Origin of the sequence: Sporosarcina beigongshangi (genome assembly GCF_033485195.1) — a bacterium.
Classification (GTDB): Bacteria; Bacillota; Bacilli; order Bacillales_A; family Planococcaceae; genus Sporosarcina; species Sporosarcina beigongshangi.
In genome coordinates this window covers 1-57671 of the sequence record NZ_JAWLIR010000011.1, presented here as the reverse complement: position 1 = coordinate 57671, position 57671 = coordinate 1, and the positions used below count along the sequence as shown (strand labels likewise).

Annotated in this window: 54 protein-coding genes and 2 riboswitches (1 of these 56 running past the window's edge); of the genes, 38 read left to right on the top strand and 16 right to left on the bottom strand. The window is 40.7% G+C overall.

Annotation, left to right across the window (positions count from 1 at the left end):
* Together R2B77_RS08240 and R2B77_RS08235 are read right to left on the bottom strand one after the other, a co-directional pair.
* On the bottom strand, nt 1-202 hold the beginning of the coding sequence (locus R2B77_RS08240; protein ID WP_203246355.1) for an alpha/beta hydrolase. Its footprint begins 764 nt before the window's first position; only the first 202 of its 966 coding nucleotides appear in the window; it begins with the start codon at nt 200-202; the stop codon falls past the left edge of the window.
* A gap of 208 nt (nt 203-410) precedes the next feature.
* Complete coding sequence (locus R2B77_RS08235; RefSeq protein ID WP_203246356.1) at nt 411-3443, bottom strand: efflux RND transporter permease subunit; 3033 nt, start codon at nt 3441-3443, stop codon at nt 411-413.
* A gap of 439 nt (nt 3444-3882) precedes the next feature.
* On the opposite strand from R2B77_RS08235, the gene R2B77_RS08230 reads away from it, so the two are divergent.
* The 5 genes from R2B77_RS08230 (at nt 3883) to R2B77_RS08210 (ending at nt 10151) form a co-directional block, all read left to right on the top strand.
* Entirely contained in the window at nt 3883-5403 is a 1521-nt protein-coding gene (locus R2B77_RS08230) for a DEAD/DEAH box helicase (protein WP_203246357.1), read from the top strand.
* Nucleotides 5404-5415: 12 nt separating this feature from the next.
* Nucleotides 5416-6198, top strand: a complete 783-nt coding sequence (locus R2B77_RS08225) for a YqhG family protein (protein ID WP_203246358.1) — start codon at nt 5416-5418, stop codon at nt 6196-6198.
* A 154-nt stretch (nt 6199-6352) separates the two neighbouring features.
* Nucleotides 6353-7819, top strand: coding sequence for a protein adenylyltransferase SelO family protein (locus R2B77_RS08220; protein WP_203246360.1), 1467 nt, complete (start codon nt 6353-6355; stop codon nt 7817-7819).
* 15 nt (nt 7820-7834) lie between these two features.
* Nucleotides 7835-8353, top strand: a complete 519-nt coding sequence (locus R2B77_RS08215; protein ID WP_203246361.1) for a hypothetical protein — start codon at nt 7835-7837, stop codon at nt 8351-8353.
* A gap of 406 nt (nt 8354-8759) precedes the next feature.
* Nucleotides 8760-10151, top strand: coding sequence for a VanZ family protein (locus R2B77_RS08210; RefSeq protein ID WP_203246362.1), 1392 nt, complete (start codon nt 8760-8762; stop codon nt 10149-10151).
* 160 nt (nt 10152-10311) lie between these two features.
* Here R2B77_RS08210 and R2B77_RS08205 read toward each other — a convergent pair whose 3' ends face one another.
* Nucleotides 10312-11301 (bottom strand): VanW family protein, encoded by a 990-nt coding sequence (locus tag R2B77_RS08205; RefSeq protein WP_203246363.1) that lies wholly within the window; start codon nt 11299-11301, stop codon nt 10312-10314.
* A gap of 509 nt (nt 11302-11810) precedes the next feature.
* On the opposite strand from R2B77_RS08205, the gene R2B77_RS08200 reads away from it, so the two are divergent.
* The 5 genes from R2B77_RS08200 (at nt 11811) to R2B77_RS08180 (ending at nt 17110) form a co-directional block, all read left to right on the top strand.
* On the top strand, nt 11811-12449 hold the full coding sequence (locus R2B77_RS08200) for a 2OG-Fe(II) oxygenase (RefSeq protein ID WP_203246364.1): 639 nt from the start codon (nt 11811-11813) through the stop codon (nt 12447-12449).
* Between the two features lie 218 nt (nt 12450-12667).
* Complete coding sequence (locus R2B77_RS08195; RefSeq protein ID WP_203246365.1) at nt 12668-15274, top strand: cation-translocating P-type ATPase; 2607 nt, start codon at nt 12668-12670, stop codon at nt 15272-15274.
* Nucleotides 15275-15448: 174 nt separating this feature from the next.
* Nucleotides 15449-15886: an Rrf2 family transcriptional regulator gene (locus tag R2B77_RS08190; protein WP_203246367.1), complete on the top strand. Its 438-nt coding sequence runs from the start codon at nt 15449-15451 to the stop codon at nt 15884-15886.
* Between the two features lie 114 nt (nt 15887-16000).
* A complete protein-coding gene (locus tag R2B77_RS08185; RefSeq protein ID WP_203246368.1) occupies nt 16001-16696 on the top strand; it encodes a class I SAM-dependent methyltransferase in 696 nt (231 codons plus the stop codon).
* Nucleotides 16697-16816: 120 nt separating this feature from the next.
* Nucleotides 16817-17110: an RNA polymerase alpha subunit C-terminal domain-containing protein gene (locus R2B77_RS08180; protein WP_203246369.1), complete on the top strand. Its 294-nt coding sequence runs from the start codon at nt 16817-16819 to the stop codon at nt 17108-17110.
* 166 nt (nt 17111-17276) lie between these two features.
* On the opposite strand, the gene R2B77_RS08175 is transcribed toward R2B77_RS08180, so the two are convergent.
* Complete coding sequence (locus R2B77_RS08175; RefSeq protein ID WP_203246370.1) at nt 17277-18146, bottom strand: LysR family transcriptional regulator; 870 nt, start codon at nt 18144-18146, stop codon at nt 17277-17279.
* A 128-nt stretch (nt 18147-18274) separates the two neighbouring features.
* On the opposite strand from R2B77_RS08175, the gene R2B77_RS08170 reads away from it, so the two are divergent.
* The 4 genes from R2B77_RS08170 to R2B77_RS17970 all read left to right on the top strand — a co-directional run bounded on the left by R2B77_RS08170 (nt 18275) and on the right by R2B77_RS17970 (nt 20252).
* Nucleotides 18275-19168: a DMT family transporter gene (locus R2B77_RS08170; RefSeq protein WP_203246372.1), complete on the top strand. Its 894-nt coding sequence runs from the start codon at nt 18275-18277 to the stop codon at nt 19166-19168.
* Nucleotides 19165-19875, top strand: coding sequence for an NAD(P)H-dependent oxidoreductase (locus R2B77_RS08165; protein WP_203246374.1), 711 nt, complete (start codon nt 19165-19167; stop codon nt 19873-19875). Before R2B77_RS08170 ends, R2B77_RS08165 begins: the two co-directional genes overlap by 4 nt.
* Nucleotides 19876-19967: 92 nt before the next feature.
* On the top strand, nt 19968-20096 hold the full coding sequence (locus R2B77_RS17975; RefSeq protein WP_203246590.1) for an SRPBCC family protein: 129 nt from the start codon (nt 19968-19970) through the stop codon (nt 20094-20096).
* 6 nt (nt 20097-20102) lie between these two features.
* A complete protein-coding gene (locus R2B77_RS17970) occupies nt 20103-20252 on the top strand; it encodes a hypothetical protein (protein ID WP_203246376.1) in 150 nt (49 codons plus the stop codon).
* Between the two features lie 153 nt (nt 20253-20405).
* Here the strand turns inward: R2B77_RS17970 and R2B77_RS08155 are convergent, their stop codons facing one another.
* Nucleotides 20406-20627 (bottom strand): hypothetical protein, encoded by a 222-nt coding sequence (locus tag R2B77_RS08155; RefSeq protein ID WP_203246377.1) that lies wholly within the window; start codon nt 20625-20627, stop codon nt 20406-20408.
* Between the two features lie 305 nt (nt 20628-20932).
* On the opposite strand from R2B77_RS08155, the gene R2B77_RS08150 reads away from it, so the two are divergent.
* Nucleotides 20933-22117, top strand: a complete 1185-nt coding sequence (locus tag R2B77_RS08150; RefSeq protein ID WP_203246379.1) for an NAD(P)/FAD-dependent oxidoreductase — start codon at nt 20933-20935, stop codon at nt 22115-22117.
* Between the two features lie 42 nt (nt 22118-22159).
* The gene (gene sigJ / locus R2B77_RS08145; RefSeq protein ID WP_203246380.1) at nt 22160-23026 is read left to right on the top strand and encodes an RNA polymerase sigma factor SigJ; all 867 of its coding nucleotides are present in this window, start codon (nt 22160-22162) and stop codon (nt 23024-23026) included.
* 168 nt (nt 23027-23194) lie between these two features.
* On the opposite strand, the gene R2B77_RS08140 is transcribed toward sigJ, so the two are convergent.
* The 8 genes from R2B77_RS08140 to R2B77_RS08105 all read right to left on the bottom strand — a co-directional run bounded on the left by R2B77_RS08140 (nt 23195) and on the right by R2B77_RS08105 (nt 30301).
* A complete protein-coding gene (locus R2B77_RS08140; protein ID WP_203246382.1) occupies nt 23195-23995 on the bottom strand; it encodes a TatD family hydrolase in 801 nt (266 codons plus the stop codon).
* On the bottom strand, nt 23976-24710 hold the full coding sequence (locus R2B77_RS08135; protein WP_203246383.1) for an ABC transporter ATP-binding protein: 735 nt from the start codon (nt 24708-24710) through the stop codon (nt 23976-23978). The genes R2B77_RS08140 and R2B77_RS08135 overlap by 20 nt, the downstream gene beginning before the upstream one ends.
* Nucleotides 24703-25476, bottom strand: coding sequence for an ABC transporter permease (locus R2B77_RS08130; RefSeq protein ID WP_203246384.1), 774 nt, complete (start codon nt 25474-25476; stop codon nt 24703-24705). The genes R2B77_RS08135 and R2B77_RS08130 overlap by 8 nt, the downstream gene beginning before the upstream one ends.
* Nucleotides 25473-25763 carry a thiamine-binding protein gene (locus R2B77_RS08125; protein ID WP_203246385.1) on the bottom strand — a complete coding sequence of 97 codons (291 nt, stop codon included), beginning with the start codon at nt 25761-25763 and terminating at the stop codon, nt 25473-25475. The genes R2B77_RS08130 and R2B77_RS08125 overlap by 4 nt, the downstream gene beginning before the upstream one ends.
* Before the next feature lie 12 nt (nt 25764-25775).
* Nucleotides 25776-26786 carry an ABC transporter substrate-binding protein gene (locus R2B77_RS08120; protein WP_404830745.1) on the bottom strand — a complete coding sequence of 337 codons (1011 nt, stop codon included), beginning with the start codon at nt 26784-26786 and terminating at the stop codon, nt 25776-25778.
* 101 nt (nt 26787-26887) lie between these two features.
* Nucleotides 26888-26996: riboswitch (TPP riboswitch) on the bottom strand.
* Between the two features lie 304 nt (nt 26997-27300).
* On the bottom strand, nt 27301-28749 hold the full coding sequence (gene nagE, locus R2B77_RS08115) for an N-acetylglucosamine-specific PTS transporter subunit IIBC (RefSeq protein WP_203246387.1): 1449 nt from the start codon (nt 28747-28749) through the stop codon (nt 27301-27303).
* A gap of 66 nt (nt 28750-28815) precedes the next feature.
* Nucleotides 28816-29634: a PRD domain-containing protein gene (locus R2B77_RS08110; RefSeq protein ID WP_203246388.1), complete on the bottom strand. Its 819-nt coding sequence runs from the start codon at nt 29632-29634 to the stop codon at nt 28816-28818.
* A 184-nt stretch (nt 29635-29818) separates the two neighbouring features.
* A complete protein-coding gene (locus tag R2B77_RS08105) occupies nt 29819-30301 on the bottom strand; it encodes a PTS sugar transporter subunit IIA (RefSeq protein ID WP_203246389.1) in 483 nt (160 codons plus the stop codon).
* Nucleotides 30302-30679: 378 nt separating this feature from the next.
* Between R2B77_RS08105 and R2B77_RS08100 the strand changes: the two genes are divergently transcribed.
* Nucleotides 30680-31474 carry a VLRF1 family aeRF1-type release factor gene (locus tag R2B77_RS08100; RefSeq protein WP_203246390.1) on the top strand — a complete coding sequence of 265 codons (795 nt, stop codon included), beginning with the start codon at nt 30680-30682 and terminating at the stop codon, nt 31472-31474.
* Between the two features lie 191 nt (nt 31475-31665).
* Nucleotides 31666-33486 (top strand): LysM peptidoglycan-binding domain-containing protein, encoded by a 1821-nt coding sequence (locus tag R2B77_RS08095; protein WP_203246391.1) that lies wholly within the window; start codon nt 31666-31668, stop codon nt 33484-33486.
* Between the two features lie 597 nt (nt 33487-34083).
* Here the strand turns inward: R2B77_RS08095 and ilvB are convergent.
* Complete coding sequence (gene ilvB, locus R2B77_RS08090) at nt 34084-35742, bottom strand: biosynthetic-type acetolactate synthase large subunit (protein ID WP_212391190.1); 1659 nt, start codon at nt 35740-35742, stop codon at nt 34084-34086.
* Nucleotides 35743-35912: 170 nt separating this feature from the next.
* Between ilvB and R2B77_RS08085 the strand changes: the two genes are divergently transcribed.
* The 13 genes from R2B77_RS08085 (at nt 35913) to R2B77_RS08025 (ending at nt 49111) form a co-directional block, all read left to right on the top strand.
* Nucleotides 35913-36413 (top strand): YhcN/YlaJ family sporulation lipoprotein, encoded by a 501-nt coding sequence (locus R2B77_RS08085; RefSeq protein ID WP_203246393.1) that lies wholly within the window; start codon nt 35913-35915, stop codon nt 36411-36413.
* 238 nt (nt 36414-36651) lie between these two features.
* Nucleotides 36652-36816: a Spo0E family sporulation regulatory protein-aspartic acid phosphatase gene (locus R2B77_RS08080; protein WP_203246394.1), complete on the top strand. Its 165-nt coding sequence runs from the start codon at nt 36652-36654 to the stop codon at nt 36814-36816.
* A gap of 253 nt (nt 36817-37069) precedes the next feature.
* A complete protein-coding gene (locus R2B77_RS08075) occupies nt 37070-38077 on the top strand; it encodes an ABC transporter substrate binding protein (protein WP_203246395.1) in 1008 nt (335 codons plus the stop codon).
* Between the two features lie 17 nt (nt 38078-38094).
* Nucleotides 38095-39090 carry an ABC transporter permease gene (locus R2B77_RS08070; protein WP_203246396.1) on the top strand — a complete coding sequence of 332 codons (996 nt, stop codon included), beginning with the start codon at nt 38095-38097 and terminating at the stop codon, nt 39088-39090.
* Nucleotides 39091-39121: 31 nt separating this feature from the next.
* Nucleotides 39122-39919: an ABC transporter ATP-binding protein gene (locus tag R2B77_RS08065; RefSeq protein ID WP_203246397.1), complete on the top strand. Its 798-nt coding sequence runs from the start codon at nt 39122-39124 to the stop codon at nt 39917-39919.
* A gap of 177 nt (nt 39920-40096) precedes the next feature.
* Nucleotides 40097-41218, top strand: coding sequence for an NAD(P)/FAD-dependent oxidoreductase (locus tag R2B77_RS08060; protein WP_203246398.1), 1122 nt, complete (start codon nt 40097-40099; stop codon nt 41216-41218).
* 190 nt (nt 41219-41408) lie between these two features.
* Nucleotides 41409-41546: a hypothetical protein gene (locus tag R2B77_RS08055; protein ID WP_203246399.1), complete on the top strand. Its 138-nt coding sequence runs from the start codon at nt 41409-41411 to the stop codon at nt 41544-41546.
* A gap of 326 nt (nt 41547-41872) precedes the next feature.
* Nucleotides 41873-42967, top strand: a complete 1095-nt coding sequence (locus R2B77_RS08050; protein WP_203246400.1) for a PfkB family carbohydrate kinase — start codon at nt 41873-41875, stop codon at nt 42965-42967.
* Nucleotides 42967-43878, top strand: coding sequence for a pseudouridine-5'-phosphate glycosidase (locus R2B77_RS08045; protein WP_203246401.1), 912 nt, complete (start codon nt 42967-42969; stop codon nt 43876-43878). Before R2B77_RS08050 ends, R2B77_RS08045 begins: the two co-directional genes overlap by 1 nt.
* A 294-nt stretch (nt 43879-44172) precedes the next feature.
* Nucleotides 44173-46509 carry an RNA polymerase recycling motor HelD gene (gene helD, locus R2B77_RS08040; RefSeq protein ID WP_203246402.1) on the top strand — a complete coding sequence of 779 codons (2337 nt, stop codon included), beginning with the start codon at nt 44173-44175 and terminating at the stop codon, nt 46507-46509.
* A 225-nt stretch (nt 46510-46734) separates the two neighbouring features.
* On the top strand, nt 46735-47694 hold the full coding sequence (locus tag R2B77_RS08035; RefSeq protein ID WP_203246403.1) for a LacI family DNA-binding transcriptional regulator: 960 nt from the start codon (nt 46735-46737) through the stop codon (nt 47692-47694).
* A 164-nt stretch (nt 47695-47858) separates the two neighbouring features.
* A complete protein-coding gene (locus tag R2B77_RS08030; RefSeq protein ID WP_203246404.1) occupies nt 47859-48614 on the top strand; it encodes an exodeoxyribonuclease III in 756 nt (251 codons plus the stop codon).
* An 11-nt stretch (nt 48615-48625) separates the two neighbouring features.
* Nucleotides 48626-49111, top strand: a complete 486-nt coding sequence (locus R2B77_RS08025) for an SRPBCC family protein (protein ID WP_203246405.1) — start codon at nt 48626-48628, stop codon at nt 49109-49111.
* 71 nt (nt 49112-49182) lie between these two features.
* On the opposite strand, the gene R2B77_RS08020 is transcribed toward R2B77_RS08025, so the two are convergent.
* A complete protein-coding gene (locus R2B77_RS08020; RefSeq protein ID WP_203246406.1) occupies nt 49183-50391 on the bottom strand; it encodes a CynX/NimT family MFS transporter in 1209 nt (402 codons plus the stop codon).
* Nucleotides 50392-50513: 122 nt separating this feature from the next.
* A riboswitch (purine riboswitch) is annotated at nt 50514-50615 on the top strand.
* 138 nt (nt 50616-50753) lie between these two features.
* On the opposite strand from R2B77_RS08020, the gene R2B77_RS08015 reads away from it, so the two are divergent.
* The 4 genes from R2B77_RS08015 (at nt 50754) to R2B77_RS08000 (ending at nt 54905) form a co-directional block, all read left to right on the top strand.
* The gene (locus R2B77_RS08015; RefSeq protein WP_203246407.1) at nt 50754-51341 is read left to right on the top strand and encodes a xanthine phosphoribosyltransferase; all 588 of its coding nucleotides are present in this window, start codon (nt 50754-50756) and stop codon (nt 51339-51341) included.
* A gap of 8 nt (nt 51342-51349) precedes the next feature.
* Nucleotides 51350-52618: a nucleobase:cation symporter-2 family protein gene (locus R2B77_RS08010; RefSeq protein ID WP_203246591.1), complete on the top strand. Its 1269-nt coding sequence runs from the start codon at nt 51350-51352 to the stop codon at nt 52616-52618.
* 205 nt (nt 52619-52823) lie between these two features.
* Nucleotides 52824-54005: a multidrug efflux MFS transporter NorA gene (gene norA, locus R2B77_RS08005; RefSeq protein WP_203246408.1), complete on the top strand. Its 1182-nt coding sequence runs from the start codon at nt 52824-52826 to the stop codon at nt 54003-54005.
* Between the two features lie 84 nt (nt 54006-54089).
* On the top strand, nt 54090-54905 hold the full coding sequence (locus R2B77_RS08000; RefSeq protein ID WP_203246409.1) for a Cof-type HAD-IIB family hydrolase: 816 nt from the start codon (nt 54090-54092) through the stop codon (nt 54903-54905).
* Nucleotides 54906-54968: 63 nt separating this feature from the next.
* Here R2B77_RS08000 and R2B77_RS07995 read toward each other — a convergent pair whose 3' ends face one another.
* Entirely contained in the window at nt 54969-55871 is a 903-nt protein-coding gene (locus R2B77_RS07995) for an aldo/keto reductase (RefSeq protein WP_203246410.1), read from the bottom strand.
* 72 nt (nt 55872-55943) lie between these two features.
* On the opposite strand from R2B77_RS07995, the gene R2B77_RS07990 reads away from it, so the two are divergent.
* The 3 genes from R2B77_RS07990 to fur all read left to right on the top strand — a co-directional run.
* A complete protein-coding gene (locus tag R2B77_RS07990; protein ID WP_203246411.1) occupies nt 55944-56489 on the top strand; it encodes an NUDIX hydrolase in 546 nt (181 codons plus the stop codon).
* 117 nt (nt 56490-56606) lie between these two features.
* Complete coding sequence (locus R2B77_RS07985) at nt 56607-57122, top strand: hypothetical protein (protein WP_203246412.1); 516 nt, start codon at nt 56607-56609, stop codon at nt 57120-57122.
* Nucleotides 57123-57216: 94 nt separating this feature from the next.
* The coding region (gene fur / locus R2B77_RS07980) for a ferric iron uptake transcriptional regulator (protein ID WP_203246413.1) at nt 57217-57671 on the top strand (455 nt) is incomplete at its 3' end.

The window sequence follows — 57671 nt, the reverse complement described above, 5'->3', positions numbered from 1 at the left end:
CCCAATCTATCCATTCGCCGTTCAGAAAAAGTTCCATCGTTTGATCTGACACTTCTAAATCTGCGTTGTTCTGTAAGAAATCTTTCGGTCCTCGCTTGATGGCTAACTCATAGAAAAAGAAGCTACCGATGATTTGGATCACTAAGAAGACAGTAGCAAAAAGAACAAGTAGTCTCTTCCAATTGATTCGAATTTTACTCATACTCCCTTACTTCCGATCTTTTAGCATACATGATGCTTATAGCTATTATAATAGAAAAACAGAGGCATATGAAAGAAATCATTACGATTACATGAAATTACCAAACACTTTATCACTATGTGGAGGATACCAGTGTAAACTTAGCCCTAAGAATGAACAAAAAAGAAACAGACCAAATTAGCGTTTAAAGCTAAGGTCTGCTTTTTTATTACATGAAAACATCTTGTTTAGAAGTCTGATTAATTCTCTGTTTCTTAGATTTTCTAAAATAAAGCAATTCATATATACAAGGGATAACAATTAGAGTGAGCAGGGTTGCCATGGCTAATCCACCGATAACAACAATCGCGAGACTTTGTGATACTAAGCTTCCTGTTTCTGCTTGTTTCACTAATAATGGAAGCATCGCACAGATCGTTGCGATTGCAGTCATGAAGATTGGCCTCATTCTTGTTGCGGCTGCTTCAACAAGTGCATCACGAATAATCATTTTTTGTTCATTTTGTTTTACTCGATCTAAGAGGACAATTGCATTTGTTACGACGATACCAATTAGCATTAATGCTCCTAGAAGTGCCGTGATATCAACTGGTATTCCACTGATAAGAATTCCTAAAATGGCTCCTATCGCAGCTAGTGGTAGAGAGCAAAGAATAGCGATTGGCGCTTTGATGGACTTAAATGTGATAACCATTATTAAAAATACAATCCCAATGGAAACAAGCATAATGAGAAATAAATCTGTAAAATCATCTGCTTGTTGGCTACTTGATCCACCAACTAGAGCCTCGACATTTTCCGGAAGTTCTATGCCTTTCTTGTCATTGTTATCGCCGAAAATTTCTAGATTTACTGCACTCGAAATTTCCGACAGCTTGGTTGGATCAACTGACGCTGTTACTCGAAGGTAGGCATCCCCATCTTTATGGAACTGGTTAGTTGAACGCTCTTCACTTTGTAACTTAGCAATGGATGATACAGGGACAAGCCCCATATCAGTCATAACTGGAATGTTTTCTAGGTCTTTAGGAGTTTCTGTATCCAGAAGAGGTTCTAAGAATACAGTTTTTTGCTTATCGTATAAGCTGATTGTTCCAATTGGTGTTTTATTTAACATGACCCCTAACTGCTGCGCAATTTGTTCTGTGTTTCCTTTTGTTGGATCGACAACGAGGGAGTATACGGTTTTCTTTTCATCTTGATTGGTCGTAACTTCCTCTACGCCTTGCAGCTTCTGTACTTTTTCTTTTATAGTTGTTGCCACTTCTTCTAAATCTGCTAAATTTTCACCGACTACATCAATGGTAATATTCGTACTTGCCCCTCCCATCATAAAGGAAGCAGTAGTTACCTCTAAGAGGGCATCAGGATATTGATCTTTTTTCTTTTCCATTTCTTTTACGATGTGTTCTGTATCCTTTTTATCCTCTAATAAAATACTGAAGGTTGCTTCTGTAGGTGATCCAACCCATCCATATTGTGCCGCTTCAGCTGGAGAACCTACTTGTGAAAACACATGTTTTACTTCATCCATTTTTTGAATAGATGACTCCAGTTCCATTGTCTTTTCCTTCACTTTTTCAAGTGGTGTATCATTGGGGTAACTTAGCGTGGTCAAGACATAGTCTGCAGAGGAGCTATCAACTGCACCTTTTGGGATGACAAAGTAAGTACCAATGGATCCGATAAACAGGATGATGGAAATGGAGAAGACCATCCATTTATGGTTTAAGGACCATATAACTATTTTTGGAAAACGTACAGCTGGCTTATGTTCAGGCAACTTTGCATGCTGCAATAATCCCGCACTCATTACCGGAACAACTGTCAAAGCGACGAGTAAAGATGCGAGCAAAGAATAGGTAACCGTTAATGCGAATGGTAAAAGGAATTCTTGAAGCCCACCATTTAATAAGCTCATCGGTAAGAAAACAGCTACTGTTGTTAATGTGGAAGCAGTAATAGCAACTCCTACTTGCTTCGTTGCATCAATAATCATTTGGACGGAGAATTTCTCTGTTTGCATTTTCCGGAAAATATTTTCAATGACGACAATACTGTCGTCCACTAGTCGCCCAACTGCAACAGCGACACCACCAAGTGTTAAAATATTCAATGTCACACCAGACCACGACAGTAGAAATAGTGTGAAGCAAAGGGATAAAGGAATCGAAACAATGGTAATAAATGTAGAACGGATATTTCGTAGGAAGAGCATAATGACAATCGTTGCAAATAGTGCACCAAGGAGTACTTCCTTTATCATCGTATGAACAGAATTTTGTACTAAATCAGTAGAGGATATATAAATAACAGATTCTTGCTGATTATACTTTTCATTGATTTCTTTTGTGACTTTTTCAATTTCTTTGCTAATCGTCACTGCATTGGATTGACTGTCTTTAGTGATACTAATATCTAAACTATCCTTACCATTGAAACGGCTAATGAAATTCGCATCTTTTGTTTCTTCAATCGTTGCAATATCTGCTAGCGTTACATCAGGTGTAATCGTTAAACCTTTCAATTTTTCGATGCTTGTTAAATCACCAATTACTTTAATATTGCTTGTTTTTCCATCAATAATCTTTTCACCAACAGCTACAGCAGTGTTTTGACCATGAAGAATCCCTATAACCGCTTGAAGAGGAATTTGATTTTCAGCTAATTTTTCATCATCAATCTTGACGGAAATAATGGAATCAGTAATCCCGTATACATCTACTTTGGAAACTCCTTTGATTTCTTGATAGAGAGATGGAAGTTTTTCACGTGCAAAATCCATATTTTCGGTAGTCAAACCTTCAGTAAAACTGACGGCAATGTTAGCAATTGGAATCATAGAAGTATTTAGCTGTGAGATTGTTGGCTTGGAGAGATAGAGAGGCAAAGTTATATTGCTTAACGCTTCTTGTACGTCTTGTTTGGCTTGTTTCATATCAGTTCCTGCCTCGAAGAACAGATCCACTTTTGAAAATCCATCTCCAGTTGTAGAATAGACGGATGTTTTTCCATTTAAGCCTGTAATTGCTCTTTCAATCGGAATGGTTACTTCGGATTCCATTGTTTTGGAGTCAGTTCCCTGACCCATGGAAATAATAGTGACTTGCGGATTATCGGCAGATGGTAAAAACTCCATAGGTAGTCTAAAATAACTGACAACGCCTATTACTAATATTAAAATAGTTAATACAGCGACAGCGGCCTTGTTACCAAAAGCCCATTTGGTAAATGTAGACATAGAAATTCTCCTCCTAAAAAACTAAAATGATTTACAAAATTCCGACTTGGAAATATATGCTCCCTTCTACCTTTTTAGTTGCATCTTTATTGTATGAAATGGAAATACATACCACATTGATCCTTAGAATTATCTTTATCTAAGACCTGAGGCTTAGCGATAGCAGTCCTCATTGAATTCGGAATAGTTTCAGAACCAGGAACAAAAATTTTTGCATACAAAAACCCCGAATCTCTGGTCTTTTTCAAAGAGTCCGAAATTCGGGGGATAGTTTTCAACTTATATAGGGCTTTTTTAAATTGTCCTTTAAAAAGGGTACATTTTAAATGATTAAAGATCGCTTTTTTTCTTGTTTAATTTCAAATTCAATTCAATAAACATAAGAATTTCATTTTAGGACAACCTTAGAAGACAACAAAAGTTGTATGAGGTGATAGGGATGCTAATTGAAAGGTCGTCTGATTGGAAGGAAGGCTTTATTGAACGTTTAGAAAATCGTGCGGCATGGGATAATTGGACGTTATATAAAATGAGTTATGAGGTCGCCAAGTCGACTCTGATAACCGATTTTCAAGGGCTTCAATCGCCAAATTACTTACCTAATTTAACGCCCCTTCAGCATCAATTAGAGGTGGCGGAAACAGTTATTGAAAGGATGAATGGCAAGGCGATTTTGGCAGACGAAGTGGGACTAGGGAAGACAATTGAAGCGGGTTTGATTTTGAAAGAATATTTAATCAGAGGGCTTGTGAAAAAAGCACTCATTTTAGCCCCAGCCTCTCTTGTCAATCAATGGATTGATGAGCTGAATCAAAAATTTCACATTCCAGCTATTCCCTATAAGAAAAATTACGATTTAAACCAATGTAATATCGTCGTCATGAGTATCGATATGGCCAAAAGGAGTCCTCATAAAGAAAATATCTATGCGCAGGAATATGATTTAATCATCATTGACGAAGCCCATAAATTAAAGAACCATAAGACAAAAAGTTATGAGTTTGTACAAAACTTAAAGAAAAAGTTTTGTTTGTTGTTAACGGCAACACCGATTCAAAATGATGTGTTTGAACTATTTCATCTCATATCATTATTAAAGCCAGGTCATCTTGGCAATTATGAAACGTTTCAAGCGGCATTTTCTGCGCGAAAGCATGCTGTGGAGCATGATGAATTTTTAAAAGAATTGGTGCATCAAGTGATGGTTCGAAATCGGAGAGAGGATACGGGCATTGATTGGACCAACCGCCATGTGCAAATCATTCCCATTGATTTTACCGCGGAAGAACAAGAAGTGTACGATATGATTTCGCAATTAGATCATTTTTCAGATGCCTTTTCCAAGATGACGTTACAGAGGGAGATGTGCAGTAGTAAAGAAGCCGTCTTTGTAACATTAACCAAAATGCTTCAAGAATGTAGTCAATTCGAAGCTATTTCTTATATGGAAGAGATTATTCGGAAATTGAGTACACTTAATATTCATTCAAAAGCAGAAAAGGCTTATGAAATTATTACACAGGCCAATGATAAAGTAATCCTTTTTACCGAATATCGAGCGACCCAAAACTATTTGCAGGAGTATTTATATTCAAAAGGCATCTCAAGCGTGTTGTTCAACGGAAAATTCAGCAAGAGTAAACGCGAATGGATGAAGCAGCTGTTTAAAGAGCAAGCGCAGGTACTTATAGCGACGGAATCCGGTAGCGAAGGGATTAACCTGCAATTTTGCCATCATGTCATTAACTATGATTTACCATGGAATCCGATGAAGTTAGAGCAGCGCATTGGTCGGGTCCACCGCTTAGGGCAAGAGCAAGACGTTCATATTTATAATTTAGCCATTCAACATACAATCGAGGATCACATACTGGATTTACTGCATGTGAAGATAGGCGTCTTTGAACAAGTAGTGGGTGAGTTAGATGATATTTTATCCACTTATAAAGAGTCCATTTGAAGGAGGTTCCGTATGTATCCACAACAAATTCACCAGTATATACAACAATTTTTTAACGAAAATAATTGCCAGATTTTAAATAAGAATGATCATTACATCGATGTTCAATTAACGATAGATATGGATAAAAGAATAATGAACCGTCCTTTTTATTGGCACTACTTGGCAAGTACAGGTGAGGAACCGCGTCCAGCACGACTAACGTTGATTACAGATAAAACTCAGCTTGCGGATAGCATCAAAGGAGAAGTTGTCCACTTTGGTTCACCTCGATTGAGTCAGCTATTTCGAGTAACGAAGGAGATGGGCTCATTTGTGCAGATGTATGAACGAGTCCCCGATACAACTGGCCAACAAACGATTTTAACACCTTGGTTAGGTGTGAATTATAAAGTTACGTATTCCAGTGATCAAACGAAAGAGATTTTGTATTCATTAGGCATTAATTTACTAACAGGACATGTCGTAGTGGGCTTTCAGGAGTCGCTAAGTGAGCTAGATTTGGATGTAACGATTTCAGGTTATACCTTTCATGTCCCTTATATTATTAAGCCGACTCGTGCCCTCGAACGATTGGATGCCGTGATCGATACTTTTATTCAGCAAGCCGATCATTCATGGGCGGATGAAGCAAAGAAGCGATGGCAAAAGGATCGAAGGGTATTGGAATATTTTTATGAAGGAGTAGACAATAAGCCAGATAGTTATGAGATTGAGAAGGAGGCAATGGACCAGCAGTACGAGGCGAGGATTAGCATTGATATTGTGAACGGTGGGGTGTTTTATTTGAAATGAAATAGCAGAACCTTTCGTAAGCAGCTATGATACGAAAGGTCTTTTTTTCGATGTATTGGATAAAATGCGTTAAAATATGTAAATAGAAGATGACACTACAAATAACTAACATACAAATATGTATGTATAAAAAGGTAAGAAGATAGGAGATCTTATGACGAAACAAAAAGAATCAGGATGGCACTTAGATAACAGTTACTCTCGTCTGCCGAACACCTTTTTCACCGATATAAGCCCAAACCCAGTCGAGTCACCAGAATTGATCATTTTTAATGATGCTTTGGCGGTATCTCTAGGGCTCGAAGCACAGGTGTTGCAAAGCGAAGAAGGTATCGCAGTATTTGCGGGAAATGAAGTTCCAGAAGACGCTATCCCACTAGCACAAGCATATGCGGGTCATCAATTCGGTCATTTTACAATGCTAGGAGACGGTCGTGCAATGCTTATTGGGGAGCAACTCACTCCTTCCGGCGAACGATTTGATATTCAACTCAAAGGATCTGGGCGAACACCGTATTCTCGTGCAGGAGATGGTCGCGCTGCACTAGGCCCAATGCTTCGCGAATATATTATTAGCGAAGCGATGCATGCGCTAGGTATTCCTACTTCTCGTTCGTTAGCCGTGGTGACGACGGGTGAATCCATCATCCGTGAAACTGAACTTCCTGGTGCGATTTTGACCCGTGTTGCTAGCAGTCATTTACGTTTTGGTACTTTTCAATATGCGGCGAAGTGGGGCTCAGACGAAGAGCTTCGTGCGCTGGCTGACTACGCAATCGAGCGCCATTTTCCAGACATTGAAGTGGACGATAATCGCTATCTAGCATTACTGCAGGCCGTAATCCAGCGTCAAGCTACTCTCGTTGCGCAGTGGCAACTCGTTGGTTTTATCCACGGAGTGATGAATACCGATAATATGACGATTAGCGGGGAAACGATTGATTATGGGCCGTGTGCATTCATGGATACGTATGACCCGGCAACCGTTTTCAGCTCTATTGACGTTCAAAGCCGCTACGCCTATGGCAATCAACCGAATATTGTCGGCTGGAATCTTGCACGCTTTGCTGAAAGTCTTATATCGTTATTGCATACAGATTATTCGGCAGGTGCCAAACTGGCGCAGGACGCCCTTTCAGAGTTTCCCGAGCATTATTACGCCAACTGGCTTGCGGGCATGCGTGCGAAACTGGGGATTTTTAATGAAGAGCAACAGGATGCAGCCCTCATTGATAGCCTTCTACGCATGATGGAACAGCAGCGAGTGGACTATACGAATACATTCCGTGCTTTAACTTTCGATACGTTGGAAAAGAGTGTCTTATTTGGTACGCCGGAATTTATTGAATGGCAAGAACTTTGGCAAGCAAGACTGGACAGACAGCAGGAATCGAAGGAGCTTGCTCATCAACTGATGCGTAATAGCAATCCGGCAGTCATTCCTCGTAACCATCGGGTAGAAGCAGCACTTGAAACGGCAGTCGAGCACGGGGATTATAGTGTGATGGAGAAGTTGCTTAATGTGTTGTCACATCCATACGCGCACTCTCCAGAACAGGCTGAGTACGCGACGACTATGCCCGAATCAGACGAGCCTTATCATACGTATTGTGGGACGTAAGGGAGAGGTATTAATATGTACGATCCAACCATTTTTGAAAATTTGAAAGTAGCGTTTGAAAACCACGTTTATGATTTAGACAATATAGATGAAAAAATAACGATTATTAATCGGGTAGATTGCATGGATTTTGCCATTCTCTCACGGAAATTCGCGATCCAATTTACGCTCGTCAATCAACAAGACATTGCAGCAGAAATTGTCCTACAAGCATCTGTCAAAGAGTTAGCAGGGGAAATATTGGAGGTGCCTGGAGAAAATCTAGGCTGCAACCTGTCTTTGCGCTTTACCAAAACTGTTCGAAACGTCGCCATCGAATGCCCGCAGATTGAGCAAGCACTGAATTTGATTTGGGAAACGGATATCCAACTAACGCAAACATTGAGTTTCCTACATGGGCAACAAGCGTCCAGTTATCTCAATAGTATAGACATGAATTTCAAGTCTAAAATAACTGAGGAACATATGGCGGATATTGCAGAATTGCTGGATCATGTTTTGGAAACGTTGGACGTGTTGAAGGGGATAAGATAATGATACTCTTTGTGGCAGTTCACTGTGAAGTTACTTTTAATATCGAAATGATTCCCATAGTGGAAGGCACCAACCAAGTGGCATAAAATAATCGGCAAATCCGAAGAAGAAGCTATTTCACGTAGCTAGTATAATTCGAACAAAACAGTTAAATATTTGGATATTTTACATCCGTTCACTTATACTTGGTGAACGGATGTTTTTTTGTTAAGTGTCGAGTTTCGATTAAATTTGGGGCAAGTCACTATTAAAAATAAAGAAGTTACTCATTGTGGATTTGATGATTATTTCAAGATTGCTAGGGACAACCCTTGCACAAGTGTTGTTTATAATGTAGGTGCTAGATTTTTATTCGAGGAATGTGATTCAATCAGCTATGTGGCGTTAAGTATGAAGGAGAGAAAAAATGAGAGTACAAGAAATCATTAGTATCGTTAGGGATTATTTTTTTCTGGCATTAATAACCATACTTATTTTGGCGGTAATATTTTTTCTAGGGTATTTCATTGTCTATAAAAAGCTTTCGAGAGGGAATAAAAGCCTTTCTAAGAAGCGGCTATTCCTTGTAGGTTTGCTTACTGGTTATGTCATCATGGTGATTGGCGTTACTTTTTTGAATAGAGGTTCAAACTTCCAGGGCAGTATGAATTTATCTTTCCTTACTTCGTACCGGGAAGCTTGGTATGATTTTAGTGTAAGAGATTGGCAGTTTCTGTATTTAAATATTTTCATGTTTGTACCGTTCGGTATCCTTTTGCCATTATTGCATGCCCGTTTCCGGAAAGCAGGATGGACAATCGGAATGGCAGGATTATTTACTCTTTCCATTGAAAGTGTGCAGTTACTCACAGGATACGGTATTTTTGAACTAGATGATTTATTTAATAATCTGCTGGGCGCCATCATCGGATATGGTATTATAATGGGTTTCATGACCATCAAAAAGAAGAAAATTAAGCGGTCCCTGTTCTATTTTTCACCGTTATTGCTAGTGATTATCCTATCCGGCAGCATGTTTGCATACTACTATTTGAAGGAGTTTGGAAATCTCTCCATCGTACCTATTCATAAAACGAATATGACACAAACAATCATTACAATGGATGTTCAGTTGGACGATCAACGTAGAACAGTCCCGGTTTATAAGGCGCCGAGCTATACGAAAACTGCCGCGAATGAATTTGTCAGCGATTTTTTCGGGAAAATGAATCTTGACACGTTTGATATGGAAATCATTTCTTATCAAAGTGAAGGTGTTTATTGGATTAGAGGTGAAAGATCTCATAATATATGGTTTCGTTATTTAGATGGAAGTTATAGTTATAAGGATTTTTCAAGCTTTGACGAGGATAAAAAGCCAAAGGATACAGATGAAGAAACCTTAATAGAAAATGTAGGAAAATTCGGCATAGCTATTCCGCAAGATGCGCATTTTCAACAGGTTGATACGGGTATTTATAAGTGGACGGTAGATCACAAGGTAATCGATAATCAGTTAATAAACGGTTATTTAGTGATGGATTATTATAGTGATGATATGGTGAAGGAAATTGACCATCAATTAATAACTTATGACAAGGTAAGGGAGATTGAAATAAAGAGTGAGCAAGAGGCATATAAAGAAGTGCTAGATGGAGAGTTTAACTATTACTCTGAAAGTCGCAGAATAGAAACTTTACATATTGAGAAAGTGGAAGTCAGCTATGAGTTAGACTCGAAAGGCTATTATCAACCTGTTTATGCCTTTCATGGTACAGCTGATGGAGTGAAGATGACAATCCTAATACCGGGGATTTAAAAAGCATTATTGAATGTGTGGGAAATTTTCTCCATATCTCAAAATAAAACTATCTTATAAAAAATCATTTTTATAAGATAGTTTTTATTAATAACTCAACTTTCACTGTGCGAAAGTTGAGTTATTAAATGAAAGTCAAATACATTGAAAGCGGAATGGACTAGCCTTCTATATTTTCATATTCTCTCGAAGTTCTTACTTCTATCGTAAGAAAGCCATTACCATAAATCGCTTTTAATAAAAAAGGTCCATCTTGTGTATTTTGAAATCTAAAATCTAACGCATCATACGAAACGGTTGCATCTCTTCCTTTTGGCACATAGCCCACATCTAATGAATGATGATGCCTTTCAATATATTTTACTGATAATTGGTCGACTACATTAAAAAGTGTTGAGGACGTTTGGCAAACCCCTCCGCCAATACCCATGACGAGTTTCTTATTAATTATTTCCGGTGCCGGTTCGTAGCCATTTAGTTCGTTTCTCGGCCCGACTATGTCGTTAAATGAGAAATAATCCCCACTCCCAACGATCACATTATTGATAGCCTTTGCTGAAAGTTCAATATTTTTGTTCCTGTTTACATCTGAGATGTTGAAATAAGTTGTATAAGAAGCAATTATTACGTCCTCTAAGTGAGCAATATCTTCAACATTATAACTACTTTCTGTAACATACAAAGGAATTTCAATATCCTTGCCAGTCAATGATGCTTCTACAATCCTATCCACCAATTCACTTTCTTTTAAAATAATCCTTGGACTTCCTTTAATGATCTGACCATCTTCATCCATTTTATCAAGAACCATTCTCTTATCATAACCAGCTTCTGTTTCCGTACCTCTTGCTAATTCATAGGCTAATTTTTCAATTTCCTTTTTATATGTTTCGAAATCTGTTTCATATCCTAAATCTATTGGTGATATAGTTTTAATTATTTCTAACGTATTTGGATCAATGATATTTAAAACTAAAGGATTTGTTTCCTTTTTTGCTTCTTTATCATAAGTTACGGGTGTTTTTAGATCCTCCATCGGTTGTTTCTGTTCATTATCATTTGTTTCTAATTCTTCATTTACTGTTTTTTCTATACACCCTGCCAATCCGATTGAACATAGAATTACCAGTGCAACAATCCATCTTTTCATACTATCGTACTCCCTGCTATAAGGTATTTCTAATTTGATAGCTTATTCAAGTTGGAATGATAGTGTGAAATTTTAACGCTAGCAATTATTCTATTGAGGGGATATCAAATAGAAGACCTAGAGTTTGCTACTAGTTATACACAATGAAGTTAGAGAGTTTGTGCAAACAATATTAACGTTACAAACTGCTCAGTTCTATTTGTTAATCGTATTGTCAGTTATGGTGCTCTGTGCATGCTCATAGCTACTGTCGATTCATATTTATAGAAAAAAATGTTTTTAAGATATTCTTAGGGAATGTCATATCCTAGTAATTATTGCAAATATTAAAACTCTTTTCAAACTTGCGACATGTTAAATTCGCGTGGTAAAATAAGTCTGGAAAAGAAAGGATAATGCATCCCCTACTAATCGAGTGTTTGAAGTGAAAGAAAACTGTTAACACTTATAATCACTATCTAAAAACGTATTCGTTCTGAAAACTAAATAGTCTAAGGGGTTGCCTGAAGTTGATAAAGGAGAATAAAGAACAAACGATATTTGATCACGTTGGAAATACAATAAATACGGATAGAGAGATTGCGATAATCACTAGATTAGAAGAACCATTAATCGTGATTTTAGGAAATGTGTTAAGTGATGAAGAATGTGATGAACTAATTAGATTAGCAAAGGACAACATGCAACGTTCAAAAATTGGGGCGACACATGAAGTGAATGAATTGAGAACAAGTAGTAGTATGTTTTTACAAGAAAGTGAAAACGAAATTGTTGCTAGAGTTGAAAAAAGAATCTCATCTATTATGAATATCCCGATTGAACACGGTGAAGGCATTCAAATCCTGAAGTACACGCCTGGCCAAGAGTATAAAGCTCATTATGATTTTTTTTCATCAACAAGTAAAGCAGCAAATAATAATAGAATTAGTACGCTCGTTATGTACTTAAATGACGTAGAACAAGGTGGAGAAACTTTTTTCCCGAAAATTGATTTTTCAGTATCGCCACAAAAGGGTACAGCCGTTTATTTTGAGTACTTCTATACCGATAAAAATGTAAATGAGTTAACTTTACATGGTGGAGCACCAGTTATAACGGGAGAAAAGTGGGTCGCAACGCAATGGATGAGAAAACAAAAAGTAAGATGAAACCGAATTGGAATTTTAATAGTACACGAAAAGCGCTCAGTATGAGTGCTTTTTATTTTTGAAAAAATTAGCATACTGGAACAGAACGAAGAATAGTATTGGTGGAGTGGATAGTGAAAAAATGTAAACGAATTGACTGCCTGCTAAGAAAGGACAAGCCCAAAGTGGCTATTCGATGGCATGATAGTCTACCAATTACATACTGGAAGGAGAATCGAATGTCCGAATTTCATCAGCAATCCTCCGTTGAAGTCATGGGAAAAGTAGGCGTTACAAATCAAGGGTTGAGTGATGTTGACGTCCAGAAGCGACAAGAAATATATGGTGCGAATGAATTAGCGGAAGGAGAAAGGACAAGTATCCTCGCCGTTTTCTTTGGACAGTTTAAAGATTTATTGGTCATTATTTTATTGATTGCCGCTTTCATTTCATTTCTATTAGGTGAAGTGGAAAGTACGATTGTCATACTGATTGTTGTGCTTCTAAACGCCATCCTCGGCACTGTGCAGCATGTAAAGGCAGAGCAGTCGTTGGATAGCCTGAAGACTTTGACCTCTCCAGTCGCGAAAGTAATGCGGAATAACCAACTAGTAGAAATTCCTTCAGAAGATATCGTGGTTGGAGACCTGCTTTATTTGGATGCTGGCGATTATATAAGCGCGGATGGCAGATTAGTAGAAAGCCATAATCTGCATATCAACGAAAGTTCGCTAACAGGTGAATCAGTGGCTGTAGCGAAAAGTATCGAATTGATCGAGGAAGAACAGGTAACCATTGGTGATAAAAAGAATATGGTGTTCACGGGCAGCTTTGTCACTAATGGACGTGGGATTGTTGTCGTGACAGCTATCGGTATGGAAACGGAAATCGGGAAAATCGCTAATTTACTAGACACTGCCAAAGAGAAAAAAACACCTCTCCAAGTAAGTCTCGATCATTTTGGAGAAAAATTAGCTTTAGGGATTACGTTAATCTGTTTAGCTATTTTTACGATTGACCTATTCAGAGGGCGCGAGTTAGTCGAATCGTTCATGTTTGCGGTTTCGCTGGCAGTCGCAGCTATTCCAGAAGCATTAAGTTCGATTGTTACGATTGTGCTAGCTTTTGGGACCCAAAAAATGGCCAAGGAAAATGCCATTATCCGAAAGCTCTATGCTGTCGAAAGTCTGGGCAGTGTATCTGTGATTTGTTCAGATAAAACCGGCACATTAACCGAAAATAAAATGACGGTGCAACAAGTCTATGTGGATCAGAAAGTGATCCCTCACGATCAACTTCAAATGAAAAATAGTATAGAGAAAAAATTGATCCTCCAAGCACTGTTATGTAATGATGCTGTGGAAAGGGATCAGAAAGAAATTGGTGATCCTACCGAAATTGCACTTGTAAAGTTAGGAAAGCAATATAATTTTGATGAATTAATTGCCAGAGATCATTATCCGAGACTGACGGAAATTCCTTTTGATTCTGATAGAAAGCTCATGACGACAGTGAATCGAGTCAATCAGCAAACTGTCATGATTACCAAGGGAGCAGTAGACGTTTTACTACCTAAAATTGTGAAAATCGAAACGTCTACAGGTGTACATGTGATGACGGAAGAGCAACGCAAAAAAATTGAAGAAGTGAATCGTGATTTTTCGATGAATGGATTAAGAGTATTGGCAATCGGTTACAAAGGGATACAGGCACATCAACCTATGGATGCCTGGGTTGAAAGGGATTTCATCTTTGTCGGCTTATTGGCGATGATGGATCCTCCGAGAAAAGAGTCACAAGCAGCAGTTGACAGCTGTATAAAAGCGGGTATTAAACCCGTTATGATTACAGGTGACCATAAAATAACAGCCATTGCGATTGCCAAACAAATTGGCATTTTAAATGATCCATCGGAAGCAATTGAAGGCTATCAAATTGAAGGATTAACAGATCAACAACTACAAGAACAGGTTCAAGATTATTCTGTCTATGCCCGCGTAACCCCCGAGCATAAAATTCGTATTGTTAAGGCTTGGCAGGAAAAAGGACATGTCGTTGCGATGACGGGAGATGGTGTCAATGATGGCCCTGCCTTAAAGCAAGCTGATATAGGTGTGGCGATGGGCATAACCGGTACCGAGGTAGCGAAAGATGCATCCTCCATGATTTTAACAGACGATAATTTTTCAACGATTGTCAAAGCGATTTCGAATGGCCGCAGCATGTATACGAATATTAAAAATGCCATTCTATTCTTATTATCAGGCAATGCAGGTGCTATTTTTGTTGTGTTATATGCAACTGTATTAGGTTTGTCGGTTCCCTTTGCACCGGTGCATCTATTATTTATTAACTTGTTGACTGATAGTTTGCCAGCCATTGCTATCGGTTTAGAGCCGCATAATAAGAAGACCATGAAGGACAAGCCGAGGGATAGTCAAACACCTTTATTGAATAAAGCATTTACGACTCAGGTGATACTCGAAGGTGTACTAATTGCAATCGCTACGATTATTGCTTTTCGAATGGGATTATCAACGGGAGATACGCAAACAGCCAGTACAATGGCATTTACAACCTTATGTTTGGCAAGATTAGTACATGGCTTTAACTCTAGATCGAAAGAATCGATTTTCACCATTGGTCTGTTCTCGAATATGTATACGTGGCTAGCTTTTTTAATCGGTTTTTTATGTTTGCATGCAGTGTTATTTATGCCATCACTTACGGGCATGTTTGAAGTCGCGCCTTTAAGTGGCACGCAATTAGGGTTTATTTATAGCTTGTCTGTTATGCCATTTTTGGTGAATCAGTGGTACAAGGTGTTATTTGTGAGACGGAAATAATGGTTAAAAGCTTGTTTCAGTATTTATGCTGAACAGGCTTCTTTTATTGGATGTAAAGAACGGGTACCAACACCAAATGAGTGAATACAAATAACTTGATATTTTTCGCTTTGCGCTATAAAATGAATTCTAGATATTAAAGGTCTATAATGGTTGTAGATGAGGAGGGAAGCAGTGAAATACTCAAGAGCGACAAATTATGCTTTACATACGATGGTCTATTTAACGTTAACCGAAAAGGGAAAGTCTGTTGGTGTGGAGCAGTTAGCAAACATGCAAAATTTGTCATCTACATATCTGTCTAAAATTTTAACGAAACTTGTGAAAGCAGGACTCATCGCATCGACTCCAGGTGTTAAAGGTGGCTACAGTATTGTTAGACAGTCGCAAGAGATTTCATTTTTAGACGTCATTCATGCGATTGAAGGGAAGACAACATTATTCAACTGTTCATTGGAGCACGAAGATATATTTAAACATGAAGATTGTTTGATTGAAAATGTGATGATGGCGGCAGAACACAAGATGAATGATGAATTAAATAGTAAATATATAAGTGATATTGCAAAACAAATCGAGTCGAAAAAAATTGATTGTGAGCATACCAATTAATTTTTTAGGTTAATTAGAGATATTAGAAATCTGTAATATGCTTAATTGAAAATGAGAGATAGGTGTTTCACCTGTACACACTAGTGCATACTTAAATAATGGAGGCGGTTAACAATGACTGAAGAACTTACATTTGATTCTAAAAATACTCTTGCATATGAGGCAAACGCACGAGTCTCGATTCCCACATATGATACATTATTTTCGATGGTTCAATCTTATTTTCGAGCTCAATGGGGTGAAAAAGAGGCGGCATTACTCGTAGTTGGAGCAGGTGGAGGAAATGAACTTGCCGCATGGGGGCCGTCTAACCCTAAATGGACATTTACCGGAGTTGACCCTTCTAAAGAGATGCTTCAGATGGCTGAGCATAAATCGATTCAACTCGGCTTAGAAAATCGTGTCAGACTTATTCAGGGTACGATTGCTGACCTGCCACATTCAGATGCGAAGTTCGACGCAGCGAGTTGTATATTAGTTCTTCACTTCATAGACGATGTACAACAGAAGTTGGAACTGCTTAGAGCTATTAAGGATAATTTGAAGCCGGGAGCTCCATTCGTGCTTGTCAGTGCGTACGGAGATCCTGCCGAAGCCGAACTTCAAGACAGAATAAACGTATGGAAAAGTTTTTTCCATGATGTTGGGTACGAATCGTCTAAATTGGACGAGATGGGCAAAGGGATTATGAGGATCTCTTTCATTCCTGAAAAGCAGATTGAAGGATTATTAGAAGAAGCTGGTTTTACGAATAGTACCCGATTTTACTCAACGGGCCTTTTCGCGGGATGGATTTGCCATGCGAAATGATGCATCTTTTTAACAACCATAGAGAAGGGGCGCCACACACCATGATGGAATCCAAATTTGTTTTAACCGAAGTATTGTATAATAAATACAAGTACGAATCGTAAGGAGGGACACTTAATCATGACAACTTCAAAAGGAAGTTTACGGGTATGCAACAACGGGCACGAATACTATAAGAGCAGTGATTGTCCAGTCTGTCCGACCTGCGAGCAAGAGCGTAAGCCGGCTAATGGATTTCTTTCAAAGCTTTCGGCACCTGCAAGAAGAGCGTTGGAGCATCATGGCATTATAACGTTGCAAGAATTAGCCACCTATAGTGAAAAGGAAATTTTACAATTTCATGGCATTGGCCCAGCTTCTCTACCTGTACTTAGGACGTCTTTGGAGGAAAGTGGATTGACGTTTAAACGGTAAAGAGGAAAATTCTACCTTGGTGACTAACATCCCTTTTTATTCAATTTACCTATCAATTAGCAAGAAAAGAATCCATTTTGATTAATCTTTATTCAAGATGGATTCTTTTTGTTGTCCACAAAACGCTATCGACAAGCATTATGACAGTTGTAGGTTCTTAAATACTTCAAACAGAATTTCCATATCTCTCGATGATAAAGTCAATAAAATATCTACTTGCTATCGGCAGTACCTTTTTGTCCCTGTATGCCAAACTGATTGTACGAAAAACAGATGGAGAGATCGTTTTCGTTACAATGTTATACGGGCAGCGATTTAAGACAAGTTCAGGTAAAATACTCAGCCCGAGCCCTTGTTCAACCATGGCCATAATCGTATAATCGTCATGCACGCGATATTGGATATTGGGTTCTAGGTTATTTTGTTTAAAAATGGTTAACGGCTCGCTTAGTTCGCCCTCATCCAAAAGTATATAGGGGTCATTCGTTAATTCTTTCAAGGAAACATTGTGATGCGTTGCTAAAGGGTGATCCATTGGCAATACAGCAAGCATTTCATCTTTTTGTAGTGCAATGCTTGTCAAATTCGATACAGCAGTTGGATTGACAAAGCCGAAGTCTACGCTTCCTTCTTTAATCCAATTAGAAATATTCGTATATTCCCCTTGATGTAATTCAAAATGAACAGCTGGATATCGCTCCTTAAAATCCTTCATCAATCCTGGCAGCCAATTGCATGAAACGCTTGAAAACGTTCCAATTCGGATAATCCCACTTTCTAGTCCCTGCATCTCGTTATGCTTTTCAATCAATTCCCGGTGTGAATTATGTATATTCTTAATATAAGGTAAAAACTCCTCGCCATCCGGCGTCAATGCAACCCCTTTACGGGAACGCAAAATCAGCTTGGTCGAAAGCTCCTTCTCTAATGAATGGACCATTTGGCTAATAGCAGATTGTGTATAACCAAGCTCTTCAGCTGCTTTGGTAAAACTGCCTGTTTCAATAATTTTGATAAAAGCGTCATACGAATTCATTCTTTTACACTCCTTTAGATTAGTAAAACTGATATATTCATTATAAATATTAATTTTATTAATGCAAGTACAGGTGATACGATAAAGCTAATCATTAGAGTATTAGATGAAAGGTAGGACTTACAATTATGACTCAGCGACAGGCGAACTGGATTTTAGCTACAGTTTCATTCGCTTGGGGAGCCTCGTATATCTTTATGAAACTCACCGTGGATGCGATACCACCAATAACAATCATCGCTTTACGATTTGGCATTGCGTTTATCGTTATGGGAGCAATCTTCTTCAAGAAAATTATCCGTGTAGATGCTAAAACGTTGAAATACAGTGCGATTTTGGGGGTCCTGCTATGCGGAATTTTCATTGCGCTCATGTATGGCATGAAAAACACGACTGCTTCTACAGCCGGTTTCCTGACGAGTACAACAGTTATTCTCGTTCCGATTTTACAAATATTCGTTACACGTAAACTTCCAAGTAAACAAATTGTGTGGGGCGTTCTAATTGTCTCGATTGGTCTAGCATTACTACTGTTTGGAAATGATTTTACTATTGCATCTGGCACATTACTTTGTTTAGTTGCCGCCCTCCTTTATGCGGTTCATATTGTCGTTACAAACCCATCTGTACGTAAGGTTGATGCTCTGCAACTAGGGATTTATCAACTGGGATTCGCTACCTTATTTGCAGCCATTGGAACCTTTCTATTTGAAACACCTGTTTTGCCGAGCGGTGCAATTCAATGGTTTGCGATACTTGGGCTGGCACTCCTCTGCTCTGCTTACGGCTTTGTCATGCAGCCCATTGCACAAAAGTACACGACACCCGAAAGCGTCGGTTTTCTCTTTTCGCTTGAACCTGTTTTTTCAGCTATACTGGCATTCATCTTCCTGCATGAAAATATGGGGGTACAAGGCTATTTTGGCGCCATGCTTATTTTAGCCGGTGTACTCGTTGCAAACACTACATCCAAAAAACAATTGGGAAAAAATACATGTAAACTAGAGGAGATGCAATCATGAATATATTAATTATTCACGCGCACCCAGAACCCAAATCATTCAATAGTGCTTTAAAGGATCTTGCCGTTTCGGAATTAACGTCTTTAGGCCACCAAGTCAAAGTGTCGGATTTATATGCGATGAATTTCAAAGCTGTTGCTGACCGTGAGGACTTTCAATCTCTTCAAAACGACAACTTTTTAAAATATGCAGTCGAACAAAAACATGCAACGAAGACGGGTAGTTTTTCGCCGGATATTCAGGCAGAACAAGAGAAACTTCTTTGGGCAGATTTCGTTATTTTCCAATTTCCTATCTGGTGGTACTCTGTTCCCGCCATTTTAAAAGGCTGGTTTGATCGGGTGTTTGCTTCTGGTTTTATTTATTCACGAGATAATCGATATGATACTGGCGGTCTTAAAGGTAGAAAAGCAATGTTGTCTGTAACAACAGGCTCTCCTAAACATGCGTATATGCCGTATGGAATGGACGGTGATATGAATGAAAAGATACTTTATCATATTAATCATGGAATGCTTTACTTTGCTGGTTTGGAACCTGTCGAACCATTCATCTCTTGGACGCCATCACATGATGAAGAAGACCGAAAACGATATCTAGAAGAATATAAAAGACGTTTACACAATCTCACGGAAATCCCGATTATCCCATATCCTCCTACTTCCCATTATGACGAAAATCATCAATTAAAGAAGGAGTTTAGGTAGTTCTTACTGATTGCTGTTATAATAAAAGCATATAAAGATGTGATAAAGAAAGAACATTAACTAATGATCCGCAAGTCGGAAGAACATGTGAAATCGTTGACCGTCGCGATGGAAAAGATTATCGGGCAATCTGGGAGTATCTCGAAATTGACCTTCCGAAAAAATTAGTATTTACTTTCAAAATGCCGCAATTTAGTGACACGGTGATACGATTACAGTAGCGTTAAATGGGATTCAAACAAGGCTGTGAAATGACATTCTCACAAGAAATCATCGTTCCGCATGAAGAAAATTGGACACCAGCAGATATTGAAAAAGCAGTTGGTGAGTATCACGATAGCTCTGAACATGGCTGGAATTTAATGTTCATGGGCTGAATTAATTAGTGGAGACTGGAAAAGTTAGTTATCAAGGGTAACAATCGTTTAAACATTTTTTTGAAATAGAAGCCAATCCTAAATCTGCAAAACAAGAATCCCTTTTGATGAAATAGTTGTCATCAAAAGGGATTCTTTATTTTCAATTTACCATCAAAGATACCCGTTAATACGTGACTTATCCTCTTCGATGATTTCATCTTTTAAATTTTGAATGCCTACTTTTCGTCGGACATTTTTCTCTTGAATGGCAGCCAATTCTTTTCCTTCTGCAAATTCCATTGCTGCTTCGGCTGCTTCAAAATTACTAATGGTTTTCTTGAGCCTTTCTTCATTATCAGCTGGATCGTCCGGTTTAGGGGTGAACTTAGACATTGTGCTTCCTCCTTATTTTAAAAAGAATCTTCAAGAGATAGCGTGCCCCAATTTATAATAATTATTTGTGAAATGATAGTACGAACTATATGATGAGGACAATGCGCGCTCGAATGAATGCAATTGAGCTATTGTTAAACGCAACTCCTTTTTGTTCATTTTCCTTATTTTTCAGTCCAATAAGGATCTATACCGACGCAAACACGAGCCTCATTGGAAGTTAAAGAATAATAAAAATTGTGTGTTGTCACAAAAAGACTCCTTATCTCGTTCTATGTACATATGAACATAGAACGAGATTTAAAATGAAAGTATTGACATGCATCGTCGTTGGCGCCGGATATGCTGGAATCCATGTGGTGAAAGAGATTCGAAAAACATTCAAAGATAAAGTAAGTAAACACCCACTTCGGCTTATTCTAGTTGACCAAAACTCATATCACTTGCGCAAAGTATTATTGTTCAAGCCAGCTGTCACTAATGAAAACATTAAAATTCCTTTAACAAAGATGTTTCCAGATGGGGTGGAGATTGTACGGGCAATAGTTACGAAAATTGAAGCTAGGGAAAAAAAGTTGTTGTATCAAGATGCCATGGGAAATGAGAATGCGATGAACTATGACATACTCGTTATGGCGGCTGGAAGTGTAGTTCGGCAGCCTGACCGGGAACAGGGTGGAATGCCATTGGCGACGCTGGACAGCGCGTTAAAGATTAGAGGCGTATGGCTTGCCAATATGAAACAGGCTGTAACGGCAACGAGTGCGAAAGAACGTGAGCGATTGATGACCGTAGCTATTGCGGGAGCAGGCATAAGCGGCATAGAGACCGCCGCTGAATTGGCTCATTACATTCGCAAGGATGCAGAGCAGCTGGGGCTTGACCCAGAAGCGGTGAAAATCAACTTATATAATACGAATAAAAGACTTTTCCAGGATAGTCCGGCTAAGGTTGGGATGAAATTGGAACGTATTCTCCAGGACTGTGGAATAAAGGTTATCCATGGGAGCCGCGTATTTCGAGAAATGGAGGGGAAACTAACATTAGCCAGTGGTGAAACGTTGCCAGTCGGTCTATGTGTCTGGACACTAGGCTTGCTACCTAATCCGCTGATGCGAAATATCGGCATGCCGGTCACTGATGAAGGTTATGTAATTACTGATTCTAGCTATCGGGTTCAAGATGCACAAGGAGTATATAGCATTGGAGATTGTGCTAGAATTGTGGATCCACATAGCGGACGTGCGGACGGGATGACCTGCAAAGAAGCAATTGCCCAAGCGGCAAGGCTTAGCAAAATTTTGTTGGCTGACCTTGAAGGGAAATCTGCACCTTTCCATACAAGTTATATGGATTTTTTCTGCATTGGACTTGGTCCAGAGAAAGGATTGACTTGGGTACGTAAATGGGGTATTGATTTTGTTATAACAGGCAAGTTGGGATGGCGCATAAAAAAATATACATGGGATTTTGCAAGTTTTATCAAATAAAACGAATTAAGGATGGGTGGACCTGGAAAGGAAGTGATGAAGATGGATGAGCTATACACTAGGTATAAAGGATTGTTGTTTACACTTGCTTATCAGTTGACCGGATCGTCTTCTGATGCGGAGGATGTAGTGCAGGATATATTTTTGAAGGTGCATGATGTAAATCCGAAAGGTATAGCCGAGGAGCCGAAAGCCTATCTGTGTAAAATGGTAACCAATCGCTGCCGAGACCTGCACAAATCGGCGCGCAAACAGCGGGAACAGTATTTTGGGGAGTGGCTTCCGGAGCCCATTCCTACTTCGAATGATGAAATGTTTGACCATGTTGTGCGTGACGAGTTGTTGTCATATGCTATGCTGGTGCTACTTGAGAGGTTATCCCCAGCGGAGCGAGCAGTGTTCGTTCTAAGGGAAGCACTTGGCTTCGAATATGCTGCTATTGCCGAAATCATTAGTAAAACGGAGGCAAATAGCCGCAAGCTGTTCAGCCGCGCTAGAGGGAAGATGGGCATCAACTTCGAAGAGTCCGTTCGTTCTGAGTCTGTTAACGAAACATGGGTCCGTCAATTTGTGACTGCCCTCGAACAGGATAATATGGAGCAGGTCGTATCTATGCTTGCGAAGGATGTCATCTTGATTTCAGACGGAGGTGGGAAGGCGTTCGCTGCCGTTCATCCAATCAAATCACGAGATTTTGTTTCCCGTTTCCTATTTGGTCTCATTCATAAGTCAAAGCATTACGAGGAAGGCGTAAATCTTGAAATTAAAGATATTAATGATCAAACTGGGCTGATTGTACGTTCAGGAGAAGTTGTCGAAGCTGTCGTATTGATACATGTAGAAGGCACTTCAATTTGCAACATCTATTTTGTTAGGAATCCGGATAAACTGCGTCTATTCTCAACTTAACTTTTTCATGAATGCTTCACAGATTCAGGGGAGTTCGCTCAAAAGACTGCAGGTATTGTGAAACTATTCCATCCCGTCATTCAGCCCACCTCCGAACCTCCCGAATTTGAAAGTAAGTCATTCGAAATAAGAGAAAAGGAGTTGCGCAATTGTTAAGCGCAACTCCTTTTAACGTAAATACAATCTTTTCGTATTGTCATATACTTGGCGGTAGACATCATGATGCTCCATTTTTTTCAAGGAGGCAATCTTAGCAATAGAATGGTGCATCATAGTGGGATGCGTCATCGTATGTTCAAAAGGTCCAGTGAATGGCCATGGACCATCTGTTTCGACAAGTAAGCGTTCAATCGGATATTGTTCAATGAGCCGTTGGATTTCGGGTTCATAAACACAATCGGGCGTCACGGATACATAGTAACCATTGCGCATCATCCGCTCGATTGTCGACGGTGCACCCTTGAACCAATGGAAATGGGCCTGCGTCACAGAATGCCGTTCCAATAGATCACATACTATGTCAGCATCTTCGTACACAGCATGGAGCACGATCGGTTTATTCCATATGTTTGCTTGACGGATAAATGCTTCGAGTGCTTCCTCATAGGGCTCAAGCTGTAGGTCAGGATTCTTCTCCTTCAAATAATAGGGGAGTCCGACCTCCCCAATGGCAACCATCCGTTCTTTATGTATGTCCATAAAAGAAAATAGCTCTTGTAGGTCAGCATCTGAAGGTGGTCCCTGCTCGGGATGATAGCCAAAGGCGGGATGGATGCCACAATGAGCTTCCGCAAGCTTGAGATTGTTGATGCTGGAAGCGAGATCCATCGACACATTGATTAAGCCGTTTAGTGTAGAGGATGGATGTTCCAAATCGTCGATAATTGCTCTCTGTCCGGCTATATCATATTGATCAAGATGGATATGTGAATCAATGATTGGCAGTTGATTATTTTCCTCGTAGCTCATTATGGATCTCCCTTTTTAATTGCATAAATGGCTCACTCAACAACATACTTTCCGTCCGTGGTCTTGGAAAAGGAACACTAATTTCCTTTTGGATGGACGCTGGTTTATCGGAAAGAATTAAAATTCGGTCTGATAAATACAGAGCTTCTTCGATATTATGTGTAATAAATACAATCGATTTACGGTATTGCTCCCAAATAGCCAGCAGCCATTCCTGCATTTCAAATCGCGTGAATTCATCGAGTGCAGAGAATGGTTCATCTAAACAGATGATGGACTGCGGGCTGTTAAGACTGCGAATAAAGGCGACGCGCTGCTTCATACCACCGGATAATTGGTGTGGATAGGCTTGTTCATAGCCGCTTAGTCCGGCTTTTTCAATGAGTTCCAATGCAGTTGCAGTGTCTTTTTGTCCCGCAATTTCTGAACTCAGTAATACATTTTCTAAAATCGTTCGCCACGGAAACAACGAAGCATTTTGTGGCATATAGCTAATGTGGCCACGTGAGTTGTTGAGCGTGTTGCCATCTAGCATAATCTCACCGTGATCTGGTGGATACAAGCCACCAATGAGTTGAAATAATGTGCTTTTCCCGCTGCCAGACGGGCCAACAATCGTGACAAATTCGCCTTCATCGACATGAAAGGACACATCTTGTAGCACATGATGATCACCATAAGATTTTGAAATCTGCTGTAACTGTAACTTACCCATTCGATGAATTTCCTCCTTGTCGCTGCCAGCGGAATAGCCATTTTTCAATCCATGCAATGATAGCGAAAAAAGTCAAACTTAGAATCATAATGAGCAAAATGGCAACAAATACGCGATCCGTTTTAAATGAAGAAGAGGCCAGTGTCATATAAACACCGATTCCTTTATTCGCACCGAGCCATTCTGAAATAACAGCCCCCATGACACTATAGGTAGCGGCGATTTTCAGACCAGAAAATAGCGAGGGAAGGGCATAGGGCCATTGTAATTTCCAAAAGATTTGTCGATTCGATGCCCCTGTCATTTTCATATAATGCAATAGATCCCGGTCCGTTTGCCGTAAGCCATCCAATGTGGCGATGGTAATTGGGAAAAAGCACACGAGTACAATGATAATCACTTTTGGCAACATACCGAAACCAAACCAGATGACGAGTAAAGGTGCTAAAACAATGATTGGAATGTTTTGCGATAAAATCAGAAGCGGATAAAAGGCTTCCTGTAATACGGGTAGACGGAATAGCAATATAGCGACTGCTAGCCCTACGAGTATGCCAATTGTATAACCGGTAAGAGTGAGACGGATGGTCGATAAGATGTGTCCGGAATAATGCGTCCATCCGTGCATCGCCTCTTGCCATACTTGCGTAGGGACGGGGAGCAGCCATGCTGGAATATCAAATAGGCGACCTGCTATTTCCCATAAGGTAAGTAAAAGGATGATGACCAATAAAGGTCGCCATCCTTTTTTTAATAAGTGGTTCAACGGTATTTCTCCGTCAATTTGTCCATGGAAGCGCCGTCTGGCTTATAAAATATTTTTACTTGTGAAATGATGCTTAGTGAGCCTTTTTCAATCATGCGCTCATTCATTTTTTGGACAATAGCTAGCAACTCCGTCAAGTTACCTTCCATTGTCGTTTCCAGCGGTGATACTTGATAAGGGACACCTGCCTCTTCAATGACTGCAATAGCAGCATCGACGTAGGGAATCACATCTTCGCCATTTGGCGTTTTCGGTATGATTTGAATACTAACGAGTGCGTTTGTCATAATAATTCCTCCTCATTTAGGTAAAAATTCATTGGTAAATGCGTCGTCTGCGATAAATTCACCGTCGAGTAAATTGTTGTCAGTCATCCATTCTGCATAGCCTTGCCAAATTTCAAGTTTTTGTTCACCCCAGCGCGGTGCATCGTCTTGGTATTTTGATGAAATCCATTGTTGACTCGCTTTGACCAGTTCTTCATCGAGATCAGGAACCGCTTTCGATAACATCGATGCCGCTTCATCTGGATTGTCAATGGCAAATTCATAGCCTTGCTTAACTGCCTTGACAAAAGCTCGAACCGTATCTGGGTTGTCACTAATCATTTTTTCACTCGTTGTAATGACAGGCGTATAATAGTCCAGCTTGTCAGAGAAATCTTTTAAATACTGCATGTTCAAGTCAATGCCCCGTAGTTCGGCTTCAATGCCTGTCCATGCATAGTAAATCCATGCGAAGTCAATATCACGTTCGACGGCTGTGAAAAAGTCTGAATTCCCCATGTTGATAATTTCAACCTGATTGATATCAGCCTGTTCTTTGTCCATTAATGAAGAGATGACGGCTTGTTCAACTGGAGCACCCCAGCCACCATATGTTTTACCTTCGTAATCCTTCGGTGATTCAATGCCGGCTTTCTTCAAAGAGGCAAATCCCGACGTATTATGCTGGAGAATCGCCGCGATTGACACGACTGGGATCTCTTGTGCACGCGCTTCTGTAATCGTTTCTTGTGCGCTGATGCCAAATTGTGCTTTTCCTGCTGCGACAAGTTGGTCAGCACCCGCTTCACCTGGAAGCATAATTTCCACGTCAAGCCCTTGTTCTTCAAAAAAGCCTTTTTCCTGTGCAACGTACAAGCCCGTGTGGTTTGTATTGGGCGTCCAATCTAGGACAAATTGGATTTTCTCTAATTCGCCATCTTTCTTCGATTCATTACTCTTATCGGTACCACACGCCGCCAGCAACAAACAAAGCATGACGAACAACAAAACTTTTCTCAAACCTATTCCTCCTCTTGGATTCATAGCAATTACGAGTGAACGGTTGCCCAAGGAACACAAAATACATCTCTTTTGAACACAAAAATGCGTTCTCCGGGCAACCGAAGAACGCATAAACAATAGACATGGCTAATGAGTATGTTCCCTCCGCTGGTGTCAACCAGATCAGGTTCTAAGGGTCTATACTTCCAAAGTATATCTCAACCAGTTCGACTGGTCCCCCCACATAATTGTAACTGTATGAATTTTTTATGATTAGTACATCTACTACTCTGCCACATCCGTGTGAATGAAGCAAGTCCAAACTTATAGAGTAGGGGATAAGTCGTAGCATCTCTCTATGTAAGTCGCGGCACTGCCGGGAAAATCCCCAGTCGGATTATGCGTCGTATTGTTTTCCACCTTCCGTCGAAAGTGCCCCCTACGCGGGACAGAGAAGTGCCGCCCCTCTGTGATTAGTAGTATAGTCATTTATGCTAGACAATATACTTGGGAATAGAAAAAAGACCGAGCACGGAGCTCGGTCTTTTCATATACCTTATTTACGCATCTTTTTAATTTCATCAGCTACAAACTGTACGCTTGTGCCAACAATAACTTGAATACTTTGTGATCCGACAACGTTGATGCCAGGTACACCAGTAGTTTTAATTTTGCTTTGATCAACTTTATTCATATCTTTTACTTCGATACGTAAGCGTGTTGCACAATGATCGACAGAAGTAACGTTAGCGTCTCCGCCTAGACCATCATAAATTGTAGCAGCCATGCCTGAGAATTTATTGCCTCCTGCTGCAACAGCTGCGCCGTCTCCATCTTGAATATTCTCATCATCTTCACGACCAGGAGTTTTCAGGTTGAATTTGACGATTAAGAAACGGAAAATCACATAGTAGATAACTGCAAACACTAAACCTTGAACGATTAACATGAAAGGTTGGTTGGCAATAGGTATTTTTAAACTCAAGACAAAGTCGACCAAACCAGCGCTGAAACCGAATCCGGCTGTCCATTGGAACGAAGCAGCGATGAATAGAGATAGACCTGTTAAAGCAGCATGCACTACATAAAGTGCAGGTGCTAAGAACATAAATGCAAATTCGATTGGTTCAGTAACACCTGTGAAGAATGCAGCAAAACCTGCTGCTAGCATTAATGATGCAGTTTGTTTTTTACGTTTTGTTTTAGCGGTATGATACATGGCAAGAGCAGCGGCCGGTAGACCAAACATCATAATAGGGAAGTAACCTGCTTGGTACATACCAGTAATACCTTTTGTACCATTACTAGCCCAGAAGTTAGGGATATCATTAATACCTGCAACGTCAAACCAGAAAACAGAGTTCAAAGCATGGTGTAAACCAGTTGGGATCAATAGACGGTTGAAGAAACCATATAGACCCGCACCAACAGCGCCAAGTCCACTAATTGCTTCACCGAAGTTAACCAATCCAGTATAAACAACTGGCCAGATAAAGAATAGTGCTGCAGAAGCAACTAGCATAGAAGCAGCTGTCATAATCGGAACTAATCGTTTACCACTAAAGAACGCCAATGCGGTTGGCAATTGAACATGACTAAAGCGATTGTACATAGCAGCAGCGATAAGACCAGAAAGAATACCGATAAATTGGTTAGCAATTTTTCCGAAGGCAGCATTTACTTCGGTAGGATCAATACCAAGCAGCATAGCTACAGTGTCAGTTGCTAGCAGTGTTGTGACAACTAGGAAACCGACTAAACCACTTAATGCGGCAGAGCCATCCTTATCCTTGGACATCCCAAGCGCGACACCGACGGCAAATAGGATAGACATATTGTCAATAATCGAGCTACCAGCCTTAATTAAGAAAGCGGCTGCTACGTTGCCAGAACCCCAACCAGTAGGGTCAATCCAGTACCCAATACCCATCAAAATAGCAGCTGCAGGTAATACAGCCACCGGTAGCATTAAAGAGCTTCCCAGCCTTTGAAAATATTTCATCATGATAAATCCACCCCTGTTTCTTGTTTTTTAAAATCGGAAAATAAAATATGATGACAAATCATGTTGCTACGGTTTTCGCAACCGTTCAATATGCAGTGCGATATAGCCTAATTCTTGTTCAGGTAAATCAACTTCATGTTCAGCGACTAATTCCTTCGCGACTTCGACTGCACAATTATAGGAAAGGGGAAACTTCTTTTTAATCATCACAAGCATTTCCTCATCCATTGTGTGCACGCCATAATTATTCATTCTTGCTAAGGTAAAGCGGAGATGCGTGATAAGACGATGGTAGGAAATGTCATCCTCTTCAATCGTAATCGTTAAATGCTTCTTGATTGACTGAACCATGTCTCGGATAATCGTTGTCTGCCGGACGGTATCGTGTAAATCACCTCCTTGTGGCTTCATCGTATGGATGTGTAGCGCAATAAAAGCCGCTTCGTCTTCAGGCATTTCTACCTGGCATTTCTCTTTTATATGTTGGATTGCCCAAAGACCAATTTCAAATTCTCTTCTGTAAAGGATTTTGATTTCATGTAATAGCTTATTATTTAAATGAATACCGTCCCTTACCCTTTCAATTGCAAAGGATAGGTGATCCGTTAAGACGATATGAATATGTTCGTTTAACTTGGTACCCATATGATCTTCTGCGTATGTAATGATTTCCTCAGAGATGGTAAAATGCTCTTCCGGAATTCGACTCAGCAGTTGCTGGAGCTTATCATTTTCTCTCATAACAAATATTTTTTCGATTTTGTCAGGGCTGACGATATCATTACGCTTTTTATTGAAAGCGATACCAGCACCAATCGCAATTTTTTCACGCTCACCGTCAAGGACGACAACAGCGTTATTATTGAGAATTTTTTTTACCTTCAACTGAAGGACACCTCCTCATTTAGTAGATTTACCTACGTTTGGCAAATCATTTAATACTGAAAACGAAGCTTCAACTACAGAAGTCTAGTCCTTTAGTAAGAAAGGCGGACCTTCAAACTAGGTACCCAACTTAATGAATCATCAAACTTCTGCTGAATGAAGCTAAGCTTTCAGTGGAAGTGTGTTATTTATTAGAAACAGTCATTACTAAGGTTTTCCCAGCAATGCCATCTTTCGTATGAGTGCATTGTATAGCCTTTTCACTGCTATTCGTAATGATAATTGGTGTGACAATACTTGTCGCATGTTCACGGATATAGTCTAAATCGACTTCGATAAGCGGTTGTGCAAGTGAAACGTTGTCACCAGTTTCTACTAAAGCTTTAAATCCCTTTCCTTGCAAAGTGACCGTTTCCAACCCGATGTGAATTAAAATTTCTGTACCATCACTTGTTCGGAGTCCGATTGCATGTTTCGAGTCAGAGATTAAAACGACTGTACCTTCAACAGGTGAGCGGAAAGTACCTTCAGTAGGAATGACAGCAACACCTTCACCCATCATTTTTTGACTGAATACTGGGTCGGGCACTTGGTCGAGTGGGATGATTTCTCCGTTAACGGGTGCGAAAATCTCTAATTTACGTTTTTTGAATAGGCCTGATAGCATGACTATTAACTCCTTTATAGTTGTGGGTATGAAGAATCAAAGGATCCACAGTTCATTATATTTTATCAATGAGAAATACAGAACATAAAAAGGCATGGGGTAACTGCGAAAGATAATTAAACCTTTCTCTGTTTACCACCATGCCTGATCGTATCAGTAACATGTGATCCGCTATTGAACTTCTAATTCGATAGTAGCACTTACATTTGGAAAATGCAATAGATGGATGAACTTTTTTTCGAAATCGTAAGTTTGTCGCACTATTTTATTCGAAAAACATTGCGGTAACAACAGATGTATTTTGTAGTTCCTTAGGCTTGAATTGAGCGATTAAGGGGCATGCTTGTATCGTGGAAAACTGAAGGAGGTATAGCACTGATGTCAATTAATAAAGAATTACAGGCCCTGAAAGAATTTAAGGGTACAAGTCGTTGTGTGTTAAGTGCATATGTCAATACGAATCCAGCCGATCCAGATCAGCTAAAAGGAGCATGGAGAATCCATTTAAAAAGTGGTTTGAAGCGAATCGAAGAATATATAACTGCTTCTAAGGACGACAATGAACTGAAGGCGTTTAAAGTAGTGAAGGAAAAAGTTATGAAAGAAATCGAGGATCATCAGAATGAATTACACAAAGGCGTCGTGATTTTTGCTTCAGAAAATCCTCGTTTGTGGTCGGTTCACTATGTACAGGTGCATGTACGAACGAGCTTTCATTGGGAGGATCATCCAGTAGTTGAAGAGATGGAATATATGTATAAGGCGTATCCAGAAGCCGGAATTGTCTTACCAAGTTTTGGGGAAGTACGTATACTAGATACGGCAATGGGCTTTTTGAATGATGAACTGATTTATGATTTCGAGCCAAATCTTCAGGGATGGGGTGATCGGAAGAAAGTGACAAAAGATGATCATCCTTCAATTGGAAGTAGTAAAGTAGACCAATTAGAACCTCGATTAAAAGAAAATTTGGGTCGCTTCTATAAAGGAATGGGTGAGATTGTGGATAAATTAAAGAAAGAACGTGGCTGGAAAGAGATTCATGTAGCTGGAGAAGCAGAATTGGCAAATGCCTTTGCTGAAATTTTGCGTGAAAAACCAGCAAGTTGTATTCACAAAAACCTAAACAACAGCAAGCCTTATGAAGTGCTGCATCAAATTTTTGAAAAATAATTATGTTCATCAAAAACTAACTTTCTCATTTTGTGAGGGGGTTAGTTTTTATTCTATCTGAAAATAGTTAAGGCATCCATGAATTCCTAAAGCGGGTTGAGAACACCTTGCCCATTAGACGAATATCATAGCAATGGATAAAGAAATGGGATAAAGTTTTGCCTGCTTTATGAAGAAGGGATGTGTGGGTGATGCAAATTTTTTATACAGTTCGTCAGGACGATACGATAAGTCAAATCGCCGAGCGCTGGGGGCTACCAATAACATCGTTGATTGCGGCGAACAATTTGATGCCACCGTATGCGCTCTCTATTGGGCAGCAATTGTCCATACCGCCTGGTGTTGATATATACCGTGTCCAGTCGGGCGATTCCGTATACAGGATTTCCCAACAATATGGTGTGCCAGTGGCGTTAATTGCCGAGGTGAATAGGTTAATGCCGCCGTATATTCTCCAAGTTGGTCAATTATTAAGAGTTCCGCCAGGTGTACCTTATTATGTTGTTCAGTCGGGGGATACATTGAATGGTATTGCTCGCCGTTACAATGTGGTACCGGCGGGTCAAAGTGGTTCGGAGTTGATTCAGAAGGTAAACGAACTTCCATCCACCGTGATTCAAGTCGGGATGAAGTTGAGCATTCCTTATGCCTTTGCTGGTGATTATGGTTTTATTGCTTATACATCCAATCGTGGAGGACAGTTCGATATTTGGACGATGAATTTACGTACGAGTGAGCAAAAGCAACTGACAAATGGAATAGGGGATGTTTTGTCACAACCGATGTGGTCACCCGATAGTAATCGGATTGCTTTTGTCGGAGAAAATAGGGTTCTCTATATTATTTACGTCACGACCGGACAAATCGCAGGGGTCGATCAGTTGGATGAAGGCGGAGATTTTAGTCTTGATTGGTCCCCGGATAGTTCCAGCGTGGCGTATACCGCTCGGGGCAACATTATGCTCTATAACGCTACGCTACATGCGGCGAAAATGATTGCACAGCCACAGGCATCTAACGTTGGATGGTTTCCAACTGGTACGGAATTGCTGTTTCAAGCGCCCGATGATTCAGGCACAAGTCAACTATTTCGAATCGCAACAGATGGTACCGATAGGCGACAAATTACCCGAAATACAGAAGGCCCTCTCCATGATGCACGTCTTTCTCCGGATGGAACTTTTGCCCTGTACACCACACCGGGTGCTAGTATTTCAATCATTTACACAGTAGAGCTTGCAACAGGACGTGTATTTGAAATAAAAGGCGGTCCATTGGCTAAAAATAATAATCCGACCTGGTCTCCAGATTCATTACAGATTGTCTATAGTGCAACGGCGTTTGACGATAGAGGGTATTTTTCACAACTGAGAACGGTTGAACGACAGGGAGAAAATGATCGAGTTTGGGCCATTTCGAATTGCTTTTCAACACCCGTAACCTGGTCCCCAGATGGTACAACAATTGGGTATTTATCTGGATGTCAGGAACAGCAAGCTGCCAATGAAATTTGGGTTATTAATCTAGCCCACCCTGCTCCGATTCAGCTTCTAGAAGGGGAGACAATACTTGCATTGCAGTGGTCTCCAAAACCTATTATAGATTTGGAAAAACAGGAGTTTACGAGCGAAGTTTTTGGAGTGAATTTTCAATACCCAGCGACTTGGCAAAGGGTAAATGATGTGAGATACGAAGGGGTTGATGGATTTTTTCAAATATCTGCTCTTTTCGGATCAGATAATATTGAGGAAGTTTGCCAAGCGGAAGCTTTCCAACAATTGATGCCCTATGGCTCGACGCCTCGAATGATACAATCAGAAAATCCGTACGAACAGACATGTACAATCTTGCCTTCCAGTGATCAGCCAGCGGAGATGATGGGGCAGGCCGCTTATATTGCAGCCTACCCAAGCCCGATGACAATCGATGGAATGAATTATAATTATTTTATCCTTTGGGCGGATAAGGAGCATATTGAAGACATAGTTTCTACTTTATTATTTTTGCCATAAAAATACGAAAAAAGCGTGCTCCTTTACGAAGGACCACGCTTTTTTCAATCCCCGCTAAGGGGGTGCACTCGGAAAATTTGATTATTTTTCATTACACAAACTGTTTTTCGACGATCTTGTTATACTCGTCAGTGCAGTTTGATAGGGCTGATCTGCGAAGCCACATGAACTGGATCGTCACAAGTAGTGAGGTGTGATCGTTTCCTGATGCAGTCAGTGTTCAAGTTGCACTTTCACAAAAAACTTATCTTTTACTGCTCGGTGTAACACTTGCTGACTAACCAATTTATTCGGTTTACAACTTGGTGAAAGGAATCCCAATAATAAATCTGATTCCTGACGAGTGTACCTTGCTAGCAAAACAAATTTTCCGCCAAGGCTGTGCAGTTCATCCGAAAAGTTAGTTTGTAGGTAGCTCGTCTACAAGTCTACATCTTCGGTTGTTTCACCTTGTAGTCTTTGTATACCCGGATGGAATAAAGATAAACCACTTGTTATAAAATTTTTTTTGGAGAATTGAATTCGAACCATATTCGATTCTACTTTCAATCATAGGCAACGAATCCCTAATCTAGATGCTAATGCAGATAATCATAATCACTCTTCAATCATCTCTTCATTGCTTGCGCCGGGTGGGACAATTGGGTAGACATTGGCTTCTTCGATTACTTCAAATTCCATAATAACTGGGCCATCAATGACGAAAGCCATCTTAATAATTGTTTCTGCTTCTTTTAAAGTGCTGGCAGACAAGCCGTGCGCACCAAATGTTTTAGCCATAGCCGCAAAATCGGGTGAACTAATCCGTACCGCAGAATAGCGATTATTGAGGAATAGCTGTTGCCATTGTCTGACCATACCAAGATAACCGTTTTTAAGAATAGCTACTTTGACGTTTAGACCAAGGTCAACGGCTGTCATGATTTCCTGTACATTCATTTGAAAGCTACCGTCCCCACTAATACAGACGACTTGTCTGTTAGGGAAGGCTACAGCGGCGCCGATTGCGGCAGGGAAGCCATAGCCCATCGTGCCGAGTCCACCCGATGTTAGAAAGGAGCGCGGTGTGCCAAATTGATAATGATGCGCTGTCCAAATTTGGTGTTGACCAACGTCAGTTGAGATAATTGCATCGCTGTTTGTTGCATTGTCGAGACAACGAATTACTTCTTGCGGCGTCAATTGTCCATCTTCTGAAGGTTTGAACGCCGGGGCGTGTTTGGCCCATGTGTTGATCTTGTCATGCCAAGCAGTATGATTTAGCTTGGGAATTCGATCAAGTATCCCCGATAATGCCTGTTCTACGGAGCCTTGCAGGGCGATATCAATTTCAATATTTTTATTTAACTCAGCATTATCAATATCGATTTGTATTTTAAAGGAATCGGGAGAGAAAGCTTTACGATTTCCCGAAACACGATCACTAAAGCGTACGCCAAGGCAAACAATGACATCTGCTGCTTGAATCGCGCGATTAGCCGCCACGGTTCCATGCATTCCAAGCATCCCGAGATGTAAGGGATGTTCGGATGGAAAAGCACCAATCCCCATTAAGGTAGCCACGACAGGAAAGTTACAGCGACTAATTAATTCTTGAAGCAAGCTAGAACTTTTTCCTGCTAAACTACCTCCACCTACTATTAATATAGGTTGTTTTGCTGTCACCAAGCGTTTGGTGATTGCCTCGAGTTTAGCATCGTTTATTTTGATGTTTGGTGTATAACCTTCTATATAAATAGATTGTTTCCCAGTATTTTCAAAAGGAGATTCAAGTAATGCTGTCATAATATCCTTGGGTAAATCTATGAGCACGGGACCAGGGCGACCCGTTGTTGCGATATGGAAGGCTTCTCTAATAATACGTGGTAAATCAGTTGGATCTGTCACAATATAATTTTGTTTTGTGACGGACATCGTCATACCGAAAATATCAACTTCTTGAAAGCTATCTAGGCCAAGTAGATGTGTCGGAACTTGACCGGTCAGGACGATCATTGGAACAGAATCCATATAGGCTGTCGCAATCCCTGTAATGGTGTTCGTCGCACCTGGTCCACTTGTTACCAACGTGACACCTGGCTTTCCTGTCGCTCGAGCGTAACCATCTGCAGCATGAGCCGCCGCTTGTTCATGCCGCACAAGTACATGCTGAATGCTATCACAATCAAATAAGGCATCATAAACAGGTAAGACTGCGCCACCGGGATAGCCAAAAATCGTGTCGACCTCCTGCTCTAGTAATAGTTGGATTAACATTTCAGCCCCATACAAAATAGATCACTCCCACATAGTTGTTTTTTAGATGAATAGTACTTTATCAGAACATTCGGAAAGATATTGTGATTTAAATCACAATCTTTGTTTTGAATAAAAAGTGAAAAAATGTTCATTCTACTATAGAAAAGAAAAATGAAGGAGGACATTTGATGAAAAAGCTTTCAATTATTACTGCTGCCCTGATCCTTAGTCTTTCGCTGATGGGTTGCGGTATGAATAAATCAAAAGACAATGCCGCGAATAATAATGTAGAGGACAAGGTGACAGACCAAGCAGAAACAGATATGACGACAAATGATGATGTAGTCAATAATGAAGAGAATCGACTAGAAGTAGCGGATGATGCCGCAGACCGTATTGCGGAAATGGAGGAAGTAGAAAGTGCTAATGTCATTGTCACAGACCATAACGCCTACGTCGCGGTTGTCTTGCATGAAGGAGTAGAAGGGACAACGCAAGTCGAGGATAAAATTGCGGAAAAAGCTAGGGAGGCTAACGCAGATTTTAACAATGTTTATGTGTCGATGAATCCAGACTTTGTTAAACAAACCACCGATTATGGAAATAAAATAAGAGCAGGTGAACCAGTAGAAGGACTCTTCGAGGAGTTTTCGGATACGGTCAAAAGAGTTTTTCCGGACGCTCATTAAAAATTGGATAAATAATCCAAATAATGGAATTAGAAGGAGTAAATTGTGGAATGTCAAGAGTTTCTACCTATATTCCTGAAAAAATAACGCAATTACGACAAATTTGTGACACTTCGCATTTTTTCCACCAATCGACAATATTTTCGCTTTAGTTGTTGTACGATAAGCAGGTTGCTTCAGACCAATCAAAGAACTCACAACTAGATTGAAGTAGAATAAATTATATGGAGGAAGAGTTGTGAAAATCGTATTAAGGAAAAAAGTATTGTCAATGAAGATTCGTAATAAAAGAAAAATAATGTATTTGAAGGCCGAACAATACGGCTTTACTCATCCTGAAGTTGTTGCTTACAGCCAAGACTTAGACGTTTTACTAAATAGATATCAAAAAATTGTATCGTAAATGGAAAACGATTAGCCTCTTTGCGAAGGGAGCTAATCGTTTTTTTATTGTCAATAAGAAACGATTGTATATTTATTCGTAAAATGTATGATTATTAATGATGGTGAAAAAAGAAAATGAAAGCGCTTTAATTATCTAAACATTTTAAATAGTGGTTGACTAGCACATTTGAACAGTGTACGATTACGGATAATTATTGCTGCGAAATAACTAGAGATAAAGCGAGCAATAAAGAAAAAAGGGGGAACATGGCATGAAGGGTAGTTGGTTAAAATATGCAGTGGCACTATTGAGTGTCGTATTCATCCTTGCTGCATGTGGTGGTGGCGAAACAGATAAAGCAGCCGATACGCCAAATGATGATAATAAAGGGACAGCAACAGAAAAATATAAAGTGGGCATGACGCAAATCGTTGAGCATCCCTCTTTGAATGCAGCTACAGAAGGCTTTAAAAAGGCTTTGGCAGACGCGGGTCTTGACGTTGAGTATGTTGAGAAAAATGCACAGAATGATAACAGTGCCAATACAACGATCGCTAATGATTTAGTCAGTTCAGATGTTGACTTAATTTTTGCTAACTCGACACCGAGTGCGCAAGCAGTTGCAGTTGCAACACAGGAAATTCCGATTGTCTTCACATCAGTGACAGATGCAGTAAGTGCTGAGCTTGTTGCATCCATGGAAAGCCCAGGTGGTAATGTAACAGGGACAATTGATAACCATCCAGAAGCAATTTCAACAACTATGAAGTTTATGAAAGAAGAGTTAGGCGTAAAAAATGTTGGGATGGTTTTTAATGCGGGAGAGCAAAATTCACGTGCTCAAGTAGATGCAGTGAAAGAAATCTTGCAAGATATGGATATGGAAGTGAAGGAGGCGCCTGTTGCAACATCAGCAGACGTTAAGCAAGCAACGGAATCATTGGTTGGGAAAGTAGATGCATTTTATATCATTACGGATAATACAGTTGTATCGGCACTTGAATCAGTTATCGATGTTGCGAATAGCAATCAGATTCCACTGCTCGTTGGTGAATTCGACTCTGTAAAACGCGGTGGTTTAGCTGCATTTGGTTTCGAATATGCTGATATCGGCTATGAAGCAGGTCAAATGGCTGTTAAAATCCTCAAAGGTGAAAGCAAGCCAGCTGATTTACCTGTTCAAATTCCACAAAATTTGAGATTTGTAATGAATAAAGCAACAGCTGAAATACTTGGTCTTGAGATTAAAGACGAATGGAATGCTGAATTTACTGAATAAATAGGAGATGGTTTTGCATGTTTTCAGCTGTTTTTGGATCAGTTGAGCAAGGAATCATCTATGCAATTATGGCACTCGGAGTGTATCTCACATTCCGAGTGTTAGATTTTCCGGACTTAACGGTGGATGGAAGTTTTGTAACTGGAGCGGGTGTTGCGGCCACGATGATTTTCTTTGGCTACCACCCACTACTCGCGACAGCAGTTGCCATTGTGATTGGCTTTATTGCAGGCTGCGTAACGGGGCTCTTGCATACAAAAGGAAAAATTAATCCGCTATTAGCAGGAATCTTGATGATGATTGCCTTGTACTCAATTAACTTAAGAATAATGGGTCTGACGTCAGAAAATTCTGTTGGACGCCCTAATATTCCTTTATTAAATGCGGAAACGCTATTTAGTAAGTTTAATGCTTTTTGGAGTACACTCGGCATTGATGAAGCTATTAATCAATTTTTCGCTATGTTAGGCGTGAAATATTTGCCTTCTACATGGGGAACCTTATTTTTAATGTTAATTGTAACTTTACTTATTAAATTTGTTGTCGATTGGTTTTTACAAACAGAAGTTGGCCTCGCTATACGGGCAACAGGCAATAATAAAAAAATGATTCGTAGTTTTTCCGCGAATACAGATACACTCATTATTCTTGGATTAGGTTTATCAAATGGACTTGTTGCCTTCTCGGGTGCTCTAATTGCCCAATACTCCAAGTTTTCCGATATCGGAATGGGCATTGGGATGATTATCATTGGTTTAGCCTCTGTTATTATTGGAGAAGCCATTTTTGGAACAAAAACCATTGTGCGCACGACGATAGCGGTTGTTGTAGGTGCCATTATTTATAGAATTATTATTGGCTTGGCTCTGCGCGTTGAATTTTTGGATGCGGGTGACATGAAATTGATCACAGCGGTGATTGTTATCCTAGCACTGATATTGCCACAATTCATTGAGAGAAAACGTGAGAAAAATAGAAAAGCAAGACGTCACGCTGAGCGAATAGCGGGTTAATATCTTAAGCTGAAGAAGGAGGGCGATCCCATTGCTGAAACTCCAGCAGATTAATAAAGTATTCAATGAGGCAACGCCTGATGAAAAAATTGCGCTTGATCAAATCAATTTACATTTGAAATCCGGGGATTTTGTGACTGTCATTGGTAGTAACGGCGCAGGAAAATCGACGATGATGAATATGATTTCTGGCGCACTGACACCTGATTTCGGAACCATTGAAATCGATGGAGAAAATGTTGTGAAGCTACCTGAATATAAAAGGTCGATTAAAATTGGACGAGTTTTCCAGGATCCGATGGCCGGAACTGCCCCTGCAATGTCCATTGAGGAAAATTTGGCGATGGCTTATTCTCGTAATCGAAAGCGTGGGTTACGAAAAGGTGTCGATAAGAAACGCCGAGAATTTTTCCGGACTTCACTTGAAACGCTCCATTTGAATTTAGAAAATCGGATGAATGCAAAAGTAGGAATGCTGTCAGGTGGAGAACGCCAGGCGCTTTCATTGCTAATGGCAACGTTCACTCAACCGTCTATCTTATTGCTAGATGAACATACGGCTGCCCTTGATCCGTCGAGAGCAGAATTGATTACGAATTTAACAAAGCAACTCGTTGAAAAGGATCAATTGACAACGTTAATGGTCACGCATAATATGCAGCAGGCGATGGATTTAGGTAACCGACTTATTATGATGGATAAAGGCCAGATTATTTTAGAAGTCGAAGCTGAAGAGAAGAAGCAGTTAACGATTGAAAAGCTAATGGCTGAATTCCAACGCATTCGCGGTGAAAAGCTAAACAGCGACGCGGCGCTACTATCTGTGTGAGATGAAAAGACATGACTTGTTGTGTAGTTGACAACGGGTTATGTCTTTTTTTTGTTGAAGAGGTAACTCAATTTGCCTGGAGGGTAGTCGAATTTGCCAATCTCATCACCTGAGCAACGTTTATCCGGATAACTGATATAATAGGGAGAGATATTATAAAGAAAAAGGTGTTTTATGATGAAGAAGTTTATTATTATCGGGGCTGGGATTTTAGGTGCGTCGACGGCGTATCATTTGGCGAAGGCAGGTGCTGATGTTCAAGTTATTGACCGTAAAGATGAAGGACAAGCTACGGATGCGGCAGCGGGAATTATTTGTCCGTGGCTGTCCCAGCGAAGAAATAAAGCTTGGTATGCGCTAGCCAAGGGGGGAGCTGCCTATTATCAGTCACTTATTATTCAACTTGAAGAAGATGGGGAGATGGATACAGGGTATCGAGCGGTCGGGGCCATTAGTTTGCATACAGATGCCAGTAAACTCGACAAAATGGCAGAGCGTGCAATGATAAAACGACAGGATGCGCCTGAAATAGGTGATATTCGTCAATTGAATGCAATGGATACATCGGCTTGCTTCCCGCCGTTATCTTCAGACTATGCTTCTGTTCATATCGGTGGGGCGGCTCGTGTCAATGGGCGTGATTTACGAGATGCACTTATTCGCGCAGCAACAAAGCATGGTGCTACATTTATGCATGGTTCGGCAACGCTAATTGCAGCAAATAATGAAATAACAGGAGTGCGAGTAGACGAGCAATCATATAGTGCGGATAGTGTTATTGTGACAGCTGGTGCTTGGGCGGCGGAATTATTGGCGCCAATCGGTATTAATTTGCAGATAAGTGCTCAAAAAGCACAAATTGTTCATCTACAATTAGACCATTGGCAGACGAATGAATGGCCTGTCGTTATGCCGCCTTCAGATCAATATATTTTGGCGTTTGACAATGGGAAGGTAGTAATTGGAGCGACACATGAAGATGATGTTCAATTCGATCAGCGTCTAACGGCAGGTGGCTTACATGAAGTGTTGGATAAAGCATTGAAAGTTGCGCCTGGGTTAGCTGATGCTACATTTAGTGAAGCACGCGTGGGCTATCGCCCGTTTACACCTGGCTTTCTGCCGATTATTGGCGAAGTACCAGGAGTGAAAGGTTTACTTTTGGCCAATGGATTAGGAGCGTCAGGCCTAACAGTTGGGCCATTTCTTGGTCAGCAACTTGCACAACTTGCACTAGGTGAACGGGTTGATATTGATCTGGAATTGTATGATGTCGCAGGTGCTATTGTAACTAGCTAACAAATTTACTGGCTTTTCTGATGTATTTATTTCTATTGTGTGAACAAACGAAAAAGCTGATATAATCACGTTTATGTAAGCAATTAGATAATTATTGATGTTTTCAGAACAATGGTTCATTTCCGTAAAGAGTATCCTTTCCTTTTTCAGTACATAAGCTATGTGGAACTTGAAGAATGGAGGGATACGAATGATGGACTTTGTGAATTTACATGCGATTATGGATAATTACCGTAGGCAGACACAACGACGCAGAATGACAAGTGGAGAAAAACGGGCACTTTCATTACGGAAAGAGGACCAACGACTGAACGGGCAAAAGTCCTGACAGTCGTTGTTTTTTATGTTGTCTAGCATTTTTGGAAAAGCTGAAGAAATTGATATGAGGCATATAATTAAAATTATTCATACATACTAACCAAATGGTGTTTGAAAACCTGGCTAACTCGTGTTAATTATTTTGTTGCAATCGATTAAACATTTGTTTATAATGTAAACAAGAGTTTAACGAGATTCAGCAGAAGTAGTTTCTGTTGCTATTAAGTGAGTGGATGAATGCGAAAACGCATATAAGCCAAAGAGGCACAAAAACCCTGCTGATTCAACATTTGAACTCAATTATGCCGAGGTGTAATTGATAAAGGGGTGATGGTATTGAGCGAAAAGGAAGCGGCAATTGTTGAGCTTCTTCGAAAAAATCCATTTTTGACCCAACAGGATATGGCTGATCAGCTAGCTATGTCACGGCCGGCGCTTGCCAATCTTATTTCAGGATTGACAAGGCGCGGCGTGATTACCGGGCGTGCTTATATTTTATCTGAGGACAATGAAGTGGTTTGTATCGGCGGAGCGAATGTCGATCGGAAATTCCATCTAAAGGATGCTACACAGTTAGGCACTTCAAATCCATCATCTATGTCTGTAGCTGTCGGGGGAGTTGCTCGCAATATTGCAGATAATCTCGGGCGGCTCGATCATTCGGTCCGATTATTAACGGTTGCAGCTAATGACGCGGATTGGCAGTTGATTGAACAAGAGTCGGCAGACTATATGGATGTGAAGTCGGTTGGATTATTGCCGGGGCATTCTACAGGCTCTTATTCGGCGGTGCTTAGTCCGGACGGGGAATTGGTTGTTGCGATGGCGAATATGGATGTCTACGAAGCGTTGTCGGTTGACTATATCGAAAGCAATGATCGATTGATTGCCAATGCTGCATTAGTAGTGATGGATTTGAATTGTCCAAAAGAAACAGTAGAATTTGTCAAAAGTCGTGCAGTATTACATGGTAGAGGCTTAGCCATTGTCCCTGTTTCCTCTCCGAAAATGACGCGAATGCCAGATAATCTGGAAGGTGTTACTTGGTTCATCTGCAATCAGGATGAGGCTGAAGCTTATACAGGACAGTTAATTCAAACTGAAGCCGATTGGGAAAGTGCGGTGCGTAAATTGTTCGAAGTGGGTGCAGAGAACGTTGTCGTAACAGCTGGTTCCAAGGGTGTCATGGCCGGAAAACGTGGCGGAGAAGTAAAACGTTATACAGCGATGGCTGGTGTATCGGTGGAAGATGTTACTGGAGCGGGCGATGCATTTGTTTCGGGTGTTTTGCACGGGCATTTAGAAGGTATGGATACAAGTGAGGCGATTCACTGCGGATTGGTCAATGCCGCAAAAACGCTTGAATCATCGTATACAGTACGACCGGAATTATCAAAAGCGCAGCTTACAATCGAATTGGAGGAATACTAATGGAAAAATATTTATCTTACTCAGCAGAAGTACAAGAAGCAATGGCACAAGGAAAGCCGGTTGTTGCACTTGAATCGACAATCATTTCACACGGTATGCCGTACCCGCAAAACGTTAAAACAGCACGTGAAGTGGAACAAATTATCCGTGATAACGGTGCAGTTCCTGCAACAATCGCAATTATCGACGGAATGATTAAAATCGGTCTTTCTGATGAAGAGCTTGAAATGTTCGGAAATAGTCAAGGTGTGGCGAAAGTTTCACGCCGTGATATCGGTTACTTAATCGCGACGAAGCAATTAGGCGCGACGACAGTTGCTGCAACAATGATCTGTGCAGAACTTGCGGGTATTCATATCTTCGTAACGGGCGGTATTGGTGGCGTTCACCGTGGAGCGGAAACAACGATGGATATTTCTGCTGACTTGGATGAGCTTGCACAAACAAATGTGGCGGTCGTCTGTGCAGGTGCGAAATCAATCCTCGACATCGGACTGACGCTTGAATACTTGGAAACAAAAGGTGTACCGGTTGTCGGCTATGGAACAGATAAAATGCCAGCATTCTATACGCCATCAAGTGAATTCGGCTTGAGCTTACGTGCAGATAATGTTACTACGGTTGCAGATATGCTTCGTGCGAAATGGGAGCTTGGCTTGCAAGGTGGAGCTGTAATTGCCAACCCAATCCCAGAGGCAGATGCAATGGAAGAAAGCTTCATTAACGGCATTATTAAAACGGCATTAGACGAAGCAAACGCAAAAGGCATTGCTGGTAAAGATGTAACGCCGTTCATGCTTGGTAAAGTGAAGGAACTAACAGATGGTACGAGCCTGGATGCTAACATCGCTTTAGTGAAAAACAACGCTGTGATTGGTGCGCAAATCGCAGTTGCATTTAACGGAAAATAAAATCATAAAGGAATCGTCGTTTCTTCAAATGAAGAACGACGATTTTTTCTATTTTCGGGTTATGGGGGATATTTGCACATTAGCCATTGTATTCACAATAAAAGGTGCTTAAATCTGAAATAGTTCAGATTTAAGCACCTTTTATTTGCGCGAAACGCATTGATAAAGATGAGAAACTATGGTAAATTAGTATAGAAACTCATTATTTTTATATAAGTATATAATTAACCTAATTATATTATATAGTATAAAGTCTCTTTGGTCAACACTTATTTTAATAAAGGAGTGTTTTGTATGAATATGGAAATCAAGCGGGAGCAACAACGAGTGAACGAAGTAATGGAGATAATTACAGAGCAGGCGAGTAAGCTGGAGGATGAAACCGGTCGGAGGCGTAAAGAAGTAGTTGATTTTCGTAAACACTTTTGGGATGACGTCAAGATTAACACGGATACTTTTGATGATTATTTGGAAACAATCATTGGCTTGAGACAACAAAGTCAAACGATGGCGGTAAATGAAAGTACACATCGACAAGCTTCCAAGCGCTTGTCAGAGTTACGCCGTATGCAGGAGGTACCTTATTTTGGTCGGATTGATGTACTCGAAGAGGGAGGGCCTGCCGCGGAACGTATTTACATCGGTGTCTCTACGCTCATGGATGAAACTGGAGAGGACTTCCTCATCTATGATTGGCGTGCACCGATTTCAAGTGTCTACTATGATTATGGGCCGGGTCCGGTTGAATATTCGACACCCGGAGGAATGATTTGTGGATTGTTGGAGAAAAAGTGGCAATATATGATCCGTGGTGGTCGGATTGAATCGATGTTCGATACGAGCCTCACCATTGGAGATGAGATTTTGCAGCAGGTACTTGGCAAAGGAACAAACAAATATTTGAACAGTATAGTGGCCACCATACAACAGGAGCAAAATCGAATTATACGGCATGATCATGGACGTCTATTGATTGTTCAAGGGGTAGCTGGCAGTGGTAAAACATCAGCTGCTCTGCAACGGATAGCTTACTTGCTCTACAAGTATCGAGATCGTCTGAAAGCCGATCAAATCATTCTATTTTCGCCTAATGCGATGTTTAACAGTTACGTATCCACAGTATTGCCCGAGCTTGGGGAAGAAAATATGCAACAAGTTACATTTCAAGAGTACTTGAACCATCGACTAAGTGGGGCATTTCAAGTCGAAAATGTATACGAGCAACTGGAATTTGTCTTAACTGCATATGAAGATGCCTCCTATAATACTAGGGTTGAAAGCATTCGGTTTAAGGCGTCTCCTCGTTTTTTTGAGTCTATTCAAACATATAGACAATCGCTAGAGCAGTCCGGCATGGTCTTTAAGGGGATTAAATTTAGAGGGGAACCCATTGTCTCTGCTAAACAAATGACGGAAAGATTTTATAGTGAAGATACGTCAGTTCGCTTTTATAACAGAATTGAGAGGTTAACGGAGTGGCTAAACGCCCGAATTGATGAAGTAGAGATGCGAGAACTGACTAAGCCTTGGGTGCAGGATGAAATCGAGCTTCTCAGTGATGAAGATTATCGGAAGATTCGCAGCCAATTGGAGAAAAAACACAATCACAAGGAAGAGGCATTTGATAATTATGAGGATGAGGTCGAAGTACTTAGCCGATTAATTGTTCGTAAAAAACTAAGAAGCCTCCGTAAACGGATTCAGGCGCTTCAATTTATCAACATGAAGGGGATATACAAGCAGCTTTTCGCCAATCCAATGCTGATGGAATCATGGATGGAGGGGAATACACCTGACAATTGGGCAGATATTTGCCAGTTGTCTGTGAGAATGCTGAACGAAGGCAAACTGTTTTACGAGGATGCTACTCCATTTTTACTTTTGCAAGAGCTAATTCATGGCTTTCAGATGAACAGCTCTATCAAACATTTACTTGTAGATGAAGCGCAAGATTATTCTTCGTTTCAATTCGAGTTTTTAAAGCGGTTATTTCCTGCGGCAAAGATGACTGTCCTAGGTGATTTTAATCAGGCGATATTTGCACATGCCAGCGAAGCGGTCGATTTCCATACGCTTACTAGCTTATATGGACCCGAAGAAACGGAAGGAATCACTTTGACTCGAAGTTACAGATCCACAAAACCTATTGTCGAATTTACACGAGGACTCATCCCTAACGGTGAGCAGATTACAGCTTTTGAACGCGACGGTGAGAAGCCTGTTCTGACGCAATTGGCGAATCACGCCGAACTGCACCGCTGTATCGCTTCTAAGATCTCAGACTTGAGGAAGCAGAGCTATCATACGATTGCGATTATATGTAAATCTGCGGCTGAGAGTACTGTGGCATATGAAGCGCTAAGTGGCATTGAAGAAATTAAGCTTGTGAAAAGTGGTTCAATTGAATATGAGCAAGGCGTTGTTGTCATACCTGCGTACTTAGCGAAAGGAATCGAATTCGACGCCGTTATTATTTATGACGCATCGGAACAGGTATATAGTGATGACAGCCTTAGAAGATTGTTCTATACCGCCTGTACCCGAGCTATGCACTACTTGCAGCTTTACAGTGTAGGCGAACCGAGCCCTTTTTTGCTTGATATTGCGCCAGAGAGTGTAGTGAAGAATTAAGCAAGGGTGTCCGGAACCGGTAAAAAGCAAAAAGTTGATCTCTATCGTCACGCCGGACTAACCGTCACGCCAATAGTAGATCAACTTTTTTATAAAGAGGATTATCACCAAAATGCCTCCTCTTTAGCTATAATGAAAGTATAATTTATGAAACCCATTTCAGAGCAAGCGGAAAAATTAAAACTTTTAAAAATATGTTTTTATTGGGGCGAGGTGAGGATAGAGATGACGAATATTAAAGATTTGGCAAAGATTGCTGAGGTATCAGTAACAACTGTTTCCCGGGTGTTAAACAATCATCCCTATGTAAGTGAGGAAAAAAGGAATGCTGTATTAAAGGCTATAAAAGTTACTAATTACAATAGGAATATCAATGCCGTCCATCTGAGTAGAGGGAAAACGAAGCTGATAGGTGTTGTTCTCCCGTTTTCCGATCATCCTTATTTTTCCTTGTTATTGAAGGGGATTGCCAAGCAAGCATTAGTCAATAACTATTATTTAGTTTTATTCCAAACCGATTATATGGAAAAAAAAGAAATGGATGCATTACAAATGCTAAAAGAAAAGCAAATTGATGGGCTGATTATTTGTTCGAGAACCTGTGATATGGAATTAATAGAAGAGCATCAGCAGTATGGTCCAATCGTCTTATCTGAAGACGTGAAAGGGAAAACAATTTCGACTACCTTTGTCAATCACTACGAAATATTTTTCAATGCATTGGAGTATTTGTATCGGAAAGGTCATAGGAAAATTGGCTATTCTGTTGGCAGAAGCTCAGGACCGAGTAGTTTTAATAGAGAGCTAGCTTATAGGGAGTTCCATGAGAAATACGGTTTGCCCTATGTCCCGGAATATATGATTGACGAGTGCTTCTATTTTGAGGATGGCGAAAAAGTCATTAATAAAGTGAAAAAAATGGCTATACCACCGACGGCTTTGCTAGTAACAGGTGACCAAGTTGCAGCCGGTATCGTAATTTGCTGTCAACAACAGCAAATAGCAATACCAAACGATCTAGCTATATGTAGTTTTGACAATCAACCTATAGCGAAGATGATGAACATTACAACAATCGAAATTCCTGTTATAGAAATGGGAAGTGACCTTTTCCACCAGGCAATCAATAAAGAAATATCCAATAAGGAAATAGCCGTGAAATTGATTGAGAGAGGGACTGTATAATTAGAGGTACCATCGAGGTGATGAAGAGTAATACTGTTATCAGTGCTCGAATTGTAATAGCATTTATTCAAACTTCTTGTAGCATAGATGCTAGTCATTTTGTTGTCTGCTATCTACTTGTTTGGTAACCTGTAGCTAGTGAATAGAGAAGGGGTCAAACTAAATTGAAGTTAATTTCTTGGAATGTCAATGGCTTACGAGCTTGTGTACGTAAAGGGTTTTTAGACTATTTTAATGAAGTCAACGCGGATGTTTTCTGTGTGCAGGAGACGAAGTTGCAGGAAGGTCAAATCGATTTGCAGTTGGATGGTTATCATCAGTATTGGAATTATGCTGTTAAAAAAGGTTATTCAGGGACGGCCGTGTTTACAAAAGAGCAACCGCTATCTGTGAAATACGGTGTGGGAGATGCAGACGTGGAAGCCGAAGGACGGATTCTCACATTAGAATTTGAGCAATTTTACTTAGTAAACGTTTACGCACCTAACGCCCAGCGTGACTTGGCGCGATTGCCTTTTCGCCTTGAGTGGGAAGAGGCCATGCGGGCATACTTGAAGGAACTTGATCAGCATAAGCCGGTTATTTTATGTGGCGATCTGAATGTAGCGCACGAAGAGATTGATATTCGCAATGTTAAATCGAATATCGGTAATTCAGGATTTACTTTTGAAGAGCGGGGCAAGATGACGGTGTTGTTAGCAGAAGGATTTGTTGACACGTTCAGGTATTTTCATCCTACTCAAGGAGACGCCTATACGTGGTGGTCGTATATGAATAAAGTGCGGGAGCGTAATATTGGCTGGCGTATTGATTATTTCATCGCATCGAATCGTCTGGAACCTTTACTAAAAGATGCAACTATTCATCCACATATTATGGGTAGTGATCATTGCCCGATTGTTTTGGAAGTTCAATTATAAGGAGGTCTAACATGATTGCTACTATTGAACAGTATGAGCAAGGATACGTTGCTTGTAGTGAACGCCATATTAAGCATTCCGCGCAAGAAGTTTGGGCAATGCTGACGGATAATGCAAAATTGGACAAGTGGTTTGAAGAGCTGCGTGTCGGAGAACTTCGTGAAGGTGGATTTATGAAGTTCGACATGTCAGAAGGAAAGTTTGAAGAATTGGAGATATTAGCGTACGCTGTGCACGCAATTTTAGAATTTGATTGGTTTGGCGATAGGGTTCGGTTTGAACTACAGCCAGAGCAGGAAGGCTGTTTGTTAATTTTTAAAGAGTATTTTAGCGTAATCACTGATCAAACCATCAAAGACTTGGCGGGGTGGCATGTTTGTTTGAATGTGATTGAGTCATTGCTCAAAAATGAGCCCATTCATTCCAGAGTAGATGACTGGCAGGAGTGGCACCAGCAATATGAACAAATCATGCAGCCGTTGAAAATAACTGATTGAGTATCATGTATTAAAGAGAGCTTCCAATTCGGAAGCTCTTTTTAATGCTATTGTTTACAAATCTGATGATGCTACTTGCTTTCCGGTGATAGTACAAAGACGTTTTTTCCAGCTTTCATTCCAGCGAGTAAGACAACGATAGATGCTACGATGAGAATGAGCATAGGCATTGTCCAACCCGCCGTAAAGTCGTGCAATAAGCCAAACAATACAGGTCCGACAGCGGCGAGTGCGTAGCCGAAGGACTGTGCCATGCCTGACAAATTAGCCGCTTCCTGCGCTGTCCGTGTGCGCAATGTGAAGAACATCATCGCCAGTCCAAATGCCGCCCCACCCGCCAAGCCAATCATAATCATCCATAATGCGGTGAGGGAAGTGATATTTAATAGAACACCACCATACCCGAGGATATATAAAGTGGTGACGCCAACGACAATCATGCGCTGATCTTTCACTTTTCCAGCAATGATAGGAATAATAAACGTAATAGGAAGCTGAGAAAATTGCAGTAGGGAGACTAGCCAGCCAGCACTATCTGCACTAATGCCTTGTGCTTTTAATACTTCAGGTAGCCAGGCCGAAGTTGTATAAAAAAGTAGCGATTGGAAGCCCATGAACAAAGTGACACTCCAGGCAAGGGGAGAGCGCCATAAAGGAATTTTTTCCTTTGCTACTTCGGGTACAGCTGCCAAGCGTTTGTTTTTTAATTGCGGTAGCCAAACCAACAAAGCAATGAGTGCTAGCATCGACCACATTCCTAATGCACCTTGCCAACCAAATGATGTTTGAGCGAGTGGCACACTGACGCCGATTGCAATCGAGGCCGAGAGATTCATAGATACGGAATAAATACCTGTCATCAGCCCGATTTGCAATGGGAAACTGAGCTTTATTAAACTAGGCAAAAGCACATTTCCAAAGGCGATGGCTAGTCCAAGTAGAAACGTTCCGATGAGTAAAGTGGGTACTGTTCCTAGCGAGCGAATAATAATCCCTGCTGTCAATAAAATAAGCGAACAGAATAAAGTGAGCTCCATCCCAAAGCGTCGTGCTAGCCTTGGTGCAAACGGTGAAATGATCGCAAATGCTAGTAAGGGGATTGTTGTCAAGAATCCTGCTAAGACATTCGAAATCCCCAGGCTATCCCTAATGGAAGAAATGAGGGGGCCAACAGTTGTTAACGGTGAGCGAAGCGTCAGTGCGATAAACACAATCCCGATTAGTAGAAACCAAGTATTGCGTGTGAATTTTAATCTTCTAGATACATGCTGAGTAGTCAAAATAAGTCCTCCAAAATATAGTTATATCCTTAACCATAACATACTCGCTCTAACATGCTTATTCATTGAATTGAAGGAATCATTATTTAATTTTTATGAGCATCGAAACATGCTATACTATTACCATTCTAATAAAATTCACTCGTATAATAGCAGGAATATGGCCTGCGAGTTTCTACCGATTTGCCGTAAACAAATCGACTATGGGCGGCAACGGATTGACAGGAGTCTATCTCCTGTTCTTTCCCATTCGACAAATAAGCTCGAATGACATTGCTCCACTCATGGTATGAATGGATGCACGGTCATAGGGCTTATTTTTTTGGTCCTTGATTGTGAAAATAACAGGGAGGAATAACAGCATGAAGTTGCTACAAGAGAAAATTGTACAGGATGGTAAAGTATTATCGGATCAAGTTTTAAAAGTGGATACGTTTTTGAATCATCAAATTGACCCGCCGCTTATGCAGGCGATTGGCGAGGAGTTTGCAGCACGATTCAAAGATGCTGGTATTACAAAAATTTTAACAATCGAATCGTCTGGCATTGCGCCTGCAATGATGGCAGGACTTGTATTAGGTGTTTCTGTTATTTTTGCTAGAAAGCGCAAGTCGTTGACGTTAATCGACCATTTATATACAGCAAGTGTTCATTCATTTACCAAAAAAGAGACGAACGAAATTTCAGTTTCGAAGGATTTTATTACAAGTGAAGATACAGTACTGCTGATTGATGATTTTTTGGCGAATGGACAGGCTGTTCTTGGTTTGCTCGATATCATTGAGCAGGCAGAGGCAAAGCTTGCAGGTGTCGGCATTGTGATCGAGAAAGGCTTCCAGCCTGGTGGTTCACTAATCCGCGAACGTGGTATCCGTGTGGAGTCATTAGCGATTATTGCTTCACTTGAAAACGGACAAGTAACGTTTACTGAGGAGGATGAACTTCAGTGAATAATCCCATTAAGGCCACGGCATTAGGCCTCCAACATGTATTAGCGATGTATGCGGGGGCAGTCCTCGTACCGCTCATTGTAGGTGCAGAACTTGGCCTCACATCGACACAATTGACGTATCTTGTATCCATCGATATTTTAATGTGTGGGGTTGCTACGATTTTACAAATTATGAATAATCGTTTCTTTGGTATCGGATTACCTGTAGTTTTAGGCTGTACGTTTACAGCAGTAGGGCCAATGATTGCTATTGGTGGCGAATTTGGTATTACCGCAATCTATGGGGCTATCATTGTGTCTGGGCTGTTCGTCATTGTCATTAGTCGATTTTTTGGTAAGCTTGTACGGTTTTTCCCGCCTGTTGTCACAGGTTCTGTCGTGACGATTATCGGAATTACATTGATCCCTGTTGCGATTAATAATATGGGCGGCGGACAGGGTGCGAGTGATTTCGGCTCGATGGCGAATGTGTCATTATCATTCGGAACATTGTTATTCATCATTTTGGTCTATAAATTTTCTACGGGCTTCATGCGCGCGATTTCTATCTTACTAGGGTTAGTTGCAGGAACGGTTGCTGCGACATTTATGGGGATGGTAGATTTCACAGCTGTTCGGGATGCATCGTATATTCATATGGTAGAGCCATTTTACTTCGGTCTACCGACGTTCGAGTGGTCGGCCATCGTGACGATGATTTTAGTCGCTATGGTTTCATTGGTCGAATCAACAGGTGTGTACTTTGCGCTAGGGGATATTTGTGAACGAGATATTAAAAAGGAAGATCTTGAAAAAGGGTATCGTGCAGAAGGAATTGCCGTCTTGCTCGGTGGGATTTTCAATGCCTTTCCTTATACAACGTTCTCGCAAAATGTCGGCTTGCTGCAAATGTCAGGTGTCAGATCACGAAAAATCATTTTAATTACGGGTATCATGCTTATTACAATGGGGTTTGTTCCAAAAATTGCTGCGCTGACAACCATTATTCCAGTCGCTGTTCTAGGTGGGGCGATGCTTGCCATGTTTGGAATGGTTGTAGCACAAGGTATTAAAATGTTAAGCAAAGTGATTGGCGATTCGCAGGACAACTCTATGATTATTGCTTGTTCAATTGGGCTTGGACTTGGTGTAACAGTTGCACCTGAACTATTCGCACAATTTCCTTCGGGCCTCCGTATTTTAACGAGCAATGGCATCGTCGCGGGAAGTGTAACGGCGATTGCTTTGAATATTTTATTTAATATGATTCCTTCAAGAAAGAAAAACTTGGTGTAATTAATTCTCCTCCAGTCTACAAAATAGATTGGAGGATTTTTTTGAAAGAGCGAAATCTGGAAATTTGGGTGTTAAATGACAAGTTGAAACGTAACCGTATACTATGGAATTGTAGTATGTGAAAACTTAACTAGACATATGGTGCTGGATATGCAAGGATATACATCATAAAGTGGAAACAATAGCATCTAGAGGAGATTTAATTATGAAGAATCAAAAAGGCGTATTGGCTATCTTGCTGATGAATTTGTTCATCGCATTTCTTGGCATTGGACTCGTTATCCCAGTGTTACCAACGATTATGAACGAGTTGAATATTTCTGGTGCAGTGGTCGGGTATATGGTGGCAGCATTTGCGATTACTCAGCTAATCTTCTCTCCGTTTGCAGGCCGATGGGCAGATAAATACGGACGGAAAATTATGATTGTTCTTGGTTTATTTGTCTTTGGTTTTTCAGAGTTTTTATTTGGAATTGGAAAAACTGTTGAAGTACTATTTATCTCGCGTATGCTTGGTGGAGTGAGTGCTGCTTTCATCATGCCTGCGGTGGCAGCATTTATAGCAGATATTACAACGACTAGTACAAGATCGAAAGCGCTAGGTTATATGTCTGCGGCGATTAGCACAGGCTTTATTATTGGGCCAGGGATTGGTGGATTTTTAGCCGAAATAGGCACGCGTGTCCCTTTTTATTCCGCGGGGATATTAGGAGTGTTTGCCGCGATTTTGTCACTTATCCTCTTAACAGAGCCTGAGCGCGTAGCTGAAGAAGCACCGACACTTGGGCAAGTAACTGGGATTCGTCGTATTTTCATTCCTATGTATTTCATTGCATTTATTTTAATATTCGTATCAACATTTGGGCTAGCCGCATTTGAATCACTCTTTAGCCTATTCGTTGACCACAAGTTTGGCTTTACACCAAAAGATATTGCCATCGTTATTACAGGTAGTGGCATCGTGGGTGCAATTGCGCAGGTTGTATTGTTTGACCGTCTATCAAGACGTATGGGTGAAATCAATTTGATACGCTACAGTTTAGCAATTTCGGCTGTACTTGTTTTGTTGATGACCTTTGTCAGTTCTTATATATCTATTTTACTCACTACATTTGTCCTGTTTATCGGGTTTGACTTGATGCGACCAGCGATTACTTCTTACTTATCAAAAATTGCGGGCAACGAACAAGGCTTTGTCGGTGGCATGAACTCAACTTTCACTAGTATCGGTAATATTTTCGGCCCAATTATAGGTGGTGTACTTTTCGATATTAACCTAAATTATCCATACTATTTTGCGGCGATTGTTTTATTTATCGGTACGATTATTGCACTATTTTGGAAAAAGCCGAGTCATGTAACGTTATTTGCGCGAGAAACTGACTGAAAGATCAAGCATCTTCACTAGACACCACATACTGCATCATGCGAGGATAGCTAGATATCGTATAAGTAAAGGGGATCTGATTTTATGTATAAATTAGTTGCGATTGACCTTGATGGAACATTACTCACGGACGAGCTGATCATTACGCCTAGAACGATTCAAGCAATACAAAAAGCAGTAGAATTAGGGACTGTTGTGACGATTGCAACAGGCCGTATGTATCCTTCAGCCAAACAGTTTGCGCAGCAACTAGGCATCAATGTGCCGGTTATTACTTATCAGGGAGCAATCATTAAGGAAATTGCGAGTAATGAAGTGCTCTATGAACGTCTCATTCCGGCGGATATTGCACAACAGTTGGTGGATATTGCGAATGAAAAAGATTTGCATTTACAAGTTTACCAGGATGATATTCTGTATGGGGCATCAGAAAGTGACAAGCTTATTGCTTATTCTAAAAAGTCTAAGGTCCCTTATAAGGTGGAACCGGATCTCGGAAAGCTTGCCAACCGAGGATTTACGAAAGCGCTCTTTATTGAAGCTTCAGATGACCTCGATCACTTACAAGATGAATTGCGTGAGTTGTTTGGTGAGAGAGCACATATCTCTAAATCTGCTGTGAATTATCTTGAGGTGACACACCCAGAAGCGAACAAAGGAAGTGCTCTACTGCATTTGGCGAGCAAGCTGGGTATTGATCGTTCAGAAACGATTGGGATAGGCGATAATCACAATGATATTGAGCTCATTCAAACGGCTGGTTTAGGTGTTGCGATGGGCAATGCTGTCCAAGCAGTGAAGGACATCGCCGATTATACTTCGTTGACGAATAATGAAGAGGGCGTTTGTCATGCGATTGAAAAGTTTGTATTAGAACCGATGGGCGCTATAATTGAATAAAGTGAAAATAGGCATACAAAAACGCACAGTCAAATGACAATCTGTGCGTTTTTTGTATGTAAATTAAAGACGGTGCTCCCTGTATGTGTGGAACTGTGAAATACCCCTTAACCGAGTAATCTCCTCATCCGTCACTTGTTTCTCATATGCGATCACCGAATCAAGCAATTGCTCTGTTGTGCGTGCACCAACGAGGGCAGATGCGACTGTTTGATCATGAAGAACATAAGCGATGGCTGCTGCGTGCAGGTCTGCTGATTGTTCACTTAGTGTTTGGACTGTACGTGTCAGTCCGGCAGCATCATAGTCAACGAAGCCGTTTGCTTGTTCTGCTCTTGCCAAACCTTCTGCGGTCAAAAAGCCTTTAGCAATTGTTCCCCTTGTGACAACAGACGCGCCAGCTTCATGAATCATCGGGAACCATTCTTCTGGTCTGCGGTCGAGTAAACTATATTGCATCATAACTGAAATGGCAGTGCTTTTATCCAAGAATCTTTTTATGACGGTTGGACGGATCGAGGAAATGCCATATTGTCGGATGAGTCCTTCTTTTTTTAAGCTATCGAATGCATCGATTGTTTCATCGACATTGTCTTCCATTATCCCACCGTGGAGCTGATATAAGTCGATATAATCTGTTTCGAGGCGAAGCAAACTCTTTTTAATAGCTTCTGTTATATGCGCTTTGGAAGCGTCCCACGTCCAGCCCTTGCCGTCGGGATTCATTTTATTACCGGCTTTTGTAGCTAGGATAATATCTTGACGTCTTCCTTTTATTGCGTGACCAACAAGCTCTTCATTGCGACCACCCTCATACAAATCGGCTGTATCGAAATAATTGATGCCGGCATGGATTGCAGCGTCGATGATGTTTTTGGATTCCCCTAGATTATTTGGTAACGACATACAGCCCAATCCGATTTCAGACACATACAGACCACTCTTGCCTAGATCTCTTTTCTTCATAATCATGCACCCCCTGTTTTATCCATGGTACAATGTCGGCATTAGAAATTCTAGAAGAAGGGATTGACTAGCATGAATAAATACGAAGAAAAAACGCTGTCAGGTGAAACTTTGTACGAAGGAAAAGTTATTACACTACGTGTGGAAGAGGTGGAATTACCGGATGGCAATCGAGCAAAACGTGAATTAATCAAACATCCAGGGGCAGTTGCGGTTATTGCGATTACTAGGGAAGGAAAATTAGTACTTGTTGAGCAATATCGCAAAGCGTTGGAGCGCTCGCTCATTGAAATACCAGCAGGGAAAATTGACCCGGGAGAGGCTCCAGAAATAACAGCAGTCCGTGAACTGGAAGAGGAGACGGGATATGGTGCAAAGGAATTTAGTTATATTCAATCGTTTGCGACGTCACCAGGCTTCGCAGATGAAATCATTCATCTGTATTTGGCGCGTGATCTGTATAAAATCGACAGTCCTGCGGCGGGCGATGAGGATGAGTTCATAGAATTGTCGGAAGTAACGATTGAGCAGGCGGAGGATATGGTTGCGACGGGTAAAATATTCGATGCAAAAACAGCTTTTGCTGTACTCTATGCAAAAAAACTTCTAGCAAAGTGACCTAATTTTGAACGGACAAGCATATGTTGGACCAATCGAGCTTTTTAGGACAGTTGGATCTTACTTCGGTAAGCAATTATCCGTGAAAGCAGGACAAACTATGCGGAGGTGCAGCCTATGGTCCGTTCCTTATCGTTCATCCACTTATTTATTATTTTGGCGGTCGGTTATATTGGTGGGGCATTATTGTATCGCGACATGCCTACGGTTGCGATTGAAAGAGTGATTGCGCTTTATGATGTCCGTGTCGTCGGAGGACATGAGGCAGGTTATAGTAGACCTATAGGTACAGTGGCTCTGTTTTTCATCGTAACGTTTGCGATAGCGTCGTTCAGTAAAACGCGCTTTCTTGTACTGTTTTTAGGAGCAGTGAAATGCGTGTTTTTCGGTTTATCATCTTCCTATCTTCTCGGTTCGGGTGCAAAAATGATGGCCTATTCGATTTGGTGGTTTCCGTTTCAGTTCATCGGTTGCTTTCTATTTCTTATGTACTGTGCAATTCTAACTCCCCCCTACTTCATGAATACGACACTAGGGAAAAGGCGCAATATGCGTGCATTGCCAACAATAATTGGTCTATCGGTAGCCGTGCTCGCCATTGAAATTATTGTCTTTCAATTCATTCTTCTATAAAGAATAATTGTCCTCACTGCCCCAACCGTTTCCTTTATGTTGTCAGAAGGAAAGCCCATTTGGTATAATGGAAGCAGTTTGAGGGGGGCGTCGTATGGAGAGCCGAATCGATCGGATAAAAAAACAATTGCATGGGGCAAGTTACAAGTTAACGCCCCAGCGTGAAGCGACGGTTTTGGTCCTCCTTGAACATGAGGAAGACCATCTAAGTGCCGAAGATGTATTTTTACTAGTCAAAGAGAAAGCACCCGAAATTGGGCTAGCTACTGTATATCGTACGCTTGAGTTGCTAACAGATCTTAAAGTAGTCGATAAAATCAATTTTGGTGACGGGGTATCGAGATATGATTTGCGGCAGGAAGGTGCTGCCCATTTCCATCATCACCTCATTTGCATCGAATGTGGTACAGTGGACGAAATTCAGGAAGATCTTCTCGGCGATGTCGAAAAGATTGTTGAAAGCCGTTTTCAATTTGCCATTAAAGATCATTGGTTAACGTTTCATGGTGTTTGTAAAAGATGTACATCGGATGTAGATGATAGTGAAGT

Excerpts from the sequence above, each read along its gene's own strand:
- R2B77_RS08215 (WP_203246361.1), top strand. The coding sequence starts at position 7,835 with ATGTACGATCCAACCATTTTTGAAAATTTGAAAGTAGCGTTTGAAAAC.
- R2B77_RS08120 (WP_404830745.1), bottom strand. The coding sequence starts at position 26,786 with ATGAATCCAAGAGGAGGAATAGGTTTGAGAAAAGTTTTGTTGTTCGTC.
- R2B77_RS08085 (WP_203246393.1), top strand. The coding sequence starts at position 35,913 with ATGAAAAAGCTTTCAATTATTACTGCTGCCCTGATCCTTAGTCTTTCG.
- R2B77_RS08195 (WP_203246365.1), top strand. The coding sequence starts at position 12,668 with ATGTCCGAATTTCATCAGCAATCCTCCGTTGAAGTCATGGGAAAAGTA.
- R2B77_RS08135 (WP_203246383.1), bottom strand. The coding sequence starts at position 24,710 with ATGGGTAAGTTACAGTTACAGCAGATTTCAAAATCTTATGGTGATCAT.
- R2B77_RS17970 (WP_203246376.1), top strand. The coding sequence starts at position 20,103 with ATGGGATTCAAACAAGGCTGTGAAATGACATTCTCACAAGAAATCATC.
- R2B77_RS07990 (WP_203246411.1), top strand. The coding sequence starts at position 55,944 with ATGAATAAATACGAAGAAAAAACGCTGTCAGGTGAAACTTTGTACGAA.
- R2B77_RS08025 (WP_203246405.1), top strand. The coding sequence starts at position 48,626 with ATGATTGCTACTATTGAACAGTATGAGCAAGGATACGTTGCTTGTAGT.
- ilvB (WP_212391190.1), bottom strand. The coding sequence starts at position 35,742 with ATGTTAATCCAACTATTACTAGAGCAGGAGGTCGACACGATTTTTGGC.
- helD (WP_203246402.1), top strand. The coding sequence starts at position 44,173 with ATGAATATGGAAATCAAGCGGGAGCAACAACGAGTGAACGAAGTAATG.
- R2B77_RS08235 (WP_203246356.1), bottom strand. The coding sequence starts at position 3,443 with ATGTCTACATTTACCAAATGGGCTTTTGGTAACAAGGCCGCTGTCGCT.
- R2B77_RS08210 (WP_203246362.1), top strand. The coding sequence starts at position 8,760 with ATGAGAGTACAAGAAATCATTAGTATCGTTAGGGATTATTTTTTTCTG.
- sigJ (WP_203246380.1), top strand. The coding sequence starts at position 22,160 with ATGGATGAGCTATACACTAGGTATAAAGGATTGTTGTTTACACTTGCT.
- R2B77_RS08230 (WP_203246357.1), top strand. The coding sequence starts at position 3,883 with ATGCTAATTGAAAGGTCGTCTGATTGGAAGGAAGGCTTTATTGAACGT.
- R2B77_RS08225 (WP_203246358.1), top strand. The coding sequence starts at position 5,416 with ATGTATCCACAACAAATTCACCAGTATATACAACAATTTTTTAACGAA.
- R2B77_RS08185 (WP_203246368.1), top strand. The coding sequence starts at position 16,001 with ATGACTGAAGAACTTACATTTGATTCTAAAAATACTCTTGCATATGAG.
- R2B77_RS08060 (WP_203246398.1), top strand. The coding sequence starts at position 40,097 with ATGAAGAAGTTTATTATTATCGGGGCTGGGATTTTAGGTGCGTCGACG.
- R2B77_RS08045 (WP_203246401.1), top strand. The coding sequence starts at position 42,967 with ATGGAAAAATATTTATCTTACTCAGCAGAAGTACAAGAAGCAATGGCA.
- R2B77_RS08140 (WP_203246382.1), bottom strand. The coding sequence starts at position 23,995 with ATGAGCTACGAGGAAAATAATCAACTGCCAATCATTGATTCACATATC.
- R2B77_RS08095 (WP_203246391.1), top strand. The coding sequence starts at position 31,666 with ATGCAAATTTTTTATACAGTTCGTCAGGACGATACGATAAGTCAAATC.
- nagE (WP_203246387.1), bottom strand. The coding sequence starts at position 28,749 with ATGATGAAATATTTTCAAAGGCTGGGAAGCTCTTTAATGCTACCGGTG.
- R2B77_RS08075 (WP_203246395.1), top strand. The coding sequence starts at position 37,070 with ATGAAGGGTAGTTGGTTAAAATATGCAGTGGCACTATTGAGTGTCGTA.
- R2B77_RS07985 (WP_203246412.1), top strand. The coding sequence starts at position 56,607 with ATGGTCCGTTCCTTATCGTTCATCCACTTATTTATTATTTTGGCGGTC.
- R2B77_RS08180 (WP_203246369.1), top strand. The coding sequence starts at position 16,817 with ATGACAACTTCAAAAGGAAGTTTACGGGTATGCAACAACGGGCACGAA.
- R2B77_RS07995 (WP_203246410.1), bottom strand. The coding sequence starts at position 55,871 with ATGAAGAAAAGAGATCTAGGCAAGAGTGGTCTGTATGTGTCTGAAATC.
- R2B77_RS08035 (WP_203246403.1), top strand. The coding sequence starts at position 46,735 with ATGACGAATATTAAAGATTTGGCAAAGATTGCTGAGGTATCAGTAACA.
- R2B77_RS08070 (WP_203246396.1), top strand. The coding sequence starts at position 38,095 with ATGTTTTCAGCTGTTTTTGGATCAGTTGAGCAAGGAATCATCTATGCA.
- R2B77_RS08155 (WP_203246377.1), bottom strand. The coding sequence starts at position 20,627 with ATGTCTAAGTTCACCCCTAAACCGGACGATCCAGCTGATAATGAAGAA.
- R2B77_RS08000 (WP_203246409.1), top strand. The coding sequence starts at position 54,090 with ATGTATAAATTAGTTGCGATTGACCTTGATGGAACATTACTCACGGAC.
- R2B77_RS08150 (WP_203246379.1), top strand. The coding sequence starts at position 20,933 with ATGAAAGTATTGACATGCATCGTCGTTGGCGCCGGATATGCTGGAATC.
- norA (WP_203246408.1), top strand. The coding sequence starts at position 52,824 with ATGAAGAATCAAAAAGGCGTATTGGCTATCTTGCTGATGAATTTGTTC.
- R2B77_RS08170 (WP_203246372.1), top strand. The coding sequence starts at position 18,275 with ATGACTCAGCGACAGGCGAACTGGATTTTAGCTACAGTTTCATTCGCT.
- R2B77_RS08125 (WP_203246385.1), bottom strand. The coding sequence starts at position 25,763 with ATGACAAACGCACTCGTTAGTATTCAAATCATACCGAAAACGCCAAAT.
- R2B77_RS08015 (WP_203246407.1), top strand. The coding sequence starts at position 50,754 with ATGAAGTTGCTACAAGAGAAAATTGTACAGGATGGTAAAGTATTATCG.
- R2B77_RS08165 (WP_203246374.1), top strand. The coding sequence starts at position 19,165 with ATGAATATATTAATTATTCACGCGCACCCAGAACCCAAATCATTCAAT.
- R2B77_RS08100 (WP_203246390.1), top strand. The coding sequence starts at position 30,680 with ATGTCAATTAATAAAGAATTACAGGCCCTGAAAGAATTTAAGGGTACA.
- R2B77_RS08175 (WP_203246370.1), bottom strand. The coding sequence starts at position 18,146 with ATGAATTCGTATGACGCTTTTATCAAAATTATTGAAACAGGCAGTTTT.
- R2B77_RS08105 (WP_203246389.1), bottom strand. The coding sequence starts at position 30,301 with ATGCTATCAGGCCTATTCAAAAAACGTAAATTAGAGATTTTCGCACCC.
- R2B77_RS08055 (WP_203246399.1), top strand. The coding sequence starts at position 41,409 with ATGATGGACTTTGTGAATTTACATGCGATTATGGATAATTACCGTAGG.
- R2B77_RS08220 (WP_203246360.1), top strand. The coding sequence starts at position 6,353 with ATGACGAAACAAAAAGAATCAGGATGGCACTTAGATAACAGTTACTCT.
- R2B77_RS08205 (WP_203246363.1), bottom strand. The coding sequence starts at position 11,301 with ATGAAAAGATGGATTGTTGCACTGGTAATTCTATGTTCAATCGGATTG.